This window comes from Streptomyces sp. NPDC020898, from assembly GCF_044333925.1.
In the GTDB taxonomy this organism is placed as follows: domain Bacteria; phylum Actinomycetota; class Actinomycetes; order Streptomycetales; family Streptomycetaceae; genus Streptomyces.
In genome coordinates this window covers 317,036-374,706 of sequence record NZ_JBIRRV010000008.1, presented here as the reverse complement: position 1 = coordinate 374,706, position 57,671 = coordinate 317,036, and the positions used below count along the sequence as shown (strand labels likewise).

General features: G+C 68.6%; 45 protein-coding genes, 1 pseudogene and 1 riboswitch (1 of these 47 cut by a window edge). Of the genes and pseudogenes, 24 read left to right on the top strand and 22 right to left on the bottom strand.

The window, feature by feature from the left end; genetic code table 11:
- Positions 1 to 750: the 3' portion of a hypothetical protein gene (locus ACH4TV_RS26510; protein ID WP_398402211.1), read on the top strand. It extends 42 nt beyond the left edge of the window; the window shows 750 of its 792 coding nt (coding positions 43–792); its start codon lies off the left edge, out of view; the stop codon is at positions 748 to 750.
- A 110-nt stretch (positions 751 to 860) separates the two neighbouring features.
- The gene (locus ACH4TV_RS26505; RefSeq protein WP_398402210.1) at positions 861 to 1,109 is read left to right on the top strand and encodes a hypothetical protein; all 249 of its coding nucleotides are present in this window, start codon (positions 861 to 863) and stop codon (positions 1,107 to 1,109) included.
- A gap of 75 nt (positions 1,110 to 1,184) precedes the next feature.
- Here ACH4TV_RS26505 and ACH4TV_RS26500 read toward each other — a convergent pair whose 3' ends face one another.
- Positions 1,185 to 1,874: a Uma2 family endonuclease gene (locus ACH4TV_RS26500; protein WP_398402208.1), complete on the bottom strand. Its 690-nt coding sequence runs from the start codon at positions 1,872 to 1,874 to the stop codon at positions 1,185 to 1,187.
- Positions 1,875 to 2,231: 357 nt separating this feature from the next.
- On the opposite strand from ACH4TV_RS26500, the gene ACH4TV_RS26495 reads away from it, so the two are divergent.
- Complete coding sequence (locus tag ACH4TV_RS26495; protein ID WP_398402206.1) at positions 2,232 to 3,608, top strand: FG-GAP and VCBS repeat-containing protein; 1,377 nt, start codon at positions 2,232 to 2,234, stop codon at positions 3,606 to 3,608.
- Between the two features lie 76 nt (positions 3,609 to 3,684).
- Here the strand turns inward: ACH4TV_RS26495 and ACH4TV_RS26490 are convergent, their stop codons facing one another.
- Both ACH4TV_RS26490 and ACH4TV_RS26485 read right to left on the bottom strand, forming a co-directional pair.
- Positions 3,685 to 3,900 carry a hypothetical protein gene (locus ACH4TV_RS26490; protein ID WP_398402204.1) on the bottom strand — a complete coding sequence of 72 codons (216 nt, stop codon included), beginning with the start codon at positions 3,898 to 3,900 and terminating at the stop codon, positions 3,685 to 3,687.
- 187 nt (positions 3,901 to 4,087) lie between these two features.
- Positions 4,088 to 4,294, bottom strand: coding sequence for a hypothetical protein (locus ACH4TV_RS26485; RefSeq protein ID WP_398402202.1), 207 nt, complete (start codon positions 4,292 to 4,294; stop codon positions 4,088 to 4,090).
- A 157-nt stretch (positions 4,295 to 4,451) separates the two neighbouring features.
- Here ACH4TV_RS26485 and ACH4TV_RS26480 point away from each other — a divergent pair, with 157 nt between their 5' ends.
- Together ACH4TV_RS26480 and ACH4TV_RS26475 are read left to right on the top strand one after the other, a co-directional pair.
- Positions 4,452 to 5,675, top strand: a complete 1,224-nt coding sequence (locus tag ACH4TV_RS26480; RefSeq protein WP_398402201.1) for a helix-turn-helix domain-containing protein — start codon at positions 4,452 to 4,454, stop codon at positions 5,673 to 5,675.
- A complete protein-coding gene (locus tag ACH4TV_RS26475) occupies positions 5,672 to 6,199 on the top strand; it encodes a flavoprotein (protein ID WP_398402199.1) in 528 nt (175 codons plus the stop codon). Before ACH4TV_RS26480 ends, ACH4TV_RS26475 begins: the two co-directional genes overlap by 4 nt.
- A 161-nt stretch (positions 6,200 to 6,360) precedes the next feature.
- Here ACH4TV_RS26475 and ACH4TV_RS26470 read toward each other — a convergent pair whose 3' ends face one another.
- From ACH4TV_RS26470 to ACH4TV_RS26440, 7 genes and pseudogenes are all read right to left on the bottom strand, one after another.
- Positions 6,361 to 6,660 (bottom strand): hypothetical protein, encoded by a 300-nt coding sequence (locus ACH4TV_RS26470; RefSeq protein ID WP_398402197.1) that lies wholly within the window; start codon positions 6,658 to 6,660, stop codon positions 6,361 to 6,363.
- A 380-nt stretch (positions 6,661 to 7,040) separates the two neighbouring features.
- Positions 7,041 to 12,072: pseudogene (locus ACH4TV_RS26465) on the bottom strand (polymorphic toxin-type HINT domain-containing protein); the annotation flags it as partial.
- A 134-nt stretch (positions 12,073 to 12,206) separates the two neighbouring features.
- Positions 12,207 to 12,434, bottom strand: coding sequence for a hypothetical protein (locus ACH4TV_RS26460; protein WP_398402195.1), 228 nt, complete (start codon positions 12,432 to 12,434; stop codon positions 12,207 to 12,209).
- Positions 12,431 to 12,634, bottom strand: a complete 204-nt coding sequence (locus ACH4TV_RS26455) for a hypothetical protein (protein ID WP_398402193.1) — start codon at positions 12,632 to 12,634, stop codon at positions 12,431 to 12,433. The genes ACH4TV_RS26460 and ACH4TV_RS26455 overlap by 4 nt, the downstream gene beginning before the upstream one ends.
- A 399-nt stretch (positions 12,635 to 13,033) precedes the next feature.
- Positions 13,034 to 14,278: a helix-turn-helix domain-containing protein gene (locus ACH4TV_RS26450; protein ID WP_398402191.1), complete on the bottom strand. Its 1,245-nt coding sequence runs from the start codon at positions 14,276 to 14,278 to the stop codon at positions 13,034 to 13,036.
- 98 nt (positions 14,279 to 14,376) lie between these two features.
- Positions 14,377 to 15,216, bottom strand: coding sequence for a hypothetical protein (locus ACH4TV_RS26445; RefSeq protein ID WP_398402189.1), 840 nt, complete (start codon positions 15,214 to 15,216; stop codon positions 14,377 to 14,379).
- Between the two features lie 117 nt (positions 15,217 to 15,333).
- Positions 15,334 to 22,248 carry an RHS repeat-associated core domain-containing protein gene (locus ACH4TV_RS26440; RefSeq protein ID WP_398402358.1) on the bottom strand — a complete coding sequence of 2,305 codons (6,915 nt, stop codon included), beginning with the start codon at positions 22,246 to 22,248 and terminating at the stop codon, positions 15,334 to 15,336.
- A 484-nt stretch (positions 22,249 to 22,732) separates the two neighbouring features.
- Between ACH4TV_RS26440 and ACH4TV_RS26435 the strand changes: the two genes are divergently transcribed.
- The 6 genes from ACH4TV_RS26435 (at position 22,733) to ACH4TV_RS26410 (ending at position 29,446) form a co-directional block, all read left to right on the top strand.
- Entirely contained in the window at positions 22,733 to 26,215 is a 3,483-nt protein-coding gene (locus ACH4TV_RS26435) for a DNRLRE domain-containing protein (protein WP_398402187.1), read from the top strand.
- A 163-nt stretch (positions 26,216 to 26,378) separates the two neighbouring features.
- Entirely contained in the window at positions 26,379 to 26,990 is a 612-nt protein-coding gene (locus ACH4TV_RS26430; protein WP_398402185.1) for a Uma2 family endonuclease, read from the top strand.
- Positions 26,991 to 27,062: 72 nt separating this feature from the next.
- Positions 27,063 to 27,470 (top strand): VOC family protein, encoded by a 408-nt coding sequence (locus ACH4TV_RS26425; protein WP_398402183.1) that lies wholly within the window; start codon positions 27,063 to 27,065, stop codon positions 27,468 to 27,470.
- A 188-nt stretch (positions 27,471 to 27,658) separates the two neighbouring features.
- On the top strand, positions 27,659 to 28,066 hold the full coding sequence (locus ACH4TV_RS26420) for a hypothetical protein (RefSeq protein WP_398402181.1): 408 nt from the start codon (positions 27,659 to 27,661) through the stop codon (positions 28,064 to 28,066).
- Between the two features lie 14 nt (positions 28,067 to 28,080).
- A complete protein-coding gene (locus ACH4TV_RS26415) occupies positions 28,081 to 28,608 on the top strand; it encodes a thiol-disulfide oxidoreductase DCC family protein (RefSeq protein WP_398402179.1) in 528 nt (175 codons plus the stop codon).
- Between the two features lie 160 nt (positions 28,609 to 28,768).
- Complete coding sequence (locus ACH4TV_RS26410) at positions 28,769 to 29,446, top strand: TetR family transcriptional regulator (RefSeq protein ID WP_398402178.1); 678 nt, start codon at positions 28,769 to 28,771, stop codon at positions 29,444 to 29,446.
- Positions 29,447 to 29,459: 13 nt separating this feature from the next.
- Here ACH4TV_RS26410 and ACH4TV_RS26405 read toward each other — a convergent pair whose 3' ends face one another.
- Positions 29,460 to 31,871 carry an MMPL family transporter gene (locus ACH4TV_RS26405; RefSeq protein ID WP_398402356.1) on the bottom strand — a complete coding sequence of 804 codons (2,412 nt, stop codon included), beginning with the start codon at positions 31,869 to 31,871 and terminating at the stop codon, positions 29,460 to 29,462.
- Between the two features lie 176 nt (positions 31,872 to 32,047).
- Here ACH4TV_RS26405 and ACH4TV_RS26400 point away from each other — a divergent pair, with 176 nt between their 5' ends.
- Positions 32,048 to 32,752, top strand: a complete 705-nt coding sequence (locus ACH4TV_RS26400) for a response regulator transcription factor (RefSeq protein ID WP_398402176.1) — start codon at positions 32,048 to 32,050, stop codon at positions 32,750 to 32,752.
- Positions 32,753 to 32,856: 104 nt separating this feature from the next.
- Positions 32,857 to 34,287, top strand: a complete 1,431-nt coding sequence (locus ACH4TV_RS26395; protein ID WP_398402354.1) for an ATP-binding protein — start codon at positions 32,857 to 32,859, stop codon at positions 34,285 to 34,287.
- A gap of 129 nt (positions 34,288 to 34,416) precedes the next feature.
- Here the strand turns inward: ACH4TV_RS26395 and ACH4TV_RS26390 are convergent, their stop codons facing one another.
- From ACH4TV_RS26390 to ACH4TV_RS26370, 5 genes are all read right to left on the bottom strand, one after another.
- Positions 34,417 to 34,818, bottom strand: a complete 402-nt coding sequence (locus ACH4TV_RS26390; RefSeq protein WP_398402174.1) for an ATP-binding protein — start codon at positions 34,816 to 34,818, stop codon at positions 34,417 to 34,419.
- A 179-nt stretch (positions 34,819 to 34,997) separates the two neighbouring features.
- Positions 34,998 to 35,294, bottom strand: a complete 297-nt coding sequence (locus ACH4TV_RS26385; RefSeq protein WP_398402172.1) for a hypothetical protein — start codon at positions 35,292 to 35,294, stop codon at positions 34,998 to 35,000.
- 146 nt (positions 35,295 to 35,440) lie between these two features.
- Positions 35,441 to 35,860, bottom strand: coding sequence for a hypothetical protein (locus ACH4TV_RS26380; RefSeq protein ID WP_398402170.1), 420 nt, complete (start codon positions 35,858 to 35,860; stop codon positions 35,441 to 35,443).
- Positions 35,861 to 35,984: 124 nt separating this feature from the next.
- Positions 35,985 to 37,298 carry a metallophosphoesterase gene (locus ACH4TV_RS26375; RefSeq protein WP_398402168.1) on the bottom strand — a complete coding sequence of 438 codons (1,314 nt, stop codon included), beginning with the start codon at positions 37,296 to 37,298 and terminating at the stop codon, positions 35,985 to 35,987.
- Between the two features lie 16 nt (positions 37,299 to 37,314).
- Entirely contained in the window at positions 37,315 to 37,557 is a 243-nt protein-coding gene (locus ACH4TV_RS26370) for an SCO4848 family membrane protein (protein WP_398402166.1), read from the bottom strand.
- Positions 37,558 to 37,672: 115 nt separating this feature from the next.
- Between ACH4TV_RS26370 and ACH4TV_RS26365 the strand changes: the two genes are divergently transcribed.
- The gene (locus ACH4TV_RS26365; protein WP_398402164.1) at positions 37,673 to 39,007 is read left to right on the top strand and encodes a D-alanyl-D-alanine carboxypeptidase family protein; all 1,335 of its coding nucleotides are present in this window, start codon (positions 37,673 to 37,675) and stop codon (positions 39,005 to 39,007) included.
- A 205-nt stretch (positions 39,008 to 39,212) separates the two neighbouring features.
- Here ACH4TV_RS26365 and ACH4TV_RS26360 read toward each other — a convergent pair whose 3' ends face one another.
- The 4 genes from ACH4TV_RS26360 to ACH4TV_RS26345 all read right to left on the bottom strand — a co-directional run bounded on the left by ACH4TV_RS26360 (position 39,213) and on the right by ACH4TV_RS26345 (position 43,543).
- Positions 39,213 to 40,085: a YihY/virulence factor BrkB family protein gene (locus ACH4TV_RS26360; protein WP_398402162.1), complete on the bottom strand. Its 873-nt coding sequence runs from the start codon at positions 40,083 to 40,085 to the stop codon at positions 39,213 to 39,215.
- Between the two features lie 91 nt (positions 40,086 to 40,176).
- Positions 40,177 to 40,755, bottom strand: coding sequence for a 2'-5' RNA ligase family protein (locus ACH4TV_RS26355; RefSeq protein WP_398402161.1), 579 nt, complete (start codon positions 40,753 to 40,755; stop codon positions 40,177 to 40,179).
- Positions 40,756 to 40,931: 176 nt separating this feature from the next.
- Positions 40,932 to 41,945 (bottom strand): tryptophan--tRNA ligase, encoded by a 1,014-nt coding sequence (gene trpS / locus ACH4TV_RS26350; protein WP_398402159.1) that lies wholly within the window; start codon positions 41,943 to 41,945, stop codon positions 40,932 to 40,934.
- 146 nt (positions 41,946 to 42,091) lie between these two features.
- Positions 42,092 to 43,543, bottom strand: coding sequence for a glycine hydroxymethyltransferase (locus ACH4TV_RS26345; RefSeq protein WP_398402157.1), 1,452 nt, complete (start codon positions 43,541 to 43,543; stop codon positions 42,092 to 42,094).
- 40 nt (positions 43,544 to 43,583) lie between these two features.
- A riboswitch (ZMP/ZTP riboswitch) is annotated at positions 43,584 to 43,672 on the bottom strand.
- 140 nt (positions 43,673 to 43,812) lie between these two features.
- Here ACH4TV_RS26345 and rocD point away from each other — a divergent pair.
- The 8 genes from rocD to ACH4TV_RS26305 are packed head-to-tail and all read left to right on the top strand — an operon-like array spanning position 43,813 to position 54,201.
- Entirely contained in the window at positions 43,813 to 45,045 is a 1,233-nt protein-coding gene (rocD, locus tag ACH4TV_RS26340; protein WP_398402155.1) for an ornithine--oxo-acid transaminase, read from the top strand.
- A gap of 59 nt (positions 45,046 to 45,104) precedes the next feature.
- Entirely contained in the window at positions 45,105 to 46,016 is a 912-nt protein-coding gene (locus ACH4TV_RS26335; protein ID WP_398402352.1) for a hypothetical protein, read from the top strand.
- Between the two features lie 41 nt (positions 46,017 to 46,057).
- Positions 46,058 to 46,699 carry an antibiotic biosynthesis monooxygenase gene (locus tag ACH4TV_RS26330; protein WP_398402350.1) on the top strand — a complete coding sequence of 214 codons (642 nt, stop codon included), beginning with the start codon at positions 46,058 to 46,060 and terminating at the stop codon, positions 46,697 to 46,699.
- Between the two features lie 22 nt (positions 46,700 to 46,721).
- Positions 46,722 to 48,920, top strand: coding sequence for an aminodeoxychorismate synthase component I (gene pabB / locus ACH4TV_RS26325; protein ID WP_398402153.1), 2,199 nt, complete (start codon positions 46,722 to 46,724; stop codon positions 48,918 to 48,920).
- Positions 48,917 to 50,485: a benzoate-CoA ligase family protein gene (locus ACH4TV_RS26320; protein ID WP_398402151.1), complete on the top strand. Its 1,569-nt coding sequence runs from the start codon at positions 48,917 to 48,919 to the stop codon at positions 50,483 to 50,485. Before pabB ends, ACH4TV_RS26320 begins: the two co-directional genes overlap by 4 nt.
- Before the next feature lie 59 nt (positions 50,486 to 50,544).
- A complete protein-coding gene (locus tag ACH4TV_RS26315; RefSeq protein WP_398402149.1) occupies positions 50,545 to 52,131 on the top strand; it encodes a class I adenylate-forming enzyme family protein in 1,587 nt (528 codons plus the stop codon).
- Positions 52,128 to 53,348 carry an FAD-dependent monooxygenase gene (locus tag ACH4TV_RS26310; protein ID WP_398402147.1) on the top strand — a complete coding sequence of 407 codons (1,221 nt, stop codon included), beginning with the start codon at positions 52,128 to 52,130 and terminating at the stop codon, positions 53,346 to 53,348. Before ACH4TV_RS26315 ends, ACH4TV_RS26310 begins: the two co-directional genes overlap by 4 nt.
- A 16-nt stretch (positions 53,349 to 53,364) precedes the next feature.
- A complete protein-coding gene (locus tag ACH4TV_RS26305; protein WP_398402348.1) occupies positions 53,365 to 54,201 on the top strand; it encodes an aminotransferase class IV in 837 nt (278 codons plus the stop codon).
- A gap of 88 nt (positions 54,202 to 54,289) precedes the next feature.
- On the opposite strand, the gene ACH4TV_RS26300 is transcribed toward ACH4TV_RS26305, so the two are convergent.
- On the bottom strand, positions 54,290 to 54,784 hold the full coding sequence (locus tag ACH4TV_RS26300) for a carboxymuconolactone decarboxylase family protein (protein ID WP_398402145.1): 495 nt from the start codon (positions 54,782 to 54,784) through the stop codon (positions 54,290 to 54,292).
- A gap of 94 nt (positions 54,785 to 54,878) precedes the next feature.
- Positions 54,879 to 56,312 (bottom strand): PLP-dependent aminotransferase family protein, encoded by a 1,434-nt coding sequence (locus tag ACH4TV_RS26295; RefSeq protein ID WP_398402143.1) that lies wholly within the window; start codon positions 56,310 to 56,312, stop codon positions 54,879 to 54,881.
- 47 nt (positions 56,313 to 56,359) lie between these two features.
- On the opposite strand from ACH4TV_RS26295, the gene ACH4TV_RS26290 reads away from it, so the two are divergent.
- The gene (locus tag ACH4TV_RS26290; RefSeq protein WP_398402141.1) at positions 56,360 to 56,851 is read left to right on the top strand and encodes a carboxymuconolactone decarboxylase family protein; all 492 of its coding nucleotides are present in this window, start codon (positions 56,360 to 56,362) and stop codon (positions 56,849 to 56,851) included.
- Positions 56,848 to 57,561 carry an isocitrate lyase/phosphoenolpyruvate mutase family protein gene (locus ACH4TV_RS26285; RefSeq protein ID WP_398402139.1) on the top strand — a complete coding sequence of 238 codons (714 nt, stop codon included), beginning with the start codon at positions 56,848 to 56,850 and terminating at the stop codon, positions 57,559 to 57,561. The genes ACH4TV_RS26290 and ACH4TV_RS26285 overlap by 4 nt, the downstream gene beginning before the upstream one ends.
- Positions 57,562 to 57,671 lie beyond the last annotated feature (110 nt).

Below are 57,671 nucleotides of genomic sequence, written 5' to 3'. Positions count from 1 at the left end.
GCGGCGGCAACGGCCACGATGCTCGCGATACCCCCCACCGCCTCGGCAACTCCCGCCCCGTACAAGACACTTGCGCAGGAGAACTTCAACCACCTCCCGCTCGGCCCGGTAACGGCCGGCCGCGGCTGGACGACGGACACCTCCGACGGCACCCTGACCGTCGCCCCGAGCTCGACCGGCAAGGGCCGCGAACTCCGCATCCATACGGAGGGCAACGGCCGCGCCTTCGTCGTCTTCCCCAACCTCTCGGCACCCGGCAACAGTTACTGGGCCCGCCTGCGCCTGCGCGTGGACGCGTTCCCCACGGCCCCCGACTGGGCCCACTGGACGATCGCGGAGGCCTCCGGCTCCGACTCCCCCGCGCTCGTACGCCCGTTGGGTGGCCAGTACGCCCCCACGGACAAGGGCAACTTCTGGGGCGTCGGCCACGACCTGGGCCCGACGGGCGACTGGACGTCGTGGAAGACGTCGGCACCGGCGGTCGCGGACAAGTGGCAGTGCGTGGAGTTCCATCTCGACGCCACGGACAACCGGGTCACGGTGTACTTCGACGGGGTCGAGCAGTCTGATCTGACGGTCTCCACCAAGAACCACGGCGGTGCGCAGGACTCCGACTTCGTCTTCCCGACCTTCGACAAGCTGAAGCTGGGGTGGCAGTTGTACCAGGGGGATCCGTCGCCTTCGTCGTACGACGTGCGGATGGATGACATCGCTTTGAGTACGGGACGGGTTGGGGGTTGCGGGGGCTGACACGTCAAGGCCAGTGGGCGGAGTGGTTCGGCCGCTCCGCCCAGTGTCTGAAACCCCATCCGCCGAGTGGCCGTTCGCGTGGTGAAGCGGCAGCGGAAAGGGGCAGGCCCATGACCACTTTCCACTCGTGGGACGAAGTCAGAGGAGAGGTCTTCGACACCGAGGACCTGGAAGTGATCGCCGCGGGAGCCCCGAACTGCTCCACTGTCCGGCTGCGACCACGCGGAGGCTCGGCGCCGTCCGCGCTCTGTTGCTGCTGCGGCGGCGGCGCGACGCGGACGGCGGACCTCGCTCTGATGCAGGTCGACCAGATGGAGCAGGATGCCACGGTCGTGGCACTGATCACGCGCCGCTGCTGAGTCCAGTCCGGTCCCGCTACGGCGGTCAGGGCCCCGTTTCCCGGTTACGCGCCGGGGCGGGGCCGTTTGCGCATGTCAGGCGTCCGGTGCGCCCCGACCGGCGTCGTTCCCGTCGCCGCTGTCGTCGTTCCCGTCGGCTGTTCCCTGGGCTTCCGCGTTGTCCGCGATGACGAACGCCGATGTGTCGAGTTCGAAGTCGAACGGGGCGGGGACGCGCACGGGCCGCCCGAAGGGCACATTGGTCCGCGACCGGTAACCCTTCGGAGACGGATCCCAGAAGACGTTGATCTCCTGCATCTTCATGTCGAGCAGGAGATACACGGGCACGATCCGCCCGTAAGTGTCCATCTTGTCGAGCCAGTCGACATCTTTGGTGGAGTCGGAGGTCAGCTCGGCGGCGAGGGAGAGGGCGGCTGCATCGGCGTGGCGGCCTTCGTCGTCGAAGGCTGCTTCGTCGGCGACGTGGAGGTCAGGCCCGAAGCCACGCTGGGATCCGGGAAACCTGAAGAGAAAGGGCGCCACATCGACGTCGTGCCCCTCCGGGGCGTGGGGCTCAAGTTGCAGCCGCAGGGCCTTCATCGCCTTCTTGTAACGCAGCTTCGACCACGGCGACACGACGATCTTCCCCCGGATGAGTTCGGCCTTGTAGCCGACAGGTGTGTCCATCTCCTCGACGATCCGGAGCATGTCTTCGAAGGACCCGGTCGCAGGAGCGCCTATGGCTGCGTCTGTGGCTGCGTCTATGGCTGTCGGACGCTCGGTCATGATGGTCACCACGGTCCTCAACTGATTACAGAGCGTGTCGCTTCTTCACGATAGCGCCGGGCTGTTCCAACCGGCGGCGAAACCGTCCTCGTCCCCGGACGGAATCGATCACCACAGGGATGAACCCCTACGCATGAAAACCGCTGAGCCCCGGCGTACAACCTTCCCGGCACATCGTGGGTCCTATCTGCACTTCCCGTTCCGGCGGCGAAGCCGCCGCTCCGATCAGCACGACCGGCTCCGGTACCCCGGACCCCGTTCGCGCGGGCGGCACGGCCCTGCCGTACGGCCCCTGTCCGGACGGGTGCGACCAGACCACCGCGGGCGCCGCAAGGCCCCGCGTACCGCAGGAGACACATGTCCATACGCACCACCGGTCGCCTGGTCCTCGCGACCGCAACGTCCGTCGCGCTGGCCGGCGGGTTGCTCACCCTGTCGGCAGGCCCCGTGACCGCGGCCACCCAGGCCAAATACGCCGACGACTACAACGGCGACGGCTACCGCGACTACGCGTTCGGGGACGGCGGCGACTCGGTCACCGTGACCTACGGGACCGCCACGGGTCCGGGCACGAAGAGCAAGAGGTTCACGCAGAACAGCCCGAACATTCCGGGCACGTCCGGGGATGCAGGAGGGTACGGCGACGGGTTCGGCGGCTCCCTCGCGAACGCCGACCTCAACCGGGACGGGTACGCCGATCTGGCCATCGGCGACCGGTCCGAGAAGGTGGGCAGCAGAATCGCGGCGGGCGCGGTCACCATCCTGTGGGGCGCCAAGGCGGGCCTGGGTGCCAAGGCGACCCGCATCCCCGTCACGGCCAACTCCTACTACGGTTTCGGCGCCGCACTCGCGACCGGCGACTTCAACGGCGACGGCAAGCCGGACCTGGCCGTCGCGGACGGAGTCGGAACGGTCTACATCTACCGGGGCGGCATCGGCCCGGCCGGTACGACGGGCAAGGTCACCAAGCACGACCACCGGGACCTCGGCGAAACCACCGCGCTCGTCGCCGGAAGGGTCACGAAGGACAACGCCACGGACCTCTATGTCCTCGGCCAGGGCTACAAGGGCGACGCGGGGACCCAGGCCGCCTGGTTCCTGCGCGGCGGCGCCACAGTCACGTCGGGCAGGCTCACGACGTACAACAACTCGCAGCCCGACTACGGTCCGACGGGCGTCATCGCCGACTTCGACAAGAACGGCTACGGCGACCTCGCGGTCAGCGATGTCCCGCACAGCAAGAGCGCGGGCTCGGTCGTCATCCTGCGCGGGAGCAGCACCGGCCCGGTGAGCACGTACTCCCGCCTGACGCAGGCGACTTCGGGTGTCGCCACGGACGCCACGAAGGGCGACGCCTTCGGCTACTCCCTCTCCGCCGGCGACACCAACCGCGACGGTTATCCGGACCTCGCGGTCAGCGCCACGGGAGAGAAGGTCGGCTCGGTCGCGAACGCCGGTGGCGTGCACGTCCTGCGCGGCAGCAGGAGCGGCCTGACCGGCGCCGGTTCCAAGTGGTTCACGCGGGCTACGGCGGGTGTGCCGGGCGACACCGGGCAGTACCAGATGTTCGGCCTCGCCGTCCGCCTGCGCGACATCGACCGGGACGGTGACGCGGACCTCTTGATCTCCGGACAGAACGGCGGCACGAACGTGCTGCTTCGGTCGGGGGGCGCGAGTGGCGTCACGGTGGGGGCTGCGAGCGAGGTGGGGGTTCGGGCCGGGTTCCCGCAGTAGGGGCACAGTCCGGTAAAGGGCCCGGTGACCGACGTCATGCGTTGTCTGTCGGTCACCGGGCCCCGCCGTTCACGTTTCAGGTGGCGGAGTTCCCGGCGCGGAGCGCGCGGATGCTGGCCAGCAGTGCGAGGGGGTACGGGTCCGGCTGTACGAGGTGCGCGTGCGCACTGTGTGCCCACAGCACCTGGCCAGGGCCGGAGTTGACGTGCACGTACGCCACCATGACCGCGTCGTCCGGGTCAGTGATCAGCCCGTCGCAGTGACGGCAGACATGCAGCGCCGACGGCGTCATGAGACGTCCCCGGGTGGTGAGGCGTGGCAGGTACAGCCGCACCGGCGCATCAGCAGCAGCCCGCGGCCGTGGGGCAAGGGCACGTCCTCGGTCTGGCGGCAGGCGCGGTGCAGATCCGCGTACTCCGGCCGCTGTGCGACCGTGCATTCCGCCGACGGGGGCGGGGTGTCTGTGGCGGCACGGATGCTCACAGTGCGGCCTCCCGCCTGCGGTGAAGCGGGCAGGCGCAGGGTGGGAACCCGTTCCTCAGGGGGAGCGGACCGTCGCTTCCCAGAACCCCGATCGTGCCTCGGTCCTCGACGATCTCGCCGCTTCCGCTGCTCACGGTGTAGACGTGGATCGTCATCCTGACCCCGGGTTCGCACTCCTGCTCGGGGGCTGTAGCTTGCGTCATGTCGACCTGCTTCCTTCAGGTGGGCCACCGCCCCGGGGCCGCGCGAACGGTCGCCGGGGTATTCGATGGGTTACTGCGCTCTCGGACCGTAAGGGCTGCATAACGGTGAGTAGGCACGCAATTTGCGTGCGCCATACGCCGGTTACCAGGGGGCAGGGTGGACACGAGGGGAATCGGCAGGCGCGTTGCCTACTGGCGCGAGCGTCGCCGCATCACCCAGGCGGACTTCGGGGCGCTCATGGGCATGTCCCGGAGATGGGTCCAGGACCTGGAAGGAGGGCAGCGGCAGAGCGATCCACGGCTGTCCGTCCTGGAAGGGGCGGCCCGGGTGCTGTCAGTACGTCTGGAAGACCTGCTGTCGGACGTTCCGCTCGGCAAGGGTGGCGAGTGTGTGGACGGCACCGAACTCGCAGCGATTCGCAGCACGTTGCAACACCACGACGTGATCACCGGCTCCAGCGACGGAACCGCTGCCGAGCCCGTCCCCGTCGAGACGCTGAGCAGCAACGTGGAGTACGGCTGGACTGCGTTTCAGGCAAGCCATTTCGCCTCGCTCGGCCGCGTAGTCCCAGGGCTTCTCATCGACGCCAACCGTGCTGCTGCCAGGCATGAAGGAGACTCACAGCTCGCGTCGTTCCGACTGCTGTCCATGTCCCTGCAACTGGTTGAGGCCGTGGCGATCAAGTTCGGCGACACCGGCTTGGCATTCGTGGCGGCCGACCGGTCCGTAGCGGCTGCCGAGCGATCCGGCGACCCGGTCACCATGGCTGCGGCGGCCCGGCACCTTGCCGACGCGATGACTCACCACGGGCAGGCCGCCGCCGCTGTCGAGTTCGCCCTTGCGTCCGCCAGCCGTCTGGAAGGCGACCTGATCGGGCGCGGCGCAGACGGACTCTCGGTTCTGGGAATGCTCTACCTCAAAGCCGCCATGGCCTCAGCCACCAACGAGAACCGCAGCGCCGCTCCCGACCTTCTCGATCAGGCCGACCAACACGCCGCGCAGCTCGGAGTAGACGGCAACGCGATGTTCACCGCGTACGGACCAACGAACGTTGCCGTGCACCGCGTTGCCGCGCACGTACGGCTCCGCGAAGGCGCCGAGGCCGTTGCCGCCACTGAGGGCATTCCGGCGCCGCGCCGCGATGCCCTGCCGCGCGAGCGGCGCGCTCATCACCTCGTGGACCTCGCATACGGCTACACACAGGCCGGCCGTCGTGAACAGGCTGTCGAGACACTGCTCCTGGCCGAGGAAGAGGCTGCGGAAGAGGTGCGCTGCCGCCCCAACAGTCGCCAACTCGTCGAGGATCTGCGTCTTCTCGGCGCCGGAAGTGCCGAGGGGCGCTTGCAGGCACTCGCCACACGGTGTGGACTGCCTGGGTGACCAAGATCCTGTATCTGATCTCCTGCGCCGCTCCGCCTGCCCAGTCCGTCGCCACCGGCATACGCAAGGCCCAAGCCGCCGGGTGGGATGTCTGCCTCATTCTCACGCCCTCCGCGTATCGCTGGCTTGAGAACGACGTCGCCGAGCTTCGCGAGCTCACCGGATACCCCGTACGCCACCAGTACAAGTTGCCCGCCGAATCAGATGTGTTGCCAGCGCCGGACGCGATTCTTGTAGCCCCCGCCACGCTCAACACCCTGACCAAGTGGGCGGACGGTCACGCCGACACACTCGCCCTCGGACTCGTCACGGAGGGCATCGGCCTGCGGCTACCGATCGTCGCGCTGCCGTATCTGAACCAGGCCCAGGCGGCGCATCCTGCGTTCAACCGGAGTGTGTCCATTCTCCGGGAATGCGGAGTGACTGTGCTTCTTGGCGATGGGGGGTTCATCCCTCATGTGCCCAAGCACGGTGATCTGGAGGCGTATCCGTGGGATGCGGCTCTGGCTGCCCTGTCTGCGTGATCTCAGCCACCGACCCCTCACCTACGCACTAGGGCAGATCGATGAGGACCCCGACGACGCCCCAGCCGTCGTCCGCTGAGGTTGCGTGAAGAGCCTTGCCGGGAGGTCTCGGTGGGGCTCTTCACGTAGTCGCTACTGCTGCCCTGAGGCACAACAGCGCCTCAATTGCGGACGACCGAGGAAACCCAGACCGTCACATCGCTTGCGATTCCTGACACGGTCCCGCCAGCTACGACGCGATGTTCTCTCCTTGCCGGGTTCCGGTACTCCACTTCGAGCCGCTTATCTGAACCCAAAGTCACAACAACGTACCACTGATTTTCGGACGCCTGCGGCTCGACCGTAAGAAATGAATTGTCGGGATAACTAAGCTCGCCGATCAAATCGAAGAGCAAGTCTTCCGAGATCCCGTCATACGACTCGCCGCTCTCAGTTTCCACGGTGTACGGACTTGGCGACATGCCACCTCCATTATTTAGCAGGTGGAGTATCTATCCACCGTCACGATCCCTGAAGAACCCACCGCCAGTGACGTACTGCAGATCCTTCTCCCAAGACTGCGTAGGCGCCACAGCCCCTCTGTGCGGTTCAAAGTTGAGCGGCCCGGGATGCCTCTCCGTCATATAGCGCTCAACATCAAGAGCGTCCCGCCTGGAGTCGTAGTTCCTGAGGATTACCATCCGAGTCCCGCCCTCGTAGTCCGAGTTCTTGTAACGACCGACGGGATTCTTCGATATTCCCCATTTGAGCAATTCGCCATTCTTCGGGTTCACTAGTGCATACATGGACGTCTGCCCAGCGTCGGGAAATGGACCACTAATTGGCTTCCCAGTACTGAACGACGGACAGGTTGAGTTGTGAACGAGAACCGGAGTTTCGCCCGCCAGCACATAGTACGTGTGCAGATCGTCAACGGTGAGGTTGTAGGTGCGAGCATGCTTGGCGAAGGCACCATTGCCGGTAACGATGACCGTGTCGCCACCATCGGTGAGCAGGGTCATGCCCGGCTTGAGGTCGCTCGCTTCGGTCCAGTCCCGCTCTGACGGTGACCAGAAGGGGTGCTCGTGCGTGGCCGTGAGCTTCTCGATGCCGTTCGCTGTGGCGATTGATAGCTCGTTGAAGTGCTTGTCATCCTCGGTGACGATCAGACGAGTGACTCTTCTGGGGCCAGTCTCGCCGGTTTCGGGGTCGGTGGCCTGAACCTTGTCACCGACTTCGATGTCCTCGATGTCCTTCGTAGTGCCGTCAGCTAGAAGGACGTCGGTTCCGGCGAGGAAGCACTTGGTGCAGGCGCCGACTGTCTTATTCTTTGGCTTAGACTTTACGCCCCCAGTTCTGGTCCCAAAAATAGCAGCCAGAGCACTCGGAACCTGATAGGCGTCACTAGAGGTGTCATAGCCCTGTCCCGCCACCCAATTGTCGAACTGGGCCCCGTAGTCACAGCCCGGCGTTCCGGGACCTCCGCTTCCCCAGCAATCTGAGTCAACGATCCAGCCAACCAATTCCGCCGTGTGAGGAACATTACTCACCACGCCATAGAAAGTTTCCCCGACGCCGGAGCATATGCCCGAAAGTGGCCCCCACGATCCGCATCCTCCTGAATCCCCGGAGCCTCCCTTTGTATCATCGCTGCCCGAGGTGGCCGGGGTGGTAGAAGCGGTGCTCTCAAAGACACCACCGTCACTGACACACCCACCAGGCTTGGTGCACGGCGTAAGTCCTCCGCCGCCCTCGGCCGCGAACATCAAACCACTGGGGTCGCTCTTGCTGACTGGACTGTTATTGGCGTACGCGTACCCGTTCATCTGCAACGGATCCGCAATATCAATAATCGGGTCTGCCGAGATGAACCGCCCAGACGCCTGGTCGTACTCCCGAGCCCCGATATGTGTAAGCCCCGTAGCCGAGTCGTCGATCCCGACGCCCAGGTAGCTTCGCTTGTTCGGCCAGCTTGCCGGCTTCGGGCCGCGCACCTCGCCGTACGGCTTGAACTCCCGCCGGGTCACCGGCTGGGTGGTGTTTGTGACGTCGACCGTCGTGTTGGCGGTGCCGAGGTGGTCGGCCAGCATCACGTTGCGCTTGTGGCCGGTGGTCGCGGCGTTGCTCGTCGTGCGGACGACCGTCGGGGCGCCGGGGTGGGCGTACGAGCGCGAGGCGCGCACGATCGCGCCGCTCGCGTCCGTGGTCACCTCTGTTTCGCCCAGGTAGAGGGTGGAGCCCGACGGGGAGTTCTCCAGAAGGCGGTTGCCGGTCGCGTCGTAGACGTACGTCGTTGTCGTGCCGTCGTCCGTGATCGTGGCGGGCTTGTTCTCCTGCGTCCACGTCAGGTTCTGCGTTGCCGCCGCGAGGTCGCGGACCGTCGTGTTGCCCACCGCGTCGTAGTCGTAACTGCTGCCCTGGCCAGTCGGGGTGGTGCCGATCCAGCCCAAAGTGTGGGGCTGCTTGCCCTCGCTGTTGCCGTAGTTGTAGTTGAAGGTGACGTTCTTCGTCGCGTCCGCCGGGTCGTGTTCCGTCAGCGTCGCGCGGTTGCCCAGGCGGTCGAACGTGAACGACTGGCGGTAGGCCGTCGCGCCCGTTGCGACCGTCGCCGCGTCCGGAGCTGATGCCAGCAGGGTCGACTGAAGTGACGCGTCCGGCGTGGCCACGTCCGTCGACGTGTCCGGGGCGTCCGCCACCGGGCCCGAGGAGGCGGCGTAGTCCTTGCGATGCCCCCACGTCGTGCCGTTCGACGCCTTGCAGCCCTGGCCGTCGACCGGAGTGATCTTCGACGTCCAGGCGTTGACCAGCTCGCCCATCACGTCGTACGTGAAGCACTGCGTGTCCCAGGGCGCACCCGTAACGTCCGACAGCTGGCGGGAGTTGGACGTGATCATGCCGGACTGGTCGTACGAGTAATAGCTGTCCGTGATGCGGTGTTCGGCCACCTCGCGGTCCGTGACCGTGCGCTGGAGGCGGCCCGTCGCCGGGTCGACGAAGTTCGTCGTCCAGACACGGTAGGGCTGTGCGCCGGACACCGTGCGCAGGGGCTCACCGTACGGGGAGTAGGTGACGTCCGAGGTGTACCAGGTCAGGCCCGCGGTCGATTCCGGCAGGCCGTCGCTGTTGTAGCGGGTGACCACCTTCTCCTGCGGCAGGCCGCCTACCTCCGGCAGCGTGACCGACAGCGGCTTTCCGGTGGGTGTGTACGTGTACCCGTAGGGGTACTTGCGCGAGAGCCCCGCGGTCGCCGTGCCGGCCGCCGGGATCTCCGTCTCGGTGCCCGTGGGGCGGTAGTCCGTGTCGTAGCCCGTGACGCGGTTGGTGTAGTCGCCGGTCGGCGTGTGCCGGACCGACGCGACCGGCCGACCCAGTGCGCCCGGCAGGCTGTCGTACGAGAACGACTTCACCGGCTCGGCGGTCGCCGAGCCCTCACGGACGTATGTGACACGGCCGAGCTCGTCGTACTGCGTGAACGTCGTCCGGTTCTCCGCGTCCGTCACCTTGTTCGGGCGGTCCGCAGCGTCATAGCCCGTGTCCGTCTTGCCGACGTCCGGATCCGTGGTCGACTTCACGCGGCCCCGGGCGTCGTACACGTACATCCACGTGTTGCCCGCCGGGTCCTTCACCTCGGTGCGGTAGCCGCGGGCGTCGTACGTGTACGTCGTCGTGCGGCCCGCATCCGTGCTGACAGCGTCCTTGTAATGGCGGATCGAGGTGACGCGGCCGAGGGCGTCCGTGTACGTGCGCGTCCGGGGGCTCGTCGAGCCGGCCGGGTTCACGTACGTACTCGTGTCGCTGTAGGTCGTGAACGTCGCGTACTTGAACTCGCCCGCGTGGTACGTCGATTCGCGGTACGGGCGTTCCAGACCGTCGTAGCGGAATTTGACCTTGCTCGGGATCAACGTCTCGGATCTGGGTTTGAAAAGGGCAATCGTCGGCTCGCCCTGTGCGAGATACGGGCCCTTCTGGTCGTCCACCAGTCCGTGGTCGTCGTACGTCGTGTCGGTGATGACGCGGCCGGGGCCGTGTGCCTCCGACTGGGTCTGCACCTGGCGCAACAGACCGTCGTACAGGGTGACTTGTCTGCTGTAGGTGCCGTCGTCCTTGAGTGTGCTGGTGGTGACTGCGGCGGGGCGGGTGACGCTGCCCGTGGCGACCGCCGGCTCGTAGTCGATCACCACGTCCGGCTTGCCGCCCGCCGAGCGGGACGGGGACCAGCCCGTCACCAGGCGGCCGAGGGCGTCGTACCCGTTGCGCGTGACGCGGTTGTTGGCGTCGGTGACAGTCAGGGCCAGGCTCCGGCCCGGGTCGACGGTCGTCCTGACGCTGTGGCCCTTGGCGTTGATCGTCCGTACTTCGGTGACCGGGCCGCCGCCCTCGTCAGCAGTCGGTGTGTACTCCGTCCTCGTCATGCCCGCCGCCGGCTTCGTGACCGTCAGGATGCGGCCCATCGCGTCGTACGTCGTGCTCGCGGCGACCACGTCCCCGGTACCGGCGCCGTCGACGCCAGTGACCGTCGTCACCAGACCCCGCGTCGGGACCTCGGCGTCGCCTGTGCTTCCGTCGTAGTTGTGGCGCACCGACTTGATGAGCCTGGTCGCCGGGTCCGCCGTCGCATACCCCGCGCATGAAGTGCCCGTGCTGCGCTGCGTCTTGGGCAGGCCGATCAGCCATGCCGAGGGGTTGTGGACGTACGTCGTCACCGTGCACGTCTGGTTGGAGAGGGTCTCGGCGGTGCCGTTCGGCTTGACCACCGCCGTCTCGACCTGGATCGGCAGGCCGTAGGGGTCGTCCACCGATGTCAGCGTGCGGACGGCCTGCCAGCTCGCGTCGACGGTCTGGATCTCGTCCGTACGCCTGACACCGCTGCGGTGAGCCAGGAGCGGATCCATGTCCGTGGCGTTCTCCGCCTCACGGGGGCGGGACGCGGTCTGCTTCGACCAGGGGAAGTTCAGAGTGCGCTTCTGGACCTTCATACCGGAGTCGAGGTAAGTGATGCTCTCCGCCGTCATGCCTGCGTACTGCCGGTCGTCGTCCGCCAGCAGCGTGTACATGTCCTTGGAGTCCTTCACTTCACCCCCCACACCCAGGAAGTAGCGAGTCTTGGAGTACGACTGGGCCTGGAGGACACCGTTCCCGGGGGCGATGCTGCTGCCCTTCGTCACCGACACCTCGCGGTAGCCGCGCCAGTCGCTGAACGAGCGCAGGGACGGGCGGCTGAACTCGTCGTCGCTCCTGGACCAGGCCGGGCCCCCGTACGTGTAGGAAGTCCTGATGTCCTGGCCGTGCGAAGTGACCTTGTCCCGCTCCGTGACAGAGTCGACGACGTACTTGTTGAACCACGCCTTCCCGGGGTCCTTGTCGTCGCCGTCCGGGGACCAGTGGACCGGATAACACGTGCCGTTGTTCCGGCCGTGGTCCGTGGCCGGTGCGGTCGCGCAGCCGCCCGTGTACTCGACCTCGATGTCGCCACCGCTCTCGGTGGACACCGTGCCGATACGAGGGCGGGTGAAGCCGGGACGCTGGTCGCCTGGGCCGGTGCGGACCAGGTTGGGGAGCTGTTTGTCCCTCAGCCGCACCTTCAGCGGTGAGTCCGAACCGACCTTGTACTCGGCGAAGCTGACGCCATCCGGGTGCTGGAGGGTGCCGGTGCTGTCGCCGGGGGCGAAGCCACGGCGGGTGATCGAGTTCAGCCAGAGGCTGGGAGCCGTGTCGTACCAGTCCTTCGGGAAGGACTGGTTGAGGGTGTACGTGTCCACCTTGCCCGGCCCTGTCTGGCCGGCCCGAGCCGCCTTCGTCGTGATCGTGTCCAGGCGCTTCTGCGTCCAGAAGGACGGGAAGGCGGGGCACATCTTCGACGTGGACTTGCAGTTGAGGTTGCCGGGGGTGTCCCACCGGGCGGGTACTGATCGCTCGGCGCTTCTGGCATCCCCTTCCGGAGTGCTTCGCTACATCCATGGACGAAGAACAAGGGGTGGTTTTCAGCCCACTGAACTGTGTGCTCGCCACGCTCAGCGGGCCGAAGTCCTTACTGAGTACGGGTTACCCTCGCGTGGTCCGTTACGAGGCGTCGGAAGAGGTCGTGCCCCGTGCGGCCGGTGTGGCGCAGTGCCCAGACTTGGGCCGTGTCCTGCTCATCCTGCGGGCCGGACTCGGCGGCACAGCCGGAGGCGACGCAGAACACTTCGAAGGTGACCCCGGAGTCCGGGACGTGCGTGATCGTGTGCGAGACATACCTCATGGTCGTGCGGTTCATTCGGACACCTCGGCGGGGAGCGCGACGGCTGCCCTCGTGGCTGTCCCGTCCTCGTCCGCTTCGTCTGTCTCGTCTCCAGGGGGAGCGGGCAGGCGCATGCCCCGGCTCTCCGCGACTCGGAGGGCGTCGCTCAGGCACGCGCCGAGTTGTGCCGCCACGTACCGCAGCTCGGGTGCTGACGCTTTGGGGTCCTCGATCATTTCCCGGGAGTGTGCAAGTACCTCTGTGCCCATGGAGAGTTGCACGGCTTCCATGTCGTCGGCGAGACGGGAGAGATAGCCTCCGCGGCTGTCCGTGCGTAAGAAACAGGGATTGCCCTCCGGCGAGGGCCACGGCAGAAGGCGCACCAGCGTTGACGTGTTGTCAGAGATTTCCTGGCGTTGCCGTTCTTTGTCCGTTCCGTGCACCACTGTGCGCTCCTCCTCCGGTCGTTGCGTAGGAGCGACCGTATGAGGGAACGGGAATTTTGCCCGACGGGCATGCGCGACAGTTCGGGCCGGTGGGCCGTGGAACTACCACGCTGCGTGGTAGTTGCCGGTCGGCGGCCAGGTGGGCGGGCTGAGCGCCTGCGTAGGCGGGGCTGTCTGGCCGACGGGGCGTCAGCCGATGACTCCCAGGTGACGGCCGACTTCACGCATCTCAGGAGTCAGTGTCCGCTTGCGCTTGGCAGCGACCTCTTCCCACGTGTAGGCGGCCATGTTCTGCTGATCGAGCCAGTTCGGCGCCACGCGGCAGAGCCGTACCAACTCCTCTTCTGCGCGCGCCGAGTCGCCAGTACGGACGTGGGCGCGGGCCACGTCCAGAGCGAAGCGATTGCGGTTGTTCTTCCCCGGGGATCCGAGACGCTTCCAAGCCCTTGGTGAGAGGGCTTCCTCTTCCTCGGCCCTGCGGGCCACGGCCCGTGCGTCGCCAATGATCATCGCGTCTTCGAGCGATTTCATGGCTGCTGTGACGGGACCGAAGGAGTTCGTGCCGGGAAGTCCGTACTGGTACTCGTGGCCGATGGCGGCTGCAGCGACGGAAGCGGCCCGACGGTAGTCCCTGGCCTCCTGCGGACGGTTGTTGCGAATGGCGGCTGCCGCCGCCTCCATCGCCATCGTTCCCCATACCGCGTAGCGATCGGGGTCGGCACCGGTGATCCTCGGCTCCACCAGGTCCATCGCGTCGACGGCCACGGCCTCCGCTTCATCAAACCGGCCGGTCCGCAGCAGAACGAAGCAGAGGCTCTGGGCCTTGGCGGCTACGGCCAAGTTGTCATCGGCCTCGCGTGCGTCCGCGATGGCGCCTCTCACAGCCGTATGGGCGATGTCGAACTGGCGGATCTGTGTGAGGTACAGCCCGGCCAGGTGGAGCACTTCCGCGCGGGCGAGCAGCGCCTGCCGCCGCTCCTCTCCGTCGGCGTAGTAGGCAATCGCCGCATCGGCGGCGCGCACCAACCCCGGGAGAGCCGCCGCGAGACTTTCGTAGCGGCCCACAGGGTAGAGAAGGGCAGCGTCGTTGGTCTCACGTCGCAGACGGCGGATGTCCGGCTCGTCACCCGGCAGTTGGGGCGCGGTCGGCGAGGACAGCGCGATGGTCGGGGTCAACGCGATACGAAGATCCCGGAGGTTCAGACGCTCCGGCCGGTTGCGCCTCTCGCGCTCCGGCGGATCTTCCGCCAGCAACTGTGACGTCTTTACGTTCAAGGCGCGGGCGATGGTGTGCAGAGTCTCCATCGAGCAGCTACCGCCCTGTTCGACCTTCGCGACGGTCGAGGGCGAGAGATCGGCTGCACCGGCCAGTTCGAGCTGGGACAGCCCAGCTTGACGACGGTGCTTTCGGACGTTGTCCCCAAGTGCGCTCATGGACCCGCCTCGTAGGTGGTGTGCGTCGTGGCTCTACGGTACGCCGCACGGACCAACTACGGGCACGAGCACTTACCAGCTCATGCAGGCCGAACTTGTTACCTGGGACCCCGCTCAAACTGACCGGCATCCTCCGGAACGAACCGGACCTCGGGGTTTGCCGGATCGAACCGCGGAAGGCCAGGGGGTAGGACCGGGGCCAGGTTCTCGAACGTCCTGCGCATTGCCTCGTCTGAGTACCCTGAGATCGTCTCGGTCGCCTGCAGCACAGTTCCACCCGACGCGAGAGGGACGACCCGGTGAAAGGCACCGGTCCGCTCCAGGAAGTCAGCCCCACCCAACTCTTCAGTCAGCTCCTCAGGACACACCGTGACCCATGCATAACCACGTAGGAAATTCCGCGCCTCGGCAACTGACCTCCAGATTTTTTTCCTCAGGACCGCATCGAGGTTCGTCTTTTGCTGCATCGGCTCACCTACGCAGACCCGACCGAATGCCGGGTTCGCCGAGTTCAATGCCGAAATCAGGAAGTCAACGATGGAAATGCAAAATACGACATCGTCGACTCTCGCTGCATCGTCTCCGCTGAGCAAAAGCTGGACTTCGACATTGGGCTGCCTCACCAGGATACTCGAACTACTCACATGTACCGCTGGCCGCTCCGAGTCGGCGAGTGTAACTATTGCAGCCGCAACTTCAGGGCACCGCATCAACTCCTGGCGCATCGAGTCCCATTCTCCCGAGGCAAGTGAGAATTCCCTATATTTCTCACCCTCCCTCATCTGTGACGTCGCAAGTGATGTGGCGGCGTCTCTGCGCTCAAGTTCCAGGAATCCGGCCAGCGGCCCGGCGAGAGCCGCCTCGAACCAGGACGCGATTCCCTGTCCCGTCCCGCCTTCCGTCCTGGAATCGAGGGTCACACTCGCCAGCAAGCTCACCGAAGACCTCCTTGTTCACACCGTATGCCGTCAGCGCAGGTATGCCCGTCCTCACGAGGCGGCTCCCCCCAAGGCGCCCGATAGCCGAACGGCCGACCAGGGGCCATCCGAAACGTCCTAAGCCGCGAGCTCATAGAGGACTGCAGCCCCAGCACCGATACCATGGCCCGCTGGCGTCATCAGCACAAACCCCCCAAGTGCGGACAAGACCTGGCCAGTCTCCGTTCCCCAAAATGATCCCTGTCCCGACGGGAGTGTTTCGTAGAAACCCGTGGCTGACGGCGAAGGGCCGACGGTCGGCTGACTCGACGAGCGAGGGATAGCCTCCGCGTTCGGGCTGGCCCCGGGCATGGGACTCGGAACTGCGGACCGCTGGTTCCTCCTGTCACGGTCGGTTCCGTAGTAGCGCATTCCCTGGTAATCCTGGTCAGACCACACTCTGCCTTTCTTGTTCGCTCCAAACATGAAACTCCCGGAGGCGAGCGCCGGACCCTCGGCTACGTCTCGTTCGTCCCCCTGCCCCTCCAAGAGCTCCTGCAACTTGTTGACATAGCGCGCAAGCTGCACCGGACCCTTCACGAACGCGTACTGGTGTTCCTTGGACTTTGTCGCGGACTTGCTGGCGTACGGCTTCACCTCCCAGATGTAGACCTCTCCCTTCGCCCAGAAGATCACATCCGCATACCCCTTGCTCCCTGAGCCGTCGGCGGCGCCACCCGGAATCAGGTTGGCATCATTCGACCCGTCGCCGACGCCAACCGTCACGTATCCCTCGATGCCATTCGTCTGCGCCCAGCTCGCAGCGGCGAACCCGGTAGTGCAGATGGCAGCGTCATGCGCTGATTTCTGCATCGACAGGCAATTTCCAAGGTTCGTCACGCCTCCGTTGCGTTCGCCCCCGGTGGTGTTGCCTCCACCACCACCTGAGGTGCCGCCCCCGCCTGAGTCGTTGGCGCCCTTTGCGTCGCCGTTCCCGCCCGACCCGCCGCCGATGACCGAGCCGGGGGTGAGGATGAACAGCCCGGTCGGGTCGCTCTTGCTGACGGGACTGTTGTTGGCGTACGCATACCCGTTCATCTGTAGCGGGTCCGCGAGATCGATGATCGGGTCGGCCGAGAGGAAGCGCCCCGATTTCTGGTCGTACTCCCGCGCCCCGATGTGCGTCAGACCAGTCGCCGCGTCATCGATGCCGACGCCAAGGTAGCTACGCTTGTTGGGCCACGCAGTCGGTTGAGCGCCCCGCACCTCGCCATATGGCTTGAACGCCCGTCTCGTGACCGCCTGGCCACTCGACAGCTCCACCGACGTGTTCGCCGTACCCAGATGGTCCGCGAGAAGCACGTTCAGCTTGTGGCCCGTCGTCGCGCCGTTGCTCGTCGTGCGGACCACCGTCGGGGCCCCCGGGTGGGCGTAGGCGCGGGAGGCGCGGGTGATCGTGCCGGTGGAGTCTGTCGTTACCTCGGTCTCGCCCAGATGGAGGGTCGAGCCTGAAGGGGAGTTCTCCAGAACACGGTTGCCGTCGGCGTCGTAGACGTATGTCGTCTTCTTGCCGTCGTCGGTGATCGTGTCGAGCCTGTTTTCGGACGTCCAGGTCAGATCCTGGGTCGTGGTGGCGAGGTCGCGAACAATGGTGTTGCCCGTCGCGTCGTACTGGTAACTGCTGCCCTGACCCGTCGGGTTGGAGGCGACATAGCCCAGCGTGTGTGGCTGCTTGCCCCCGTCGTGGCCATAGCCGTACTGGAAAGTGACGGTCTTGCTCGCGTCCGCCGGGTCGTGTTCCGTCAGCGTGGCCCGGTTGCCGAGCCAGTCGAAGGTGAACGACTGACGGTAGGACGCACCGCCCGTGGCAACCGTGCCCTCGGCCGGAGCCGCCGCGGCCAGGGTCGAGGTCAGCGTGGCATCCGGGGCCGTCACGTCCGACGACGCGTCCGGGGCATCCGCCACCGGACCCGACGACAGCGCATAGTCGTCACGGGGACCCCAAGTCGTGCCGCCCGCCGACTTGCAGCCGACGCCGGTCGTTCCGTCGGGCCTAATGTTTGACGTCCAGGCATTGGCCAGCTCGCCCAGCGCGTCGTATGTGTAGCACTGGGTGTCCCAGGTCTCGCCCGAAGAGTCCTGCATCAGGCGAGCGTTGGACGTGATCGTGCCGGAGGCATCGTAAGAGTAGGCGGCGTCCGTGATGCGGTGCGGGCTTATGGTCTCCCGGTCCGCGATCGTGCGCTGGAGACGGCCGGTGTGCGGGTCGACGAAGTTCGATGTCCAGACGCGGTAGGGCTGCGCCCCGGACACCGTGCGCAGGGGCTCGCCATACGGCGAGTAGGTCACATCCGACGTGTACCAGGCCAGACCCGACGTCGACTCCGCCAGACCATCGCCGTTGTAACGGGTGACCACCTTCTCCCGCGGCAGCCCGCCCGCCGCCGGCAGCGTCACCGACGACAGCTTCCCCGTGGGGGTGTAGCTGAACGAATACGCGTAAGTGCCGGCCAGTCCCGTCGTCATGCTGCTGGGAGGAACGACCGTCTCATGGCCGGTTGGCCGGTAGCCCACGTCGTAGCCGGTGACGCGGTTTATGTAACTGCCGTTCTCAGTGCGTCGGGTCGACGATGCCTGCTGCCCGAGCCCAACCGGCAGGGAGTCGTAGGCGAATTCCTTAACAGGTGTGGCGGTTTCGGAGCCCTCGCGGATCTTAGTGATTCGGTTCAGGACGTCGTACTCCATGTACGCCGTCTGCTGGCGGGCGTTGGTCAGCTTCTTCGCTCGGTCCGCCTCGTCGTAGTCAGTGCGGGTGGTGCCTGTATCCGGGTCGGTGGTGGACATGACCCTGCCGCGGGCGTCGTACGTGTAGGTCCAGGCGTTGCCCGCCGGGTCGGTGACTTGATCGCGGTTGCCCCGGGCGTCGTACTCGTACGAAGTCGTGCGCCACTGACTGGAGTTGGTCTTCGTGAACTGCTGGACAGAGGTGACCCGGCCGAGCGCGTCGGTGAACGTCTTGTACGACGGTGCGGTCTGTCCGGGCGGGTCGACGAAGGTGCTGGTGTCGCCGTGCGTCGTGTATGTCCCGTACTTGAAATTGCCGTCGTGGTACGTCGACTGACGGACCTGGCGCTCCAGCCCGTCGTAGCGCAGTTTGACCCAACTGGGGATCAGCGTCTTGGACTTGGGGGCGAAGAGTGCGGCGCCCGGTTCGCCCTTGGCAAGGTAGGCGCCCGTCTGTTCGTCGGGCAGGCCGTGGTCGTTATAGGTGACGTCTGTGACGATCCGGCCTGGGCCGTGGGCCTCGGACTGGGTCTGGACCTGACGCATCAGACCGTCGTAGATCGTCACCTGGCGGCTGTAGGAGCCGTCGTCCTTCAACGTGTTAGTCGTGATCGCGGCGGGGCGTGTCGTCTCGGACGTCGCGATCGCCGCCTGGTACTCGATCTCGACATCCGGTGACTGTGTCCCTACAGATCGTGCCGTCGACCAGCCCTTCACCAGACGTCCGAGAGCGTCGTACTCATTACGCGTGACATGGCCGTTGGGGTCGGTGACCTTGAGCGCTAGGCCGCGCCCCGGGTCGAAGGCCATGGTTGTTGCGTGATCCTTGGCATTGATCGTCTTGATCTGCGTAACAGGACCACCCGCATCAGCAGGGGTGTACTGGGTCTCACTGGTGCCCACACCCGGGCTGGTCACGGTGCGGAGCCGCCCCAGCGGGTCGTAGGTGTTCCTTGTGATGACCGAGTGGCTTGTCCCGGTCCCATCGATCTCAGCCACCGATGTAGGCATGCCTTGAGTCGGAGTCGCTCCGTGGGCCAAGTTGTCGTAGTCGGCCTGTACCGAACTGATCAGCTGAGTGGCAGGGTCGGCCGTGTCGTAGCCCGAGCATGACGTGGCGGTGGTGCGGCGCTCCTTGGCCAGGCCGATCAGCCAGGCGGATGTGTTGTGGACGTAGAAAGTCTTGGAGCAGGTCCGTTCGGACAAGGTCTCGGCAGTTCCGTTGGGCTTGACCACGGCTGTCTCCACCTGGACCGGCAGACCGTACGTATCCTCGACCGCCGTCAGCGTCCGCACCGCCTGCCAGTCCGTGCTGGTCGGCTGTGCCTTGTTCCCGACCGTCTGGAAGGCGTCCGTGCGCTTGATGCCGCTGCGGTGGGCGAGCAGCGGGTCCATGTCCACGCCGGTCTCGGCCTCCCGTGGACGGGACGCGGTCTGCTTCGACCAGGGGTAGTTCAGGGTGCGCTTGAGGACCCGCTTTTCGGAGCTCGCGTACGTAATGCTCTCCGCCGTCATCCCCGCGTACTGCCGTGCGTCGTCCGGGAGGAGCGTATACGTGCCGGTGGAGTCCTTGACCTCTCCTCCAGTGCCCTGGAAGTACCTGGTCACCCCGTACGACTGCGACTGCGGATCCCCGATCTGGGAGGTCGACTTGCTCCCCTTTGTGACCGCGACCTGACGGTAGCCGCGCCAGTCGCTGAACGTCCGCAGGGCCGGGCGCGTGAACTCGTCGTCCGACTTGGACCAGGCCGGGTCCGTATACGTATATCTCGTGTGGACCGGCTTGCCGTGCGACGTGACCTTGTCCGTCTCCGTCACCGAGTGGACCACGTACTTGTTGAACCACGACTTCGCTGGCGTCTTCTCGTCACCGTCGGGGGACCAACGGACCGGGTAACAGGTCCCGTTGTCCTTGCCCTTGTCCGTCGACGGCTCGCTCCCGCAGCCACCCTTGTACTCGACCTCGATGTCACCGCCGTACTCCGTGGCGACCGTGCCAATCCGGGGCCGGGTGAAGCCGGGACGCTGGTCGTTCGAGCCGCTGGAGACCAGGTTCGGAAGCTGGCGGTCCTTCAGTCGGCCGCGCAGGGGCGAGGTCGAACCGACGGTGTACTGAGCGAAACTGATGCCGGCCTCGGACTGGAGGGTGCCAGTGGTGTCGCCGGGAGCGAAACCGCGGCGGGTGATCGAGTTGAGCCAGAGGCCGGGGGACGTGTCGTACCAGTCCTCCGGGAAGGACTGGTGGAGCGCGTACGTGTCCACCTTGCCGAGGCCGGTCTGGCTGGCGCGGGCCGCCTTCGTCGTGATCGTGTCCAGGCGCCACTGCGTCCAGAAAGACGGGAAGGCGGGGCACAGCTTGGACGTGGACTTGCAGTTGAGGTTGCCGGGGGTGTCCCACCAGGGGCGGTACGCGCCCGGGTCGTCGGTCTTGGCGAAGTTGGCGGCCGTGCAATCTGTCTCGGACTTGAGGCAGCGCTGCTTGACGCCAAAATCGACCGTCGCGGACGGCTTCGTCAGGTCGGCTCGCATGCCGTACTCGATGGTCGTCGGGTAGGCGTAACGGTCGTACTGCTCAGGTGCCGTGAACTTCTTCTTCACGGCGTAGTAGTTCTTCTCCTGGTTCCAGCTGACTACCAGGGCGTTGCCGTGGACGTCGACGACCTTGTCCAGGCCCCAACGCCACGCCTGCTTCTTGCCCGCTCCGCAGCGGGAGTCAGCGAAGGCGGTGGCGCGGCAGGGTTCGCCTGGGTGGTTGCCGAAGACGGGAACGGTGGAGACGGAGTTGGTGTCAGCGTGGCCGCCGCCGACCGCGTTGAGGCCGTAGTAGTACTTCGTGCCGTCCGTGGTGGTGACGATCCAGTACTCGCCGTTGTTGTCGCCGTTGCTGCCGCCGCTCCGGTGCTCGACCCTGGTGCCGTCGTCCTGCATCGGACGGTAGGTCTCGGTGTCTTCCTCCGGCTTGCTGCCCAGGTCCAGGGGAGCGACACGCACCAGTTCCGTGGTCTTGCCCATCAGTGACATCACCGCGTTGAACGACACCCAGCACAGGTCGGACGTCTTGTCCTTCTTGGCCGTGTTGTTGGGCGTGCCGGAGTTCAACGTCTTGCGGTCGTCCTGGCATGTGCGGTAGCGGCGCTCGATGTGGCCGGGGTCGAAGTCCCAGCCCTCGCCGATCCAAGAGGCCTGGGGCGAGGAGACCGCCGTACGACCGTCAACCGTCTGCGAGTTGTAGGTGAGCGCGATATTGGGCGCGGGGCCCGCCGGGGCCGCCGGAACAGTCAGCGGGTACGACCACGTGAACGCGCCCGAGGAACCACCGGCCTCCCACTTACCGTTGGAGGCGAGCGGTGTGGCCTTGAACGAACCTCCCGCGCCGCCACCGGAGTCGACCGCCCCAATGACCGCGGTGTCGCCGGTGGCGGCAGCCTGAGTCGCCGAACTCCGGTAGGAAACCTGCGCTGTTGACGGTCCGCTGGCACTTGTCTCCTCGGCCGCGGCCTGGGTAACGGTCCCGTCAGCCGCGGTGTCGACCGTGGCCGTGATGGCCTGGGCCTTTGTGTCGTTGGCTGTGTCCAGTTCCTCGTACTCCTGGCAGGCCTCGACGTCCGGGGTCGTCAGGTAGCACTCGGGGAACTGTACGAAGCGCAGACGGGAGGCCCAGTCTGCGCCGTAGAGATTCTTGAACTTGGTGTAGTCGAGCTTTACCGAGAGCGGGACGGATCCGGTTGCCGGGGCCTGGACGGTGACGACGGCACCATCGACACCCTGAGAGACGGCTGCAGTACGGTCGAAGACCTTGACCTGCCAGGTTCCGGTTGGCGCCATCTGATCGGGCGCCTGTCCGAGGCTGACGGGCAGGTCCTCGACGGGCGTCAGGGCGACCTGTTGGGCGGTCGCGGCCGGGCGTACCGCGGCCTGCCCGGCGGTAGCGCTCCCGGTCGAGTCGAAGCTGACCCTCCCGGTGTCGGCGGGCGGCACCGCCGCCGTCCCCGTCGGCGCCTGTTCCAGGTCCTCAGGGATATCGACCTTCAGAGTCTCCAGGTCCCTTTCGAAGACCTTGCCCGTGACGGGCTCCTCCTCTTCGAGCGTCTCCAACTCCAGCGTTTCGCGGCCTTCTGGGGCGACGGTCGGATCGGGCGGCACCGCCAATGACTGGGCGGGCAAAAGACCCACCAGCAGGACTGCCCCGATGGCGGGTACGACGACCGTGCGCAGTCGGCGCGCATAGCGTGCACGGCGACGACGGGCAGGCAAAAAGCGACCGAACACGACGAGATCCCCCCGGACCACGTGAAGCGGGACCAGGATGCGGACCACGCGTGATGGCGTAACAGATGCCGCAGATTCTGTGACGGTTCTGTGGCGTTTCGCTAGATCACCTGTGCGGATGCGATGATCGACACGGTGCGTAACACCTTGTAGCGGTTGGTGATAGGTGGAGCGCGACCTATCCGAGGTATCGGAAGGTGTCACCCCTTTGCGATCTACTACGCAATTCTTAACTTCCCTTTACAAATGCCGCTCGAATCAGGGGAGTTAGTGGCATTTCATGCCGGTTGAGATCACGGCTGTCGCTCCGCGAGGCAGTTATCGGCGGGCGGAGCCAATCACCAATACGGGCCCGGCGATCGACCTACTCAATTCGCGCGCGCCTTCGCAAAGCGTGACGACAGCCGACTCATGGGTCATCATCGGCGGGCCCGGTCGCGCCTTGTCGCGCGCCCGGTTCCGAGGGGGAAAGGGAACTCGCCCGATGACGCGCAACAGGCGCCGCATGCCCGGAAGTCGGACCACCGCCGCCATACTCGTGGCGGCCCTCGCCGCCACCGGCATGGTCTTCGTGGGCTTCGGCCTGGACGATGCCGACTCCGTCGGCGAGGCGGACCGTGGCCGAAACCTAAAGCCGGTCACCGAGGCCGCGGCGATCACACGCGCCGTGAAAACCGGGAAGCCTGTCGAGGTCACCGCGCTGCGCACGGCGCGCTCCAACACCTGGGCCCGGCCCGACGGTCGCATGGCCAAGCAGCTGTACTCCTCGCCGATCCGGGCCAAGGTGGACGGCGAGTGGAAGCCCATCGACTACGACCTGCGCCGCACCGAGGCCGGCTGGGAACCCGGAGCCACCAACACCCGCATCGTGTTCTCGGCCGGCTCCGACGGTGCCGAAGCACGCGGGCAGGAGCGCTCCTCACGCGACACCGTGCGCCGAGTCTCCCTTGTCAAGGGCGTCAGGAACGCGACCACAGCTGCCGCCGAGGAGACTGCGACTCCCCTGGTCACCCTGACCGTTGAGGGGGGCTACGACATCCAGCTCACCTGGCCGGGTGCGGTTCCCACCCCGATCATCGACGGCTCCCGGGCCCTGTACCCGGAGATCTTCCCCGGAGCCGACCTGGTCCTCACCGCCGAGGACGACGGCTTCGCCCAGCTCATCGTCCTGAAGAACCGCGCGGCCGCCGCCGATCCACACGCCCAGCAGCTCTCGTACGGCATCAGCGCCCCGGACCTGACCTTCCGCCTGGACCCGATCACCGGCATCCTCACCGCCGAGAACGCCTACTCCGCCGAAGTCGCCATGTCGCCCACTCCGCTGATGTGGGACAGCAGCGGGGCGCCGGCTGTCACAGACGGCGGTGTAGGTGCCACCGCGCAGCCGACCGCGTCCGAGTCCCCCGTCCCCACCGACGGGACCGGCGCCACACCCAGCGACACTGCCAGCGCCAGTGCCACCGAAGAGGAACTGGTCGAGTCGGACGAGCAGACGGACGCCGACCCGGAGGACCTGCCCTCGGCATCCGACGGACCCGCGCCGACCGTGTCGGAATCCCCGCTGCCGTCCGCGCCGGCCGAGCCGACCCCGGCCGCCTCGCAGACCGGTTCGGCCGCCACGCTCAGCCTGCCGTCCCTCGACGGTCCCTCCCCTGACTCGCGCGGCGAGCTGGTCGAGGCCGACCTGTCCGGGGCGAACTGGCTGCTCACCCCCGACCAGGACTTCCTCGCCGACCCGGCCACCACCTACCCGGTCTTCGTGGACCCGTCGGTGAAGAAGCACACCCAGAACTGGACCACGGCCTACAGCCGTCACCCCAACGCAACCTTCTACAACGGCAAGGGCTTCAACAAGGGCGGAACGCACGAGGCCCGCGTCGGCTTCGAGTCCGACACCTGGGGGACATCCCGCTCGTACTTCAACATCGCCTTCGACAAGGATCTGAAGGGCACAAAGATCGAGAGTGCGAAGCTGCGCGTCCTGGAGACGTACTCCTGGTCCTGCAGTTCCCGCGCGATGAGCGTGCACCTCACCGGCGAGATCAACTCCCGTACCAACTGGAAGAACGCTCCTCGGCTGCACGACGGCAACAGGTTCGCGACCAAGAGCTTCGCCCACGGCTACAAGTCCGGCTGCCGGGACGCGTACGAGACGTTCGACGTGCGCAAGGCAGCGCAGCAGCGTGCTGACAAGGGCGAGGACACCATCACCTTCGGCATGCGGGCGACGGACGAGCACTCCCAGTACTCGTGGAAGAAGTTCCAGGCCAACGGTGACAACGCGCCCGTGGTGGAGCTCGTCTACAACCGCAGGCCGACCGCACCCGACGCCCTCGACCTCGGCCCCGACGCCAAGTGCACCACCACCAAGCCGTACGTCCGCATGGGCGCCGGCAGCCTGACCTTCACCGCCAGGGCGTCCGACAAGGACAAGAACCTCGACTACCTGGACTTCGACCTCTGGCCGCACGGCAAGTGGGGCACCACCGGCGACATGCTCGGCTCCACGGGTACGGTGTCCGCCGGCGCCGACAAGGAAAGGGCACTGCGCACCACCAGTGCCTTCCCGACCAGCAGGCTGACCAACGGCGCCCTCTACTCGTGGCGGGTGCGGGCCTTCGACGACGCCGGCACTTCCTCCGGCTTCTCACCGGCCAAGACACCGTGCCGCTTCATCCTCGACCTCTCGGCCCCCAAGCCGCCCAAGGTCAGTTCCACGGACTTCCCCAACGCCGACGGCAGTGAGAACGGCTTCGGCAACAGCGCCGAGGACGCGAACTGGAGCACCAAGAAGTTCGGTACACCTGGCTCCTTCACCGTGCGTGCCCTCAACACGGATGTGGTGCGGTACGAGTACGGATTCAACTCGCCCAGCTACGCGTTCACCCTGAACCGCACGGCCGGTACCGCCGTCACTGTCAGCGCGACCCTCTCGAACGCCAAGCCCCCGGCCGCCGGACCGAACGTGCTGTACATCCGGACTGTCGACGGCGCAGGCAATGTCTCCGATCCGACGAAGTACCTCTTCTACGTCACACCACGCGACCAGGCCGACGCACCCGGAGACTTCACCGGTGACAAACTCGCCGACATGATGGTCGTCACCGGGGCCGGCAACCTGGGGATGTATCCCTCGCAGGCCACCGTCACCGACCTCACCCAGGGCACCGGCGACCTCGTCGACTACTCGATGCCCGGCGGCTACCGGGGCAACCCGGACAAGGACCCCAACGGCGACGACCTGCCACCGTTCGTCCAGGCTCCCGACGGCCACTTCAAGGGCGCCCTGATCACCCACAACGGTGACATCTACGGTGGCGACGGCCTCCAGGACCTCGTCGTGCGCCTCGGCGCGAAGCTGTGGGTGTACCCGGGCGACGGCTACGGCGCCGTCAATATCGACAAGCGCCGGGAGATCCTGCTGCCGGAGGGTGCGCCGAGCCCATCGACCCTGACCCAGATCGTGTCTGCGGGCTTCGCCACCGAGTTCGGGCACACCGACTTCATTGGCACCATCGGGGACCAGTTGTGGGCCTTCACCGGTTACCACGGGGCGACCGTCGACGGGGCGACCCGGCTCTCTGCGTCGGGCTGGACCAACCGGGACATCGTCATCGCCCGGGACGTCAGCGGTGACGGCATCACCGACCTCATCCTCCGGGACAACAACACGGACAAACTGTGGCTCCGCAAGGGCGTCGCCGCCACCGGCGGGGTCGATCTGACCTCGCTGGGCAAGGAAGGCACCGACACCGAGTACGGCGCGGCCGGCTGGGGCAACACCACCATGCTGCACCTGATGGGCACGCCCGACGTCAACGGCGACTCCATCCCCGACATCTGGGCCGTACGCTCCGACGGCACCGTACGGGTCTACTCGGGCGGCAGGACGAGTGTCGTGGCGGGGTCCGGCAAGGAAGTCATCAGCGCGGCGCCCTGGTGGCAGAACCGGATGGCAGTCGGGTGATCGGCTGAGTGCCGCGAGTACGTCGCCGAGGGCCCGTTTCCGCAGGAGACGGGGCCCTCGGGCATGCCGGGCACACGATCGGGTGACGCGACGTGAAGGGGGCACACCTGTTCCTCCCGGCCTACGATGATGGCCTCGACACCAGCCCAACGGGAGGCACCTGATGTCCGCAACAGCTGCCGAGCAGCCTCACGGCGACCGTCCGCTGATCGCGGAGGCGAACCGCCTCATGGAGCGCAATCCGGGCTACCGCGTCGAGATCATCGGAGGCCTGATCCTCGTGTCCCCGCCCCCGGACCTCCCCCACGCACGTGCGCTGGCGAGACTTACGCGCCCATTCGTCGCGGCCGGCATCGACGGAAGCGAGACAGAGGTACTCCAAGGCGTCGGTCTGTGGTTGCCCAGTGGCACCGAGGATTACGCCATCCCTGATCTTGTCGTCGTCGACGCCGACATCGAAGAGCACTACGTCGAGAACAACTGCTACGAGCCAGTGGCCTTCCAACTCGTCCTTGAAGTCACCTCCAGCAATTGGAAAGCCGACCTGCAGACCAAGGTCACCGCCTATGCAGCCGCCAAGGTGCCCGTCTATGTGGTCGTCGACCGCAAGCACCAGCGCCTTCATGTGCTCACCGACCCCGAGGGCAACGCGTACACCACCCACCGCATCCACGCCCCCGGCGAGATCGTCACCCTCCCCGACTCGATCGGTGCCAAGATCAGCCTCGATGTGGCCGAGATCCTCGAAGCCGGGCAGCCCAAGCGGACCCCCTGATCACACCCGGCCACGCCCGATCGCCGTACACGCCTCCAAGGATTCCGCCGACCATCCCCTTACCCTGACGCCATGTCAGATGACGAGTCGTACGAACTGCTCGGTTTCGACAACGTGCTGCTGCCCGTCGGTGACCTCGCCGAGGCGGTCGACTTCTATGAGCGCGCCGGGTTCAGTGTCGCCGCCCGGCTGGACGAGGCCGGGATCGCCGTGCTGAGGGTGGGTGGCGAGACACCGGGCCTGCTGTTGCGGGTGGAGGAGGCGCTCGGTCACCGGCCGCCTCCGTGGCCCTCGCCCCGGGTGTGGCTGGAGGTGCCGGACGCCAAGGCGGCGACGCGCGCCCTGACGGCCGCCGGTGTCGCCCCGCTCGACGCCCCGTTCTCCACCGCCACGGGCTGGACCGTCGAGATCGCCGACCCGTGGGGCAACGTCATCGGCTTCACGGACTACAGGAAACGGCCGGAGCTCGGGCGGTCCTGACCGCGGAGAGACGAAGGGCGGTTCGATGTCGAACCGCCCTTCCCCTTTGCCCTGCTACGTGATCAGCCCACTCCACCGAGGACTTGAACGTGTTCAAAAACAGGTCTACAGTCTTCCCCGTAAGCACTTTTGAACGCGTTCAAGTCGTTCAGAAGGCATGAGTAAGGCATGGGGACAAGGACGGGGACATGGACCTCACAGTCGTCGCATACGTCATATACCTGCTGGTCAGCGTCGCACTGACCGTCTGGGTCGCGCGCACCCTCAGTAGTAACGGGCGGGTCTTTCTCGCTGATGTGCTGCGTGGGAACGAGAAGCTCGCCGAGGCCGTCAACCATCTTCTGGTGGTCGGGTTCTATCTCGTGAACCTCGGGTTCGTCGCCCTCTATCTGAGCGGTGACGGGGATATCAGCAGCACCCGGGAGGTCTTCGAGGCGCTCTCGACCAAGCTCGGGGTCGTGCTGCTGGTGCTCGGTGTCATGCACCTCGCCAACGTCTTCGTCCTCAGCAAGATCCGGCGGCGGGGTGTCATGGAGCGAGAGCAGGTGCCGCCGGTCGCGCCGCAGGGCTGGGTCGCCCCCGCTGCCGGGGCGTGACCACGATGAGCCACATGAACGCGGTGGGGTCGGGGGACACCACCGCCCGCGCGGACCGGGATGCCACGGGGGGCGTCCCGGTCCGCCGGCTCACCGTTCTGTACGACGCCGACTGTTCCCTGTGCACCTTCGTGCGCGGCTGGCTCGAACGGCAGCCGCAGCTGGTGCCGCTGGCGTTGGTTCCGGCGGGTTCGGAGCGGGCGCGGGGGCTGTTTCCGACCCTGGACCACTCCGCCACCCTCGACGACATCACCGTCGTCGGGGACTCCGGGCAGGTCTATCGCGGCACCGGTGCCTGGGTCGTCGTGCTGTGGGCGTTGCGCGAGCACCGGCCGCTCGCCCATCGGTTCGCCACCCCGGCCGGGGCCCGGCTCGCCAAGGGAGCCGTTCTCGCGGCCGCCAAGTGGCGCGGGAACCAGTGGGGTACCGCCAAGGGCGGCCGGCAGGTGTACCGGCGGGCCGACGGGTGGTCGTACGACCCCAGCTTCGGGTGGACCCACGGCACACCCGGCTGCGACAGCGGCGCCTGCTCCACTGGTTAGGCTCGTTTCCGTGTCAGCAGCGAAAGACAGCCCCGAGTTCCCCGAGTCACCCGAGTCCTCTGATTCGCCCGATTCTCCTGGTTCACCTGGTTCACCTGGTTCAACCGGTCGTGGCCCCGCCAAGAGTGAGCAGACCCGTGCGCTGATCCTGGAGACGGCCATGCGGCTGTTCAAGGAGCGTGGGTACGACAAGACCACGATGCGGGCGATCGCTCAGGAGGCCGGGGTCTCCGTCGGCAACGCGTACTACTACTTCGCCGGCAAGGAGCACCTGATCCAGGGCTTCTACGACCAGCTCGCCGGCGAGTACCAGGTGGCCGCGCGGGAGGTGCTGGACCGGGAGACCGACCTGGAGGCCAGGCTCGCGGGGGTGCACCGGGCCTGGCTCGATGTGGCCGCTCCGTACCACGAGTTCGCGGTGCAGTTCTTCAAGACGGCCGCCGATCCGAACAGTCCGCTCAGCCCCTTCTCCGCCGAGTCGGAGCACGCGCGCACGCAGGCCATCGACGTGCACCGGGAGGTGCTCGCCGGGTCCAAGGCCAAGGTGCCGGAGGAACTGCGGGACGTACTGCCCGAGTTGATGTGGCTGTCCCAGATGGGCATGGTCATGTACTGGATCTACGACCGGACCGAGGGGCGTGAGCGCACCTATCGGCTCGCCGGGCGCGGGGCCCGGCTCACGGCACGGGGGGTGTCGCTGGCCCGCTTCCGGGTGCTGCGTCCGCTCGTACGCGAAGTCCATGACCTGTTCAGCGACTTCCTGCCGGGGATGACCAACGCCCTTCCCGAGCCGTCCGAGGAGCAGGCGACCGGGAAGGGCGGGCAGCAGGCCAAGTAGGGCTGAGCGTGGGTCAGTTCACCGCGTCCACCTCGTCCTCCGACACCTCCGTCAGCTCCACGTCGTAGACCAGCGGGCCGTCGTCCACCCTCACGTGGCGGGCCCGCGAGCCGTACGGGGCCGCTGTCGCCGACAACAGATACGCGCCCGGTGCCGGGACGGAGAGGATGTACGAACCGTCGGCGAGAGAGGTGACGCGGTCCAGTTGACCGCCGCCCATGGAGAGCAGGGTGACCGTCGCGCCAGCCACCGGCGCGCCCTCCATGTCACGTACGAGGCCGTGGACCACCGAGGCGCCGCCCGTCGACAAGGCCGGTTCCTCCGTCTCCTCCTTGGGTTCCACCGCGAGGTGCGGCAGGCGCTTCTCCAGGCCTGCCGGCAGCCACCAGTTGGAGTTGCCGAGCAGGTGCATCGCGGCCGGCACCAGGGCCGTACGGAGGATGAACGCGTCCAGTGCCACCGCCGCCGCGAGGCCGATGCCCGCCATCGCGCCCTCCATGTCGCCGCTCAGGACGAAGGCCGAGAAGACGCAGATCATGATCAGGGCCGCGCAGTTGATGACCCTGCTGGTTTCCGCGAGGCCGACGCGGACCGCCCTCGCGTTGTCCTTCGTGTGCACCCACTCCTCGTGCATACGGCTCACCAGGAACACCTGGTAGTCCATCGAGAGGCCGAAGAGGAGGGAGAGCATGATGACGGGGAGGAACGCCGTGATCGGGCCCTCCTTGCCGACGCCGAGCAGTTCCGTGCCCCAGCCCCACTGGAAGATCGCGACCAGTACGCCGAAGGAAGCCGCCGCCGCGATCAGGTTCATCAGCGCGGCCGTCAGGGGGACGATCAACGAGCGGAACGCCACCATCAGCAGCAGGAAGCCCAGGGTGATGATCGCCGCCACGAAGTACGGCAGGCGTTCGCCCGTCACCGCCGCGAAGTCCTTGAAGATCGCCGTCACGCCGCCGACGTGAGCCTCGGTCCCGGAGGCCGGGATGACCTCGTCCCGCAGGCGGTCGATCAGCCGGTCCGTGTCCTCCGACTGGGGGGACGTCGTCGGAACCACCTGGATCACCGTGATGCCCTGGGACGGGGGCGCCGCGGCGGCCTGGGCCACACCCTCCGTCGTACGGATCGTCGAGACGAGCGCGTTCGCGTCGCCCTCGGCGACCACCACCTGGAGGGGGCCGTTGAAGCCGGGGCCGAAGCCCTCCGCCAGCAGGTCGTAGGCCTGGCGGGTGGTCGTCGACTCCTGGTGGTTGCCCTGGTCGGTCGCGCCGAGGCGGATGGAGAGGACGGGGAGCGCGAGGATCAGCATCGCCAGCAGGGCCAGTGCCGCCGTCGAGCGCGGGCGCCTTTCGACGTACGACGACCAGCGCGCCGCGAGGCCGCTCGCCTCGGCCGGTTCCGGGCCCGTCGCCGCCAGTTTGCGGCGCTGCTTGCGGCTGAGGACGCGCATGCCGAGGAGGCCGAGGAGGGCCGGGAGCAGGGTTGTCGCCGCGAGCACGCTCAGGACGACCATGAGGGAGGTCGCGATGACCACGCCGTCCAGGAAGCGCATGTTCATCACCAGCATGCCGGCGACCGCGATACACACGGTGCCGCCCGCGAACAGCACTGCGCGGCCTGAGGTGTTGAGCGCGGTCACCGCCGATTCCTCGGGCTTCATGCCGCGCAGGATGCCCCGTCGGTGGCGCGTCACGATGAACAGCGCGTAGTCGATGCCCACGCCGAGGCCGATCAACGAGGCGAGCAGCGGGGCGACTTCGGGGACGTCGGTGACATGGCTGAGCAGTGACGTCGCCATCAGGCCGGAGCCCAGGGCGGCGATCGCCACCACCAGCGGCAGCAGCATCGCGAAGAGCGAACCGAAGGCCAGGAACAGAACGACCGCCGCGGCCAGGATGCCCACCATCTCGGCGATGCCGGTGGGCGGCTCCTGGGTCCTGGTGATCGCCTGGCCGCCCAACTCGACCTGGAGTCCGTCCCGTTCGGCGGCCTGGGCCGTGTCGACGACGTCCTCGACCGTCTCCTTGGGGACCGAGTTCGCCTGCTCGGTGAAGGTGATCTGGGCGTAGGCGATCCGCCCGTTCTCGCTGATCTGGGCCGCGCCGCCCGAGGCGTACGGGCTGGTGACCTCGCCGACCCCCGCCATCTTCCCTATCTCCGCCAGCTTCGGCTCGATCCGGGATCGTACGGACTCGTCGCCCACCGTGCCCTCGTCGACCTTCCAGACCACCGTGTCGGTGTCACCCGAGGTCTGTGGGAAGGCCTTCTCCATCAGGTCGTACGCACGCGTGGAGTCCGTGTTCGGGAGGGAGAAGGTGTTCGCGTAGTCCGTGCCCGCGGCGGAACCCGCGAAGCCCAGTCCGAACACGCCCCCCACCCACAGCAACAGGACCACCAGCCGGTGCCGATAGCACCACCGCGCCAATGCCGCCACGCTCAACAGCTCCTTATGCATAAGTAGTTGGATTCGGTTGGTCCCCCAGGTCCTGGCAACAGAATTGGGTGCGCGGGCGGGCCTGGACACGGGCCGGCCATGACTCTCAAGGAACTCCAAAGCACCGACGGGCCCCGGCTGTCGGTGCTCCCGCCGATACTGGGGACATGACGGCTCCGGGCACAGGCAGAGGCACAGGCACCGTGCTGGTCGTGGAGGACGAACCGAGCATCGCGGACGTCCTCGCCATCGCCCTGCGCTACCACCGCTTCGAGGTGATGATCGCGGGCACCGTCCGCGAGGCGCTGCTGCTCGCCGAGCGCACCCGGCCGGATGTGGCGCTGCTCGACATCATGCTCCCGGACGGCGACGGACGGGCCCTGGGGCGTGAACTGCGCGAGCGGCGACCGGAGTTGGCCCTGGTCTTCCTGACCGCGCGGGACGCGCCCGCCGAGATCGTCGGCGCCCTCGGCTTCGGTGACGACTACATCACCAAGCCGTTCAACATCGATGAGGTCGTCGCTCGGATCACCGCCGTGCTGCGGCGGACCCGGCCCGCCGACGTGCTGCCCCAGCGGCCGCCGCTGCGCTACGGCGACCTGGAGCTGGACGAGTCGACGTACAGCGTGCACCGCGCGGGCGGCACCGTCGAGCTGACTCCCACGGAGTACGCGCTGCTGCGGTTCCTGGTGCGCAACGGCGGCCGGATCGTGTCCAAGGAGCAACTCCTGCGGCACGTCTGGCAGTACGAGCACACGCCTCCCGAATCGACGGTCGTCGAGACGTACATCAGCTATCTGCGGCGCAAGCTCGACGCGCTCGGACCGCCCGTGATCACCACCCGGCGCGGTGTCGGATACGGGCTGGCATGAGTCTCGTCAGGATCGGGGCGGGATGGGGGCGCGCCTTCGGGGCGGGATGGGGCCGTACCTTCCGGTGCAACCGCGGGATCCACTCCCTGCGGGCCAAGCTCACGATGGCCAACGTGGCGCTGCTCGCCCTCGGCATCGTCATGGCGACCGTGGTGAGCGTGATGGGCATGCGGCTGTATCTGCTCGACAGCGTCGACACGGAGTTGATGGGCACCCGCGACTCGATCGGCGGCTCCCGGGTCACGCTGGCGCAGATCGACTCGCTGAGCGCGTTCGCCGCACTGACCGACAGGTTCCCGCTCGACTCCGGTGACACCGGCGGCAGTTCGTCGGGCACCGGGTCCGCGAACGCCGACTCCCTGGTGTCCGACGGCATCTTCGTGGTCGTCGGCACGAACGGGCAGGCCACGCCCGTCGCCGGGCTCACGCCCACCGCCAACCAGCGCGCCCTCGCCGCCGCCGTCTCCGACCCGGCCGCCCTCGTCCGCGACGACGAACCGCACGACCTGCGGGTGCGGGGCGCCCCCTACCGTGTCACCGCCGCCCACCTCGCCGACGGCACGACCGTGCTCCTCGCCACCTCGACGGACGCCCTGCACGACGTCCTCGGCAAGGCGCTCAAGCTCGACCTCACCGTCGGGACGCTGCTGCTCGCGCTGCTCGCCGTGCTCACGATGTTCAGCGTGAGCCGCCGGATGGCGCCCCTGGAGGACATGGTCGAGACCTCCACGGCCATCGCCGAGGGGGATCTCACCCGGCGGGTCCCGTCCAGCCGCGAGGCCACCCTGGAGGTCGAACAGCTGCGGGTCGCCCTCAACACCATGCTCCACCAGGTGGAGTCGGCGTACCGCACCCGCGAGCGCAGCGCGGCCCAGCTGCGCCGGTTCGTCGCCGACGCCTCGCACGAACTGCGCACCCCGCTGTCCGCGATACGCGGCTACCTCCAGTTGTACGACAAGGGCATGCTGACCGACCCGGACGAGCGCCGGCGCGCCTGGGACCGGATGAACGGCGAGGCGGACCGCATGGGGCGCCTGGTGGACGAGCTGCTCACCCTGGCCCGGCTGGACCAGCGGCCCGAACTACGGCTGAAAAACGTCGACTTGAGCCGTCTGGTGCGGGAGGCGGCGGAGGATCTGCGGATCCAGGAACCGGAGCGGCCGGTCAGCGTGGCCGCCGAGGGGGCGCTGCTGGTGCGGGCCGACGAGTCGGGGCTGCGGCAGGTGCTGGGCAATCTGGTGGGAAACGTCCGCACCCATACGCCCGCTGATGTGCCGGTGCGGCTCGGTGTGGAGCGGGTGGACGGTGTCGTACGGCTGTGTGTCGCGGACGAGGGGCCGGGGCTGGCGGAGGAGGATGCGGCGCGTATCTTCGACCGGTTCTTCCGGGCGGGGGGCGAGGCGGGGAGCGGGTTGGGGCTGGCGATCGTGCAGGGGGTTGTGCTGGCGCACGGGGGGTCGGTGGCCGTGCGGACCGCCTCCGGCGGGGGGTTGGCGGTTACGGTGACTTTGCCGGAGCGGGGGGTGTGTGCGTGAGTTCGGGTGGGCCTCTTCGGGGGGGGGCTGACTGTCCGGTTGTTCAGGTGCGGGTTCGTCGTGGCTTGTCGCGCAGTTCCCCGCGCCCCTGAGGGGCGCGCCTTACTGGGCGCGTCTGTCCCCGCGCCCCTACAGGGGCGCCGTTACCAGGGCCCATACCGTTTTTCCGTGTTTTCCTCGGCTCCAGACGCCCCAGGTTGTCGCGAGGTGCTCGACCAGGTGGAGGCCGCGGCCGTGTTCCTCCCACTCGTTCACGGATCTGAGCCGGGGTTCCGTGGCGCTCTCGTCGGAGACCTCGATGAGGCAGGAGCCGTCGGCGAGGGCGGTCACGGCGACCTCGAACTCCCGCTCCAGGAGCGGGCCGTGGCGTACGGCGTTGGTGGCCAGCTCGGAGACGAGCAGGACGGCGTCCGCCAGCGCCGGGTCGTCGGCGTCGTGCCCCCAGTCGGCCAGATGGTCCCGGACCCGGCGCCGGGCGAGCCCGACGGACGCCGGATGCCGGGGCAACCGGAAGGCGTTGCGTCTCAACACGTTTGCTCCTCACCCCGCCCACACCTTCACCACACATGGTGCTGCGTCGGGTACCCCTCCGGCGTCACTCGGGCGAATGTCATTGGAGCGAGATCGCGTCAGAATCCCGTTAAGTCCCCACATCCCTTACCCTGCCCGCACGTTGGTGTGAGACTCGGCCCGGAGAGTCCGTCGTCCTTCTACAGCTGACGCCGGCGTTCCTCGATCAGCGTCCGGTACTCGGCGTACCAGAACTGCCGGCCGGATCGCTCCCGCAGTTCGCCGAGCAGATACGGCAGCCAGGCCGTCGGCACCGGGCGTGTGCTGCCCGGTTCGGTGTCCTCGGCGCCGGTGTCCAGCGCCGAGTAGAGCCAGGCGTCCCGCCCGAGGGTCCGGGCGACGAGGACGCCGGTGAGCGGCAGGACCAGAGTCTCGATCACAGCGACCGGCCGGACGGCCGCGTCCGGCAGGAACCAGATCGCCACGGCGACGCCCACGCTCAGGGCAATATGCGCCCAGGGTTTCAGGACCCGTGTGCCCTCAAAGGAGCCTTTCGGCTGCCCCGAGCCGGGCGAGGGGAGACGGACTCTCCTTCGTCCTCGGTGCCTTCTCCTCACCTCTGTCTTCGGGTGGACATCGCCCCTCAGTCCACGGCCGCCATACACACCAGCACGGTCCACAGCACGATCACCACACCCGCCCTGACCGCGATCACCAGGTCGACAGCGCGCCCCAGCCGCTGCCCCGGGAGACCCGGGCGGCCGCGCAGCAGCCGGGTGAGCAGAAGCGATCCCGCGGTGACGTACGCGAGCAGATAGAAGGGCCGGGCGCTCGGGTACTGGGGTTCCCACGGATCGGCGGACATGTTCTCCAGGTCGAGGAGAACGGCGAGGGCGAACCAGACCAGCACGGAAGCTCCGGTGAGGAAGCCTTCGAGGGTGGCGGAGATCAACGGCCGCTGCCGGCCGAAGCGCCGGAGGGCGGCGAGGGGCCGGGTGCCGGTGTCGGGCAGGTGCCCCGTCCTGGCGGTCGTGGTCTTCGGGGACACGCTCTTCGCGGTCATGGCGGAGGAACTCCTTCGGACGCTACGACGGGAACCGCCCTCAAGGGACGGGGAGTTGACGGGAGCAGCGCCCCCATCATCCACTCTTCCACCGTGGGACGGCGTCCCCGGCCCCGTCCCCGTCTCACGCCTGGCGCGACGCCAGTTCCACGACGGTGATGTCCGACGGCGCGCCCACCCGCGTCGGCGGCCCCCACGCGCCGGCGCCCCGGGAGACGTACAACTGCGTGTCCCCGTACTGTTCCAGGCCCGCGAGGGTGGGGTTGGCGAGGTCGGCGAGGAAGTTGCCGGGCCACATCTGGCCGCCGTGGGTGTGACCGGAGAGCTGGAGATCGACGCCGTACTCGACGGCATCGTCGATCTGCACGGGCTGGTGGGCGAGGAGCACGCTCGTCCGTGAGGTGTCGCGGTCGCCGAGCGCCTTGGTGAAGTCGGGGCCCTGGCCCTCGCTCTCACCCGCGATGTCGTTGACACCGGCGAGGTCGAAGGCGGGCAGTTCGACACGCGCGTTCTCCAGCGGGCGCAGACCGAGCCGCCGTACCTCCTCGACCCACTCCTCGGCGCCGGAGAAGTACTCATGGTTCCCGGTCACGAAGAACGCCCCGTGGCGGGCCCGGAGTTGGGCGAGGGGGGCGGCCGCGGGGCCGAGGTCCTTCACGCTGCCGTCGACCAGGTCGCCGACGACCGCGATCAGGTCGGGCTGCGTGGAGTTGATCGTGTCGACGACCTTCTGCGCGAAACCCCGGCCCAGGACGGGCCCGAGGTGGATGTCACTGACGACGGCGATCCTGTACCCGTGGGCGCTGCGCGGGAGTCGGGCCAACGGCACGGTCACGCGCTTCACCCGGGGGCCGCGCACGACGCCGTACGTGCCGTATCCGACGGTCCCGGCGGCGACCACGGCGGCCGAGCCGGCGACCACACGGGAGACGAAGAGGCGCCGGGAGGGGGCGGCGAGGAGGCGGGGGGAATCCGGGGTGGCCGAGGAGTCCGGGGCATCCGACGTGTTCGGGGCGTCCGGGGTCTCAGGAGTCCCTGTGGCGGATGCCGGGCTCTCGGACGCGGTCGCCGGTACGGTTTCGGCCTTTCGGAGCTGTACGGGCGGTACGGGCACCTCGGCCGGCCGGCGCCGTTCCAGGAAGCGCCGCAGCAGTGGCCGTACGACCTCGCCCGCGACCAGGGCCAGCGCCAGGTAGATGGACAGGGCCAGCCACAGGAAGCCCGGCCAGGCCAGCGTGCGCTGGAGCCAGAAGGGCGCGCCGCCGCGCTCGGCGACGAACGCGGCGATCATCAGTACGGGTGCGGCGACGTACGCCACGGTGCCGACGCGGCGGGCGCGGCCGGGGCCGGGGGTCGTGTCGCGCACCAGGCGGCGCCACATGTACCAGTGCAGGGCGACAAGCGCGGCGACCGCGAGGAGCAGGAAAACGATGACCATGCGGGTGTGTCTCCCGTTATGACGTCTGGCGCAAAGCGCGCAGTCCGCGCAACCCGATGCCCCCGACAACCGTCCCCAGTACGAAGGAGACGACCGCGAGCACCAGATGCACCCAGAAATACGACGTCGGGGTCCCCGCGTCGTCGAACGCGAGCCCGCTGCCGTCCTTGACAAGATTCTTGACGAAAGTGACCCAGATGACCCAGCTCCACACCCCGAAGGCGAGCAGGAACCAGGAGACGGGACGGCTGAGCTTCATGACTCCAGTATCACCGTCCGGTGCCGGGTCCCTCGGCCGGGGTGGTGAGGACGGCGCGACTGCGTGGTCAGGGCGCGGTACGACTTCGCGGGCTCGTACATGTACGTTCTCGATCGTGTCCGCCTCGAAAAAGACCACCAAGCAATCTCTGCTGGTCACTTCCGCCACGTTTTTGTCCGCGTTGTCCCTGTCACTGACCGCGCCCGTACCGGCGTTCGCGGCCCCGAAGCCCTCGCCGTCACCGACGCCGAGCGGCACGCCGTCGGCCACTCCCCCGGCGAACATGTCGACCGTGGGCGGGGAACGGCTCGGGGAGGCCGGGACGCAGGTGAACCTCTCGGACGGGGTGCCGGTGATCCCCAAGGACATCAGCGCCCGCTCGTGGATCGTCTCGGACGCCGAGTCCGGTGATGTGCTCGCCGCGCACAACCCGCACTGGCGGCTGCCTCCGGCGAGCACGCTGAAGATGCTGTTCGCCGACACCGTGCTGCCGAAGTTCCCGAAGACGATGGAGCACAAGGTCACGGCCGCCGAGCTCGCGGACGTCGGCGCCGGCTCCAGCATGGTCGGCATAAAGGAGAAGGAGACCTACACGGTCCACGATCTGTGGCTCGGCGTCTTCCTTCGCTCCGGCAACGACGCGGTGCACGTGCTGTCCCACATGAACGGTGGCGTCGCGGCCACGGTCAAGGAGATGAACGAGCACGCGGAGGAACTCCAGGCGCTCGACACCAACGTGCTGAGCCCCGACGGCTACGACGAGCGGGGGCAGGTGTCGTCGGCGTACGACCTGACGCTGTTCGCCCGCTCCGGGCTCCAGAAGAAGGACTTCCGCGAGTACTGCTCGACCGTGACGGCCAAGTTCCCGGGCGAGACGAAGAAGAACAAGCAGGGCAAGGTGGTTCGGGGGTCCTTCGAGATCCAGAACACCAACCGGCTGCTCTCCGGTGCCTCGGAGGTCGGCGTGTACCCGGGCATCGCGGGTGTGAAGAACGGCAACACCACCAACGCGGGCTCGACCTTCACGGGGGTTGCCGAGCGGGGCGGCAAGGTGTTGCTGGTCACGGTCATGAACCCGGAGAAGGACGAGCACAACCAGGTCTACAAGGAGACCGCCCGGCTGCTCGACTGGGGCTTCCAGGCTGCCGGAAAGGTGCAGCCGGTGGGCGAGTTGGTCGCGCCCAGGGGCGCGGCGGGGTCGAGCGCCCAGCCGGACGCGGACGAGACGGCTTCCGATTCCGGTTCGGGTTCCGGGGAGGCGGGCGGATCCGGCAAGGGCGACGCCTCCGCGTCACCGTTGGCGAACGCGTCGTCCGAGGCCGGGTCGGACGAGGGCGGGATCGGTATCGCCCTCGCGATCACCGGCGGGGTGTTGGTGCTGCTGGCGGGCGGCGCGTTCCTGATCAACCGCCGGTGGCCCCTGCCGGAACTGGTACGCCGGCGCCGGTGAGTTCGCTCGCCCCCGCCGCCCTTACCCGTCCCATCCTCCGGGGCTCCGCCCCCGAACCCCCGCTCCTCAAACGCCGGAGAGGCTGAGTAATTCAGCCCGTCCGGCGTTTGAGGACAAGGCCCGTTCAGGGCCGACAGCGGGGGTCTGGGGGCGCAGCCCCCAGGGATGGGACGGGTAGGGGCGGCGGGGGCGAAGAACAACGGCCTCAGGCGTCCGCCTCGTCGGACGCGTCCTCGCTCGGCGTAGCCGTCCACGCCGCGCAGAAGAGGACGAGTTTCGACGTGAAGTTGATCCACAGCAGCAGGGCCACGGGGACGCCGAACGCGCCGTACATGCTCTTCCCGGCCACGTCCTGCATATAGCTGCTGAGCAACAGCTTCAGCAGCTCGAACCCGGCCGCCCCGATCAACGCGGCGACGACCAGCCGCCGCCGGGTCGGCTCCACCCCCGGCAGCAGGGTGAGGACGTACAGGAGCAGCAGGAAGGCGGCGAGTACGGCGACGGCGAACGCGGCCAGGCGCAGCAGCACCGCGCCCCAGCCGGCCTCGTCGATGCCGACGCCCTGTGCCACCCACCCGACCGCCGCCGAGGCGACCGTGGACGCGACGATCGTGACGAGCACGGCGCCGCCGAGCCCGACCAGCACACCGGTGTCCTTGACCTTCCGCAGTATCGGGTTCCCCTCGTCGTCGGGGAGTTCCCACACCGCCCGCAGACACTCCCGCATCGAGCCGACCCACCCGATGCCAGTGAACAGCAGCACGGCGCCCGCGATCACCCCGATCGTGCCGGCGTTCTGGACGAGACCGTCGATGTCCAGCTGCTCGGAGATACCGGGCACCTGCTCGGCGATCTTGTCCTCCAGCTCGTGCTGCTGCCCGGTGCTGAGCGTGGCCGCGGCGACCGCGGCGGCCACGGTGAGGAGCGGGAACAGCGCCACGAAGCTGATGAAGGTCATCGCGGCGGCGAGCCGGGACCACTTCACGCGGTCGAGGCGTTCGTACGACCGCCACGCGTGCGTGGCCATCAGGCGGACGACGATCGGTCCGACGCCGGGGAGCTTTTTCAGCCAGTCCATGATCCGACTCTGCCCTCGTTACGGCCATTTGGGAAAACCCCATGCCCGTGTACCCCGGAAACGGCGATGGCAGAGGGGCCAAGGGCCGGGACTACCTGGTCGGAAGGGTGTCGTGTTCCGCGTGGGTCGCCTGCGGCGGCACCGCGGCCGAGCCGAAGGGGAACTCGCGCAGTTTGCGCCACACCGCGTCGGCGCCCTGTTCGTAGAGGGCGAAGCCGGTGCAGGGCCAGCCCGCTTCATAGTCGGCGAGTTCCGCGAAGGCGCGGTCCATCGCCTCGTCGTCGATGCTGTGCGCGACCGTCACATGCGGGTGGTACGGGAACTGGAGTTCGCGCGCCACCGGCCCGGACGCGTCACGGACCTGCTTCTGGAGCCAGGTGCAGGCTTCCGCGCCCTCGGCGATCCGGACGTACACGACGGGCGACAGGGGCCGGAAGGTGCCGGTGCCGGACAGCCGCATCGGGAAGGGCCGGCCCGCGGAGGCCACCTCCACGAGGTGTGCCTCGATGGCGGGCAGCGCCGAGCCGTCGACCTCCGTGGGCGGCAACAGCGTGACGTGGGTGGGGATAGCGTGAGCAGCGGCGTCGCCGAAGCCCGCGCGCCGCTCCTGGAGCAGGCTGCCGTGGGGCTCCGGGACCGCGATCGACACACCGATCGTTACGGTCCCCACGTCGTCTCCTGTTCGTCGCATCGGTGTCACTCATGCCGGTTGTTCATATGGGGTGTTGCTCGTACCGGTCGGCTATCGACTGTACGGGCACGGCGGGTCTGCGGGCAGGCGCAACCGTAGTGATGTGCAGCGCTCTGGGCGCCGGGTCGTGCGCCGTGCGGCGGGTGGTACGGGTGTCAGTGCTTCGCGGGCAGGAAGCCGACTCGCTCGTACGCCTGGGCGAGCGTCTCCGCGGCGACGGCCCGTGCCTTCTCCGCGCCCTTGGCCAGGATCGAGTCGAGCGTCTCCGGGTCGTCCAGATACTGCTGGGTGCGCTCCCGGAACGGCGTCACGAAGTCGACGACGACCTCGGCGAGGTCCACCTTGAGCGCACCGTAGCCCTTGCCCTCGTAATTCCGCTCAAGTTCGGCGATTTCCGTGCCGGTGAGGGTCGAGTAGATGCCGAGCAGGTTGCTGATGCCGGGCTTCTCGGCCGGGTCGAAGCGGATCACGGTGTCGGTGTCCGTGACCGCGCTCTTGACCTTCTTCGCGGTGGTCTTCGGGTCGTCTAGCAGGTTGACGAGCCCCTTCGGGGTCGACGCCGACTTGCTCATCTTGATCGACGGGTCCTGAAGGTCGTAGATCTTCGCCGTCTCCTTCAGGATGTACGGCTTCGGGATCGTGAAGGTCTCGCCGAACCGCCCGTTGAAGCGCTCGGCGAGGTCGCGGGTCAGCTCGATGTGCTGGCGCTGGTCCTCGCCGACCGGCACCTCGTTCGCCTGGTAGAGCAGGATGTCGGCGACCTGGAGGATCGGGTACGTGAACAGCCCGACGCTCGCCCGGTCGGCACCCTGCTTGGCGGACTTGTCCTTGAACTGGGTCATGCGGGACGCCTCGCCGAAGCCGGTGAGGCAGTTCATGATCCAGGCGAGCTGGGTGTGCTCGGGGACGTGGCTCTGCGCGAAGAGCGTGCAGCGCTCCGGGTCCAGGCCGGCCGCGAGGAGCTGGGCGGCGGCGAGCCGGGTGTTGGCGCGCAGGTCGGCCGGGTCCTGCGGGAGCGTGATCGCGTGCAGGTCGACGACCATGTAGAACGCGTCGTGCGACTCCTGGAGGGCTACCCACTGGCGGACGGCGCCGAGGTAGTTGCCGAGGTGGAACGAGCCTGCGGTGGGCTGGATTCCGGAGAGCACGCGGGGACGATCAGAGGCCATGCTCACCATTCTCTCAGAGGGTTCGGGTGGGATTGGCCCGAGAGGGGTGGGGTGGTTCGGTGCGTGGGGGACTGCGGGCCGGTGGGGGCCGTTCGCGCCCCGCGGCGGAGCCGCAAATCGATGCGGCCCCGCGCCCCTGAAAGATGTCAGCCGAGGTCGATTTCCGGGTACAGCGGGAAGCCCGCCACCAGGTCTGTCGCTCGGTGGGAGATCTCGTCCGCGATCTTCGCGTCCAGGACGTGGGACGCCTTGCTCGGGGCGCCCGACTTGGTCGTGCCGGCCTCCGTGGCCGTGAGGACGCGGTCGATGAGGCCGGCGACCTCGTCCATCTCGGCGGTGCCCAGCCCACGCGTGGTGAGGGCGGGCGTGCCGATGCGAATGCCGGAGGTGTACCAGGCGCCGTTCGGGTCCGCCGGGATGGAGTTGCGGTTGGTGACGATGCCCGAGTCGAGGAGCGCGGTCTCGGCCTGGCGGCCGGTGAGGCCGTAGGAGGAGGCGACGTCGATCAGGTTGAGGTGGTTGTCGGTGCCGCCGGTGACGAGGGTGGCGCCCCGGCTCATCAGGCCCTCGGCGAGGGCGCGGGCGTTGTCGACGATGCGCTGGGCGTAGTCCTGGAAGGCGGGCTGCCTGGCCTCCGCCAGAGCCACCGCCTTCGCCGCCATGACGTGCGGGAGGGGGCCGCCGAGGACCATCGGGCAGCCGCGGTCGACCTGGTCCTTGAGGGAGTCGTCGCACAGGACCATGCCGCCGCGCGGGCCACGCAGCGACTTGTGGGTGGTGGTCGTCACGATCTGGGCGTGCGGGACCGGGTCGAAGTCGCCGGTCAGGACCTTGCCCGCGACGAGGCCCGCGAAGTGGGCCATGTCCACCATCAGCGTGGCGCCGACCTCGTCGGCGATCTCGCGCATGATCCGGAAGTTCACGAGCCGGGGGTAGGCGGAGTAGCCGCCGACGATGATCAGGGGCTTGAAGTCACGGGCCGACGCCCGCAGCGCCTCGTAGTCGATGAGGCCGGTCGCCGGGTCGGTGCCGTAGGAGCGCTGGTCGAACATCTTGCCGGAGATGTTCGGGCGGAAGCCGTGGGTGAGGTGGCCGCCGGCGTCCAGGGACATGCCGAGCATGCGCTGGTTGCCGAAGGCCTGGCGCAGCTCGGCCCAGTCGGCGTCGGAGAGGTCGTTGACCTGGCGGGCGCCGGCCTTCTCCAGGAACGGGGCCTCGACGCGGTCGGCGAGTACGGACCAGAAGGCGACGAGGTTGGCGTCGATGCCGGAGTGCGGCTGGACGTAGGCGTGCCGGGCGCCGAAGAGTTCGCGGGCGTGCTCGGCGGCGAGGGACTCGACGGTGTCGACGTTGCGGCAGCCGGCGTAGAAGCGGCGGCCGACGGTGCCTTCGGCGTACTTGTCGCTGAACCAGTTGCCCATGGTCAGCAGGGTGGCCGGGGAGGCGTAGTTCTCGGAGGCGATCAGCTTGAGCATCTCGCGCTGGTCGGCGACTTCCTGGCCGATGGCGTCGGCGATGCGCGGTTCGACGGCGCGGATCACGTCGAGGGCGGCGCGGAAGGCCGTGGATTCGGTGGAGAGGGGCTGCTGCTCTGACATGACGGCCTCCGGGCGGCGTGGCTGAAACGGTCACGGTTCACGGTTCGGCCCAGGCGCACGGCACTGATCACTCACGGGCCGCTCCCCGATGGTCCGTCCCATCCCAGCGCGCCAGTCACGGCCCGTCGGCCAGCCTACCGGGCGCGCCCTGGGCCGGAGGCTCCGCGTCCACCATGCGAGCGACGGAAGAAGGCCGAACAGAAGACCGAACAAGGGGGATGGAAGGACGATAGAAGGGAGGGGCGGTCACACATCCCCCGGGAGGTCCCGTGACCACGACGGACACGACGGAAGCGCTCATCGCGGCGGCCGACGCGCACAGCGCGCACACCTACGCCCCGTTGCCGGTGGTGGTCGCCACCGCGGACGGCGCCTGGATGACGGATGTGGAGGGCCGCCGGTATCTGGATCTGCTGGCCGGTTACTCGGCGCTGAACTTCGGGCACGGCAACCGGCGGCTGATCGACGCGGCGAAGGCGCAGCTGGAGCGGGTGACGCTGACGTCGCGGGCGTTCCACCACGACCGGTTCGCCGCGTTCTGTACGGAGCTGGCGGCGCTGTGCGGCATGGAGATGGTCCTGCCGATGAACACGGGCACGGAGGCGGTGGAGACCGCGGTGAAGACGGCCCGGAAGTGGGGGTACCGGGTCAAGGGCGTGCCGGCCGAGATGGCCAAGATCGTCGTCGCGGGCAACAACTTCCACGGCCGTACGACGACGGTGATCAGCTTCTCCACGGACTCCCAGGCCCGGGCGGACTTCGGCCCGTACACGCCGGGCTTCGAGATCGTGCCGTACGGGGATCCGACCGCCCTGCGTTCCGCTGTCACCGAGAACACGGTGGCCGTGCTGCTGGAGCCGATCCAGGGCGAGGCGGGGGTACGGGTGCCGCCGGCCGGTTATCTGCGGGGTGTGCGGGAGCTGACGCGGGAGCGGAACGTGCTGTTCGTGGCGGACGAGATCCAGTCGGGGCTGGGGCGGACGGGACGGACGTTCGCGTGCGAGCACGAGGGCGTGGTGCCCGACGTGTACGTGCTGGGGAAGGCGCTCGGGGGCGGGGTGGTGCCCGTCTCGGCGGTGGTGTCCTCGCGGGAGGTGCTCGGGGTGTTCCGGCCGGGTGAGCACGGGTCGACGTTCGGCGGGAATCCGCTGGCGTGCGCGGTGGCGCTGGAGGTGATCGCGATGCTCAGGTCCGGCGAGTTCCAGGCGCGGTCGGCGGAGCTGGGCGCGCATCTGCACCGGGAGCTGGGGGCGCTGGCCGGTACGGGCAGGGTGACTGCGGTGCGCGGGCGAGGGCTGTGGGCGGGCGTCGACATCGCACCGGCGTACGGCACGGGCCGGCAGGTCTCCGAGCGGCTGATGGACCGGGGTGTGCTGGTGAAGGACACCCACGGCCCGACGATCCGCATCGCACCGCCCCTCGTCATCAGCGAGGAGGATCTGGACTGGGGGCTGGCGCAGCTGCGAGCGGTGCTCACGGCGCCCGAGCGGTTCTCCAAGTAGTTGCCCCACCGCCCCGACCGGTGGTTCTCCCTCACTACAGTCGCTTTGTGCTCTTTGGAATGGTGTGCGCGCTCGGCGCGGCGGTCTGCTTCGGTACGGCGACGGTGTTGCAGGCGATGGCCGCGCGGGCGGCGGCCGGCACCGCCGGTGCCGGTGGCGGTCCGGGCGGCGACGCGGCGTTGCTGCTGCGGGCGGTGCGGCAGTGGCGGTACATCGCCGGGCTGGCGCTGGACGGGATCGGCTTCCTCTTCCAGATCGCCGCGCTGCGGTCCGTTCCGATCTACGCGGTCGGCGCGGCGCTGGCCGCGAGTCTCGCCGTCACCGCGGTGGTCGCCGCCCGGCTGCTGCGGGTGCGGCTGAGCAGGGTGGAGTGGGCCGCGGTGGGGGTGGTGTGCGCGGGCCTGGGGATGCTGGGGCTGGCGTCGGGGACGGAGGGTGAGCGGGCGGGCTCGGATGTGCTGAGGTACGCGATGCTCGCGACCGCCGGGTGCGTGCTGGTGCTGGGGCTGATGGGCGGGCGGTTGCCGGAGCGGGTGCGGGGGCTGACGCTCGGGTTGGGGGCCGGGTTCGGGTTCGGGGTGGTCGAGGTGTCGGTGCGGCTCATCGACGAGGTGTCGGTGGGGGCGCTGGTGGGGAACGCGGCGACGTACGCGCTGGTGCTGGGGGGCGCGGCGGCGTTTCTGTCGCTCACGTCGGCGTTGCAGCGGGGGGCCGTGACGGTGCCGACGGCGGGGATGGTGATCGGGGAGACGATCGGGCCGGCCCTGATCGGGGTGGTGTGGCTCGGGGACCGCACGCGGGAGGGGCTGGGGTGGCTGGCGGTGACGGGCTTCGGGGTCGCTGTGCTGGGCGCGCTGGCGCTGGCGCGGTTCGGTGAGGCGCCCGAACGGGTTTCGCCCCCGCTGGACCACTCCAGCCCATCTGGGGGTCCCCCTCTGGGGGAGTTTGAGGACAAGCCCGTTCAGGGCTGATAAAGAGTTATGTTCCGGACATTCACACGGAGATTTTGAAAATCTTCGTTGAAGGTTTGAGCGTGATCGCTGCTCGGTCCGTATCTGACAGCGTGACCAGGAATCCCGTTACCGTCACGGTGGCGTATCACGTGATCCCGGGCCGCGAGACCGAGTTCCACTCCTGGGGGTGGGCCTTACTACGTGCAAGTGCACGTGAGCCGGGTTTTCTGGGGGGTGGTGTGCTTGTCGACGGAGAGGCGGACTGGCATGTGGTCTATCGCTTCGACAGTGATAGTTCTGCCCTCGCCTGGGAGAACTCCGTCACCTGGGCCCAATGGGCGGCCAAGGCGGAGGGTCTTGCCGGAGAGACCGGGCGCCGCCGCGTCCAGGGCTCCAAGACATGGTTCGACGCCCAGACCGACGCACCGGCCGCCGCACCGGCTCCACCCCGGCCGCCGTCGAAATGGAAACTGTGGTTCGTGAACATGAGCGCGGTGTTTCCGCCGGTGCTCATATTCAATCTGACCGTTCTCCCCTATCTCGGCGGACTCAATCCGCTCATTCGCACGCTGCTGCTGTGTCTGTCCGTGACGGCACTCGTCACCTGGATTCTCATGCCGCGCCTTCAGCGTTTCTTCAAGAAATGGCTGTACCCGCCGCTCCAGGCGCTTCGTGGACGGCACAAAAGGCGAACCGCATGAACGATACAAGGGAGGTGGGCGGGTGAAGACCCTGCTCATCGACAATTATGACTCGTACACGTACAACCTGTTCCAGCTGATCGCCGAGGTCAACGGCGAAGAGCCGGTGGTGATCCGCAACGACGCGCCGACCAGCAGAATCGACAGTCTGCTGGAATTCGACAAGTTCGAGAACGTGGTCGTCTCCCCCGGCCCCGGGCATCCGGGCACCGCCCGCGATTTCGGGATCAGCGCACGTGTACTCGCCGAGTCCCGGGTCCCCGTACTCGGCGTCTGCCTCGGCCACCAGGGCATCGCGCTCGGCGAGCAGGGAGGCCGGGTCGTGCCCGCCCCCGAGCCCCGGCACGGATATCTGTCCACGATCCGGCACGACGAGCAGGACCTCTTCAAGGGGCTGCCGCAGCACTTCACCGCCGTCCGCTACCACTCCCTCTCCGTGCGCGAGCCGCTGCCCGAGAGCCTCCAGGCCACCGCCTGGGCCGAGGACGGCGTCCTGATGGGCCTGCGGCACCGCACCCGGCCGCTGTGGGGCGTGCAGTTCCACCCGGAGTCCGTCCTCACCGAGTACGGCCGCCGCATGCTGATGAACTTCCGCAACCTCACGGCGGAACGCGCCCGCAAGCTCCGTACGAAGAACACCGCCGTCACCCGCACCGCGGCGGCGATCCGCGAGCCGTCCTCCCCGGCGCCCACCGTCCGCATCCCCGCGCAGCGCCGTTCCTCGGCGCCGCGCCCCACCCACCGTCTGCACATCCGCCGGATCGCCGGGGCCGTCGACACGGAGGCCGCCTTCGGCCGGATGTACGCCGGCTCGCCGCGCGCGTTCTGGCTGGACAGCTCGCAGGTCGAGAAGGGGCGGTCGCGGTTCTCGTTCCTCGGGGACGGGTCGGGTCCGCTCGCCGAGTTCGTGCGCTACGACGTGACGAGCGGCGTCTGTGAGATCGAGCGGGAGGGGCGGCCCACACGCAAGGTCCGGGCGAGCGTCTTCGACTACCTGAAACGGCAGTTGACGAACCGACAGGTGGACGCCACCGGCCTGCCCTTCGACTTCACCGGCGGATACGTCGGCTACTTCGGGTACGAGACGAAGGCGGACTGCGGAGCCTCGCCCAACGTCCACCGGGCCGAAACCCCCGACGCCTGCTGGCTGTTCGCGGACCGGCTGATCGCGGTCGACCACCAGGAGGGCTTCACCTACGCCGTCTGTGTCGCCGAGGACACCCAGCAGGCCACGCTGGAGGCCGCCGACTGGCTCGACAGCGCGCTGGCCCAGCTCACCTTCGTGTCCGGGGAGCAGCCGCCGCTGCCCGCACCGGCCGCCGAGCCGGACCTCGCCGCCGCCGAGCCGTGGCTGGTGCGCGACCGGGACACCTATCTGGCCGACATCGCCGCCTGCCGACGGGAGTTGACCGCCGGCACAAGCTACGAGGTCTGTCTGACCAACGCGGCCCGGCTGCCCGCCCCGCCTGACGCGTACGACTTCTACCGGGTCCTGCGCCGCGTCAACCCGGCGCCGTACGCGGCCTTCCTGCGGTTCGGCGACCTCGACGTGGCCGGCTCCTCCCCCGAGCGGTTCCTGCGGATCACCCGGGACGGCATGGCCGAGGCCCGGCCCATCAAGGGCACCGCCCCGCGCGGCGACGAGCCGGAGGAGGACGACCGCCTCCGGGACTCGCTGGCCGCCGACGACAAGACGCGCGCCGAGAACCTGATGATCGTCGACCTGCTCCGCAACGACCTGGGCCAGGTCTGCCGCACCGGCACGGTCCGTGTCTCCCGGCTCATGGTCGCCGAGACGTACGCCACCGTGCACCAGCTCGTCTCCTACGTCGAGGGACGGCTGCGCGAGGGCACCGGCGCGGTGGACGCCGTCCGCGCCTGCTTCCCCGGCGGCTCCATGACCGGGGCGCCCAAGCTGCGCACGATGGAGATCATCGACTCGCTGGAGACCGAGGCCCGTGGCGTGTACTCCGGCGCCCTCGGCTACCTGGGGTGCAGCGGCGGGGCGGATCTCAGCATCGTCATCCGGACCGCCGTGATCGCCGACGGGGAGATGCAGTTGGGCGCGGGAGGCGCGATCGTCCTCGACTCGGACCCGGTCGCGGAGTACGACGAGATGCTGCTGAAGACGGCCGCGCAGATGCGGGCGTACGAGGAGTACCAGCACGAGCACCAGGAGTCCTCGTCGCTGTCGGCCGCCACCGAGGAGGCCGCCCGATGACGAGCCCCCGGTCCGCCACCGCTCCCCCGGCCCCCGCCGAGGCCGAGGTCCCCGGCAACCTCGCCGCGCACCTCACCGACCTCGCCGAGCGGCGCGGATGGACCGGCCGGGCCGCCTTCCACCAGGGCCACCGGGTCTGGACACACGGCGAGGTGCACGACCTGGCCGCCCGTACGGCGACGGTGCTCGCCCAGCACGGGGTGGGCGCCGGCGACCGGGTGCTGCTCGCCCTGCCCGACGGCATCACCTGGGTGACCGCCTTCCTCGCCACCGCCCGGCTCGGTGCCGTGGCCGTCCTGGTCAACCCCGAACTCCCGCCCACCGACCACGCGTTCATGACCGAGGACGCCCGGGCCGTGCTGTGCGTGACCGGACCGGGCCTGGAGGAGTGCGAGGGGGACGGGGAACAGAAACGTTTCGCGGGCCGGCCCCTCCTCGGCGCCGACCAGCTGGCCGCCCTCGCCGCCACCGCCGAACCGGCCGCCACCGCCTGCCCGGTGGACGCGCACACCCCCCTGTACGTGCAGTACACGTCCGGAACCACCGGGCGCCCCAAGGGAGTTGTGCACAACCACGGCGACCCGAAGACCTACCACGACCTCATCGGGCGCCGCCTGCTCCGCATCACCCAGGACGACGTCACCCTCTCCGTCTCGAAGCTGTACTTCGCCTACGGCTTCGGCAACGCCTTCGTCTTCCCGCTCTTCTCCGGCTCGTCGGCCGTCCTGGTGGACCGGCGTCCGACCCCGGCCGCCGTCGACGAACTCGTCGCCCGGCACCGGGTGACGCTGATCTACTCGGTGCCGTCGGCGTACGCGGCCCTGGTCACCGACCGGGGTGGCGGCCACCAGGCCTGCTTCGCCTCCGTACGGGCCGCCGTGTCGGCCGGCGAGGGCATGCCGAAGGGCCTCGGGCAGCAGGTCGGCGAGCTGCTCGGCGCGCCGGTGCTGGAGCAGATCGGCTCCACGGAGGCCGGACACGCCTTCTGCGCCAACAGCCTCGACCACAACCACCCCGGTACGGTCGGCCGCCCCGTCCCCGGCTTCGAGGTCGAGCTGCGCGACCGCGCCGGGCTCCCGTTACCCGGCGGCGGGGTGGGAGCGGAGGGCGAACTCTGGGTGCGTGGGCCCACGTTGACGAGCGGCTACCTCAACCGGCCCGACGAGACGGCCCGTTCACTGGTCGGCGGCTGGCTGGCCACCCGTGACCGGGCGCTGCGTGAACCGGACGGCACCTACCGGCATCTGGGCCGCGCCGACGACATGGAGATGGTCGGCGGGATCACGGTCTCCCCACTGGAGGTGGAGGCCGTACTGCGCACCCATCCGGCGGTGAAGGAGGTCGCCGTCGCCGCCCTCACCGACGAGCGGGGCTTCAGCAGGCTGCGTGCCTTCGTCGTCCCCGTCGGACCGGTCCGGGCGGGCCTGGAGACCGAGCTCATCGAGCTGGCCCGCGCCCGCCTCGCCGCCTTCAAGGCCCCCAGAAGCGTCAGCTTCGTCCCGTCACTGCCCCGCACCTCGACCGGGAAACTCCGCCGCCACCTGGTCCGCCAGGGCGCCTGGTGACCGCCACCGCCCCCGCAACCGTCACGACCGCCTGCCGTACATCAGAAGGGAACGGGCGCATGCCACAGCAGCAGCCCCTGCTCGCCGACCGCGGTTTCTATCTGGGCCCCATCTTCCGGCGGGCCGCCGACCGCCACGGAGCCGTCTTCGTCACCCTGGACCGGCCGCTGGACGTCGCCCCCGATCTCGGCGTCGACCTCAGCTACCCCCAACTGGCCGATCTGGTCGAGGAGTTGTCGGCCCGACTGTGGGCGGCCGGAGTACGGCCGTCCGAGGAGGTGGTCGTCCACAAGACGGACAACGTCGACATCGTGCTGCTGACCTGTGCCGTCTCCCGCATCGGCGCGGTCCCCGTGCTCCTCTCCCCCGGCCTCGCCGGACCGGTCGTCGGCCAGCTGCTGGCCCGTCTGCACCGCCCCTGGCTGCTCACCGACAGCGCCAAACTCACCGGCCCACTGGCGGAGTTGGACCTCTCACCGCTGGTCCGCAGAATCCTCTCCGTCGACGCCGGCGCAGACGCCACCGCGTCCGGCGCGGAACCCCTGGCCATGTACGCCGGTGCGGAGCCCGCCGCGCCCGTCCGTCTCCACCCCCGCGAACCCGCCCTGATCACCCACAGCTCGGGCACCACCGGCGTGCCCAAACTTGCCGTGCACTGCGCGAACACCATGTGGAACCGCCTCGTACCGCAGCAGGCGATGGGCTGGCCGACGCGCGGTGAGACGGCCGCGCTGCACATGTCCTTCGTGCACTCGCGCTTCTACCATCTCCTCGGCGTGCTCCTGCACTTCGGCAGCCCCCTGCTCCTGATCACCGACCCGACCCCGGCCGCCGTGGGCCCACTGCTCGCCCGCCACCGCCCGGGCATCGTCGAGACCCACCCGAACACCTTCGTCCTGTGGGAGGAGTTGGCGGACGCCCCGGGTCAACCCCTGTCGCGCGTACGGTCGTACGGGTCGACGTTTGACGCGATCCACCCGCGGACCGTGAAGCGGCTGCTGGGCGCCTCGAAGCGCCGTAGCGCCTGGCTGATCCAGCTGTACGGGCAGAGCGAGACCGGGCCCGTCGCCTTCCAGTGGTTCACCCGGCGCAGCGCGGCGAAGGCGGACGGCCGACGGGTCGGGATCGGGATACCCGGGTTCACCCGCGTCCGGGTCACGGACGACAACGGGCAGCCTGCCGCGCCGGGGAAACCGGGCCGCATCGAGGCCCGTACGCGCGGGCGCATCCTCACCTACCTCGGCGCGCGCGAGCAGTACGAGCGCCAGCTGGACAGCGGCGGATGGTGGCAGATGGGCGACATGGGCTACCGGAGCAGGCTCGGCGCCCTCTACCTCATCGACCGTGAGATCGACCAGATCGACTCCGTGCACAGCAACCTGGAGGTCGAGGACACGCTGATGGACCGGCTGGAGGAGCTGCGCGAGGTCGTCATCGTGCCGGGCGCCGACCGCGAGCCGGTGCCCGTGATCTGCGTACGGGACGAAGTGCCGTTGGACCCGGACCGCTGGCGCCGGGCGACGGCGGACCTGCCGACGATGGCCGAGCCCCGGCAGTGGCGGTTCGAGGAGCTGCCGATGACGGCGACCTGGAAGGTGAAGCGGGTGGAGATCAGCCGCATGCTGGCCGAGAGCGCACGCGCATGAACCCGCCTGACACCGGCCAGGTACTGGTCGTGGGCGCGGGCCCCGTCGGCCTCTCCGCCGCGCTCGCTCTCCGCGCCCACGGACTGCCCGTCGTCGTCCTGGAGTCGGACCCCGAGGACCGTGAACGCCCGGGCAGCCGCGCTCTGTTCGTGCACCGCGAGACCCTGCGCCTGCTGGACGGGATGCGCCCGGGCCTGGCCGCCGAGTTCACGTCGTACGGACGCACGTGGCACACCCGGCGCACGCTGTACCGGGGCCGCGAGGTCTACTCCCGCACCTTCCCCGAGACGCCGAACCCACCGACGGCCGTCCCACCCTTCACCAGCCTGCGCCAGGTCGACACCGAGCGCTTCCTGCGCGCCGCCTGCCGGGACGCGGGCGTGGAGTTCGCGTGGGGGGTACAGGTGACGGGCGTACGTTCCTCGCCGACCGGAGTGACGTTGTCCGACTCCGACGGCGGCCTCTGGCACGGCACCCATGTCGTCGCCGCCGACGGTGCCCGCTCGGCGGTCCGGGCGGCGTTGGGGATCACCATGGAGGGCACGCGCTCGGAGGGGTTCCACGTGGTCGTGGACGTCGCGGACCTGCCCGGCGCCGAACTGCCCCTGGAACGCGTCTTCCACTACGAACACCCGGGCGTGGGCGGCCGAAGCGTGATGCGCGTGCCCTTCACCGGCGGCTTCCAGGTCGACCTCCAGTGCCTGGACGACGACCGCCAGGAGGCGTACGGCACGGAGGAGGCCGTACGGGACTGGCTGCCGGCGGTGCTGGGGGCGTCCGGGTACGGGGAACAGATCCTGTGGGTGTCGACGTACCGCTTCCTGCGCAAGGTCGCGGACGCGTTCACCGATCCGCACCGGCGGGTGCTGCTCGTCGGGGAGGCGGCGCATCTGTTCCCGCCGTTCGGGGCGCGCGGCATGAACAGCGGGATCGCGGACGCGGCGGCAGCGGCGGACTCGATCGCGGCGGTGACCCGGACGGGGCTGGCGGGAGCGGTCACCGAGTTCGCCGAAGTGCGGCGCGCGGCGGCCCTGTTCAACAGCGCGGCCGCCGGTAGCGCGCTGGACCACCTTCGTCCACGGCGCCGGATCGTCCGGGCCAAGCAGCGCGCGGCGGCGGCACTGTCCCCGGTCCTGCCCTGGTGCGGATCGTGGCTGGAGCACGCGCCGTACGGCCCCCGGACCGGGGCACCGGCCGTGGCCGGCCGCAAGTACTGACCGAGAAGAGCACGTGATGACACTGACCCAACCAGGAACCACCCAACCGGCGATCAGGGAAGGCCTGTTGACGTGGTCGCCGCGCCGCGGGCTGACCGGACCGGGCTCGGGAGACGGCGTACCGACGGTGGGCGAGCGGCTGGTGGTCGCCGACTCCTGGCTGCTGCGCGACGGCCGGGTACGCGCCCTCGCCCGGCACCGGGAACGCTTCCTGCGGTCCTGCGGTGACTGCGGCGGCCCTTCGCTGCGTCAACTGGTCGACTTCTGGCGGGACATGAGCGCCACGCTGCCCCGCACCGGGGAGTGGTTCCCCCGGGTGGAACTGGGCGCGGAGTCAAGGGAGTTGAGGCTCCTTCTCCGCCACGCGCCACCGCTCGGCACAGGCGTACGGGTCTGGGCGACGGGCCAGACCGATCCGCGCACCACCCCCCGCCGCAAGGGTCCGGACCTGGACATCCTGGCCCGGGTCCGGCAGCGCGCGTCCTACGTGGGTGCGGACGAGGCGGTACTGATCGCGCCCTCGGGCCTGGTCCTGGAGGGTGCCACCTCCAGCGTCCTGTGGTGGGAGGACGACACCCTGTGTCTGCCCTCGCCACAACTCCCCGTCCTGCCCGGGGTCACCGCCGCCCTCATCCAGGAGCGGGCCCAGCGCACCGGCATCCGCGTCGCCCACCGCGAACGCACCCTCGCCGACCTGGACGGCCGAGAGGTGTGGCTGGTCAACGCGCTGCACGGAATCCGCCCGGTGACGGAATGGACGGGCGAAACGGAACCGCTTCTACGGGCGGGGCCCGCATCGCGGGCGCCCGAATGGCGGCAATGGCTGGAGACCCTGAGGGAACCGCTGCAATAAACAAACAAAGGTAACGAAGGCAGGGCAGGGAGAAAGGGTAGGGCAGGGAGATATACATTCACCCTGCCCTACCCTTTCACGCCCGAATTCAGCTGCTCTTCTTCGCCGCCGGCTGATAAGCCCCCGGAACCATCCGCGTCGCGATAGCGATCCGGTTGTACGCATTGATGACGGTGGCCGCCCAGATCAGCGCGGCGACCTGCGCCTCGTCGAAGACCCCGGCGGCCTCGGCGTACACGTCGTCCGGCACCTGTCCGTCGTGCACCAAGGTCACTGCCTCGGTCAACGCCAGTGCGGCGCGCTCCCGTTCGGTGAAGAAGGGGGTCTCCCGCCAGGCGTTCAGGGCGTAGATCCGCTGCTCGGTCTCACCCTGGGCGCGGGCGTCCTTGGTGTGCATGTCGAGGCAGAACGCGCAGCCGTTGAGCTGGGACGCGCGAATCCGGATCAGTTCGAGGAGTTCGGGTTCGACCTTGGCATCCTGCGCGGCGGAAACAGCGGCAGCGTGCAGAGCACCCATCGACGCGGAGACATCGGGGGTGACTTTCTTGAGGGCGACACGGGATATGAGTTCAGTGGTGGTCATGGGAATACTGTATCTGCCGAAGAGGACTCCGGGATCGCGAATTCGACGGAATTACGGCGCCGATCCGCCGGGTCATGCGCCATTGCCCCCGCTGTCAGCTCCTCCAGGAACCAGCCACAGCAACCGTCGCGCACAGCTCCTCCAACGCCCCCGCCCACCCATGGTCCGCCGGCGTCCCATACCCCACCACCAGTGCGTCCGTCCGCTCGGCGGTCGACCCGGGGTGGCGGTAGAGGTCGAGGCCGTGCACCGCCAGCCGTCGCCGGACCGCCGCCCGTACGACCGACTCCTCGGCGCCCGGCGGGAGTTGGAGGACCGCGTGCAGACCGGCGGCGATGCCGGTCGCATGTACGCCGGGTGCCCTGGCGGCCAGGGCGGTAACCAGGGCGTCCCGGCGGCGCCGGTAGCGGAGCCGGGCGGCGCGCACCTGACGGTCGTACGCACCCGAGTCGATGAACTCCGCGAGCGTCAGCTGGTCGAGGACACCGCAGGACCAGTCGATTCTGCCCTTGGCCGCGACGACCTCACCGACGAGGGACGGCGGCAGCACCAGCCAGCCCAGCCGCAGGCCCGGCGCCAGCGACTTGCTCGCCGTACCGACGTACACGACCCGGTCGGGATCCAGCCCCTGGAGCGCGCCCACCGCCTGACGGTCGTAACGGAACTCCCCGTCGTAGTCGTCCTCCAGGATCAGTCCGTCGCCTCGCCGCGCCCAGTCCACGATCGCGGCCCGCCGGTCCGGATGCAGCGACTTTCCGATCGGAAACTGGTGCGCGGGGGTCAGCAACACAGCTCGTATGTCAGCCAGTTCGCCGTCGCCGCTGGTCAACTCCTCCGTACGGGTGCCCAGTTCGTCGAGGCCGAGGGGCACCGTCCGCAACCCCGCCCGCTCCAGCAGCCGCCAGTGCGTGTCCAGCCCGTACGACTCCACGGCCAGGGACCCGTGCCCCCGGCCCCGCAGTACGGCGCCCAGCAGCATCAGCCCGTGCACGAAGCCGGAGCAGATGACGATGCGGTCGGGATGGGTGTGGACGCCACGGGCGCGCGCCAGATAACCGGCCAGGGCGGTACGGAGTTCCACGCGTCCGCGCGGGTCGGAGTAGCCCAGGGCCTCGTTCGGGGCGTTGGTGAGGGCACGGCGGGATGCCTTGAGCCAGGCGGCGCGGGGGAAGAAGGACAGGTCGGGGCTGCCGGGGATCAGGTCGTGCACCGGCGGGAACGGTGAACGCGGGTGCCGGGTCGGACCTGCGGACGGGCGGGGCACCGGCCGTTCCGCGACGCTGGTGCCCGAGCCCTGGCGGGCGGTGAGCCAGCCCTCGGCGACCAGATCGGCATACGCGTCGGCGACCGTGTTGCGCGCGATGCCGAGATCGGCGGCGAGGGAGCGGGAGGAGGGCAGCCGGATACCGGGCGCCAGCCTGCCCCCGCGCACCGCTTCCCGGATCGCGTCCGTCAGCCCTCTGCGCACGCCGGTACCGGTCGGGTCGACGTGGAGGTCCACTCCCGAAGTGGCCCAGGTTCCTGCCATGGAAATGGACCATACTCTTGGGCTACTCGGCTCCTAGGGTCGATGGCATGACCACCTATGAGAAAGCCCCCCGTCTCCCCTGGGCCCAGCTCGCCCCCGACGTCTTCCAAGCCATGATCCGGTTGGACTCGGCGGCAAAACAGGGCCTCGACCCGGTGCTCTGGGAGCTGGTGAAGATCCGGGCCTCGCAGATCAACCACTGTGCCTACTGCCTGGACATGCACACCAAGGACGCGCTCGCGGCCGGCGAGAGCGTGGAGCGGATCGTCCAGCTCAGCGCGTGGGAGGAGTCCGCGCACTTCTACACGGAGAAGGAGCTGGCCGCGATCCGGCTGACCGAGGCGGTGACCGTCCTGACCGACGGCTTCGTACCGGACGCGGTCTACGAGCGCGCCGCCCGCCACTTCGAGGAGGCCGAACTGGCCCACCTGATCGCCGGGATCACGGTCATCAACGCCTGGAACCGCTTCGCCGTGACGACCCGTATGGTCCCGGGGCACTACACACCCGGCCAGTACGCGACCGGCGGCGCCAAGTGACGGTGGACGTCTTCCGGGCCCTGCACCAACAGCGTTTCCCCGGCGACCCGTTGGTCCTACCCGGCCCCTGGGACGCCGTCAGCGCACGGGAGTTCGCCGCCGCCGGGTTCCCCGCCCTCGCGACGCCCAGCGCCGGGATCGCGGCCTCGCTCGGGTACGCGGACGGGGACACGCCCGTCGACGAGATGTTCGCGGCGGTCGCGCGGATCGCCCGTGCCGTGGACGTACCCGTGTCGGCGGACGTGGAGGACGGATACGGGCTGGCGCCAAGGGAGTTGGTGGAGCGGCTGCTGGCAGCGGGCGCCGTCGGCTGCAACCTTGAGGACTCCCACGCGGGCGCCCTCAAGGACCCGCACGCGCACGCCGACCGGCTCGCCGAGGTACGGGACGCGGCGGGCGACCGCCTCTTCCTCAACGCGCGCGTCGACACGTTCGCGTACGGCGACCAGGACCCCGAACAGGCCATCAGGCGGGCCGCGTTGTACGTGGCCGCTGGTGCCGACTGCGTGTATCCCATCGAGGCGCCGCTCGCCGTACTGCCGCGGCTGCGGTCGGGGATCAAGGGCCCGCTCAATGTGTTCGCCACGCTCGACGGACCCTCCCCGGCCGAACTCGGCGAGCTCGGAGCCACCCGCGTCACCTTCGGCCCGGGCCTGCTGCGGCGGGCGACCGAGGCGCTGCGGGGAATCGCGGGCGAGCTGAGGCGGTAAGGCGGTAAGGGGTAGCGGGGGGGGGGGCGCGGCCCCCCCCCCCCCCCCCCGCCCCCCCACCCCCCCCAACCCCAACCCAAGCCCCCCGTAACGGCGGACCCCAACCCCCC

Excerpts from the sequence above, each read along its gene's own strand:
- ACH4TV_RS26470 (WP_398402197.1), bottom strand. The coding sequence starts at position 6,660 with ATGTCGCCAAGTCCGTACACCGTGGAAACTGAGAGCGGCGAGTCGTAT.
- ACH4TV_RS26360 (WP_398402162.1), bottom strand. The coding sequence starts at position 40,085 with ATGGACTGGCTGAAAAAGCTCCCCGGCGTCGGACCGATCGTCGTCCGC.
- ACH4TV_RS26460 (WP_398402195.1), bottom strand. The coding sequence starts at position 12,434 with ATGAACCGCACGACCATGAGGTATGTCTCGCACACGATCACGCACGTC.
- ACH4TV_RS26400 (WP_398402176.1), top strand. The coding sequence starts at position 32,048 with ATGACGGCTCCGGGCACAGGCAGAGGCACAGGCACCGTGCTGGTCGTG.
- ACH4TV_RS26490 (WP_398402204.1), bottom strand. The coding sequence starts at position 3,900 with ATGACGCCGTCGGCGCTGCATGTCTGCCGTCACTGCGACGGGCTGATC.
- ACH4TV_RS26345 (WP_398402157.1), bottom strand. The coding sequence starts at position 43,543 with ATGTCAGAGCAGCAGCCCCTCTCCACCGAATCCACGGCCTTCCGCGCC.
- ACH4TV_RS26500 (WP_398402208.1), bottom strand. The coding sequence starts at position 1,874 with ATGACCGAGCGTCCGACAGCCATAGACGCAGCCACAGACGCAGCCATA.
- ACH4TV_RS26310 (WP_398402147.1), top strand. The coding sequence starts at position 52,128 with ATGAACCCGCCTGACACCGGCCAGGTACTGGTCGTGGGCGCGGGCCCC.
- ACH4TV_RS26295 (WP_398402143.1), bottom strand. The coding sequence starts at position 56,312 with ATGGCAGGAACCTGGGCCACTTCGGGAGTGGACCTCCACGTCGACCCG.
- ACH4TV_RS26505 (WP_398402210.1), top strand. The coding sequence starts at position 861 with ATGACCACTTTCCACTCGTGGGACGAAGTCAGAGGAGAGGTCTTCGAC.
- trpS (WP_398402159.1), bottom strand. The coding sequence starts at position 41,945 with ATGGCCTCTGATCGTCCCCGCGTGCTCTCCGGAATCCAGCCCACCGCA.
- ACH4TV_RS26410 (WP_398402178.1), top strand. The coding sequence starts at position 28,769 with ATGCGGCTGTTCAAGGAGCGTGGGTACGACAAGACCACGATGCGGGCG.
- ACH4TV_RS26395 (WP_398402354.1), top strand. The coding sequence starts at position 32,857 with ATGGCCAACGTGGCGCTGCTCGCCCTCGGCATCGTCATGGCGACCGTG.
- ACH4TV_RS26300 (WP_398402145.1), bottom strand. The coding sequence starts at position 54,784 with ATGACCACCACTGAACTCATATCCCGTGTCGCCCTCAAGAAAGTCACC.
- ACH4TV_RS26485 (WP_398402202.1), bottom strand. The coding sequence starts at position 4,294 with ATGACGCAAGCTACAGCCCCCGAGCAGGAGTGCGAACCCGGGGTCAGG.
- ACH4TV_RS26430 (WP_398402185.1), top strand. The coding sequence starts at position 26,379 with ATGTCCGCAACAGCTGCCGAGCAGCCTCACGGCGACCGTCCGCTGATC.
- ACH4TV_RS26425 (WP_398402183.1), top strand. The coding sequence starts at position 27,063 with ATGTCAGATGACGAGTCGTACGAACTGCTCGGTTTCGACAACGTGCTG.
- ACH4TV_RS26420 (WP_398402181.1), top strand. The coding sequence starts at position 27,659 with ATGGACCTCACAGTCGTCGCATACGTCATATACCTGCTGGTCAGCGTC.
- ACH4TV_RS26335 (WP_398402352.1), top strand. The coding sequence starts at position 45,105 with ATGGTGTGCGCGCTCGGCGCGGCGGTCTGCTTCGGTACGGCGACGGTG.
- ACH4TV_RS26315 (WP_398402149.1), top strand. The coding sequence starts at position 50,545 with ATGCCACAGCAGCAGCCCCTGCTCGCCGACCGCGGTTTCTATCTGGGC.
- ACH4TV_RS26495 (WP_398402206.1), top strand. The coding sequence starts at position 2,232 with ATGTCCATACGCACCACCGGTCGCCTGGTCCTCGCGACCGCAACGTCC.
- ACH4TV_RS26290 (WP_398402141.1), top strand. The coding sequence starts at position 56,360 with ATGACCACCTATGAGAAAGCCCCCCGTCTCCCCTGGGCCCAGCTCGCC.
- ACH4TV_RS26375 (WP_398402168.1), bottom strand. The coding sequence starts at position 37,298 with ATGGTCATCGTTTTCCTGCTCCTCGCGGTCGCCGCGCTTGTCGCCCTG.
- ACH4TV_RS26370 (WP_398402166.1), bottom strand. The coding sequence starts at position 37,557 with ATGAAGCTCAGCCGTCCCGTCTCCTGGTTCCTGCTCGCCTTCGGGGTG.
- ACH4TV_RS26305 (WP_398402348.1), top strand. The coding sequence starts at position 53,365 with ATGACACTGACCCAACCAGGAACCACCCAACCGGCGATCAGGGAAGGC.
- ACH4TV_RS26455 (WP_398402193.1), bottom strand. The coding sequence starts at position 12,634 with ATGATCGAGGACCCCAAAGCGTCAGCACCCGAGCTGCGGTACGTGGCG.
- ACH4TV_RS26320 (WP_398402151.1), top strand. The coding sequence starts at position 48,917 with ATGACGAGCCCCCGGTCCGCCACCGCTCCCCCGGCCCCCGCCGAGGCC.
- ACH4TV_RS26415 (WP_398402179.1), top strand. The coding sequence starts at position 28,081 with ATGAACGCGGTGGGGTCGGGGGACACCACCGCCCGCGCGGACCGGGAT.
- ACH4TV_RS26435 (WP_398402187.1), top strand. The coding sequence starts at position 22,733 with ATGACGCGCAACAGGCGCCGCATGCCCGGAAGTCGGACCACCGCCGCC.
- ACH4TV_RS26380 (WP_398402170.1), bottom strand. The coding sequence starts at position 35,860 with ATGACCGCGAAGAGCGTGTCCCCGAAGACCACGACCGCCAGGACGGGG.
- ACH4TV_RS26450 (WP_398402191.1), bottom strand. The coding sequence starts at position 14,278 with ATGAGCGCACTTGGGGACAACGTCCGAAAGCACCGTCGTCAAGCTGGG.